Annotated in this window: 54 protein-coding genes (2 of these 54 running past the window's edge); 34 read left to right on the top strand and 20 right to left on the bottom strand. The window is 66.7% G+C overall.

The genetic code is table 11. The features are described from left to right. Positions 1–570 carry the 3' end of an ABC transporter family substrate-binding protein gene (locus A5750_RS04570; RefSeq protein ID WP_197505347.1) on the top strand. The gene continues 1,329 nt to the left of window position 1, outside the view, so 570 of the gene's 1,899 nt are visible here — the last part of the coding sequence; its start codon lies off the left edge, out of view; it ends in the stop codon at positions 568–570. Positions 571–579: 9 nt separating this feature from the next. Here A5750_RS04570 and A5750_RS04565 read toward each other — a convergent pair whose 3' ends face one another. Continuing rightward, positions 580–1,191 (bottom strand): TetR/AcrR family transcriptional regulator, encoded by a 612-nt coding sequence (locus A5750_RS04565; protein WP_067261340.1) that lies wholly within the window; start codon positions 1,189–1,191, stop codon positions 580–582. 79 nt (positions 1,192–1,270) lie between these two features. Between A5750_RS04565 and mshB the strand changes: the two genes are divergently transcribed. From mshB to A5750_RS04545, 4 genes are all read left to right on the top strand, one after another. Continuing rightward, complete coding sequence (mshB, locus tag A5750_RS04560) at positions 1,271–2,173, top strand: N-acetyl-1-D-myo-inositol-2-amino-2-deoxy-alpha-D-glucopyranoside deacetylase (protein ID WP_067261338.1); 903 nt, start codon at positions 1,271–1,273, stop codon at positions 2,171–2,173. Between the two features lie 93 nt (positions 2,174–2,266). Further along, entirely contained in the window at positions 2,267–2,728 is a 462-nt protein-coding gene (locus A5750_RS04555) for a hypothetical protein (RefSeq protein WP_066951487.1), read from the top strand. A gap of 110 nt (positions 2,729–2,838) precedes the next feature. After that, positions 2,839–5,457, top strand: a complete 2,619-nt coding sequence (locus A5750_RS04550; RefSeq protein WP_231989132.1) for a bifunctional FO biosynthesis protein CofGH — start codon at positions 2,839–2,841, stop codon at positions 5,455–5,457. Between the two features lie 30 nt (positions 5,458–5,487). Then, the gene (locus A5750_RS04545; protein WP_067261334.1) at positions 5,488–6,261 is read left to right on the top strand and encodes a maleylpyruvate isomerase N-terminal domain-containing protein; all 774 of its coding nucleotides are present in this window, start codon (positions 5,488–5,490) and stop codon (positions 6,259–6,261) included. 16 nt (positions 6,262–6,277) lie between these two features. On the opposite strand, the gene A5750_RS04540 is transcribed toward A5750_RS04545, so the two are convergent. Beyond that, a complete protein-coding gene (locus A5750_RS04540; RefSeq protein ID WP_067261344.1) occupies positions 6,278–6,610 on the bottom strand; it encodes a hemophore-related protein in 333 nt (110 codons plus the stop codon). A gap of 378 nt (positions 6,611–6,988) precedes the next feature. On the opposite strand from A5750_RS04540, the gene fdxA reads away from it, so the two are divergent. From fdxA to A5750_RS04505, 7 genes are all read left to right on the top strand, one after another. Further along, positions 6,989–7,315, top strand: coding sequence for a ferredoxin (fdxA, locus tag A5750_RS04535; protein ID WP_055398945.1), 327 nt, complete (start codon positions 6,989–6,991; stop codon positions 7,313–7,315). Positions 7,316–7,368: 53 nt separating this feature from the next. Continuing rightward, entirely contained in the window at positions 7,369–8,454 is a 1,086-nt protein-coding gene (dapC, locus tag A5750_RS04530) for a succinyldiaminopimelate transaminase (protein ID WP_067261331.1), read from the top strand. Positions 8,455–8,542: 88 nt separating this feature from the next. Then, positions 8,543–10,915 carry an APC family permease gene (locus tag A5750_RS04525; RefSeq protein WP_066951573.1) on the top strand — a complete coding sequence of 791 codons (2,373 nt, stop codon included), beginning with the start codon at positions 8,543–8,545 and terminating at the stop codon, positions 10,913–10,915. Positions 10,916–11,135: 220 nt separating this feature from the next. Beyond that, positions 11,136–17,459 carry a type I polyketide synthase gene (pks2, locus tag A5750_RS04520; protein WP_067261330.1) on the top strand — a complete coding sequence of 2,108 codons (6,324 nt, stop codon included), beginning with the start codon at positions 11,136–11,138 and terminating at the stop codon, positions 17,457–17,459. Between the two features lie 219 nt (positions 17,460–17,678). Beyond that, on the top strand, positions 17,679–18,377 hold the full coding sequence (gene cysC, locus A5750_RS04515) for an adenylyl-sulfate kinase (RefSeq protein WP_066951468.1): 699 nt from the start codon (positions 17,679–17,681) through the stop codon (positions 18,375–18,377). 1 nt (position 18,378) lies between these two features. Beyond that, positions 18,379–19,644, top strand: coding sequence for a sulfate adenylyltransferase (gene sat / locus A5750_RS04510; protein ID WP_067261329.1), 1,266 nt, complete (start codon positions 18,379–18,381; stop codon positions 19,642–19,644). Continuing rightward, a complete protein-coding gene (locus A5750_RS04505) occupies positions 19,641–19,958 on the top strand; it encodes a hypothetical protein (protein WP_067261328.1) in 318 nt (105 codons plus the stop codon). Before sat ends, A5750_RS04505 begins: the two co-directional genes overlap by 4 nt. 16 nt (positions 19,959–19,974) lie before the next feature. Here the strand turns inward: A5750_RS04505 and fadD21 are convergent, their stop codons facing one another. Further along, entirely contained in the window at positions 19,975–21,714 is a 1,740-nt protein-coding gene (gene fadD21, locus A5750_RS04500; RefSeq protein ID WP_067261327.1) for a fatty-acid--AMP ligase FAAL21/FadD21, read from the bottom strand. A gap of 23 nt (positions 21,715–21,737) precedes the next feature. Continuing rightward, the gene (locus tag A5750_RS04495) at positions 21,738–23,324 is read right to left on the bottom strand and encodes a CdaR family transcriptional regulator (RefSeq protein ID WP_066951452.1); all 1,587 of its coding nucleotides are present in this window, start codon (positions 23,322–23,324) and stop codon (positions 21,738–21,740) included. An 81-nt stretch (positions 23,325–23,405) separates the two neighbouring features. Between A5750_RS04495 and pruA the strand changes: the two genes are divergently transcribed. The 3 genes from pruA (at position 23,406) to A5750_RS04480 (ending at position 26,862) form a co-directional block, all read left to right on the top strand. Next, on the top strand, positions 23,406–25,037 hold the full coding sequence (pruA, locus tag A5750_RS04490) for an L-glutamate gamma-semialdehyde dehydrogenase (protein ID WP_066951448.1): 1,632 nt from the start codon (positions 23,406–23,408) through the stop codon (positions 25,035–25,037). After that, positions 25,037–25,999 (top strand): proline dehydrogenase family protein, encoded by a 963-nt coding sequence (locus tag A5750_RS04485; protein WP_066951444.1) that lies wholly within the window; start codon positions 25,037–25,039, stop codon positions 25,997–25,999. Before pruA ends, A5750_RS04485 begins: the two co-directional genes overlap by 1 nt. A 116-nt stretch (positions 26,000–26,115) precedes the next feature. After that, entirely contained in the window at positions 26,116–26,862 is a 747-nt protein-coding gene (locus A5750_RS04480) for an MBL fold metallo-hydrolase (protein ID WP_066951439.1), read from the top strand. Between the two features lie 89 nt (positions 26,863–26,951). Here the strand turns inward: A5750_RS04480 and A5750_RS04475 are convergent, their stop codons facing one another. From A5750_RS04475 to A5750_RS25170, 7 genes are all read right to left on the bottom strand, one after another. Further along, positions 26,952–27,563, bottom strand: a complete 612-nt coding sequence (locus A5750_RS04475) for a TetR/AcrR family transcriptional regulator (protein ID WP_066944992.1) — start codon at positions 27,561–27,563, stop codon at positions 26,952–26,954. Further along, positions 27,553–27,702 (bottom strand): hypothetical protein, encoded by a 150-nt coding sequence (locus A5750_RS25720; RefSeq protein ID WP_231989130.1) that lies wholly within the window; start codon positions 27,700–27,702, stop codon positions 27,553–27,555. The genes A5750_RS04475 and A5750_RS25720 overlap by 11 nt, the downstream gene beginning before the upstream one ends. An 11-nt stretch (positions 27,703–27,713) precedes the next feature. Then, the gene (locus A5750_RS04470; RefSeq protein ID WP_066944989.1) at positions 27,714–28,883 is read right to left on the bottom strand and encodes a lipid-transfer protein; all 1,170 of its coding nucleotides are present in this window, start codon (positions 28,881–28,883) and stop codon (positions 27,714–27,716) included. Then, a complete protein-coding gene (locus tag A5750_RS04465; RefSeq protein ID WP_066944985.1) occupies positions 28,880–29,347 on the bottom strand; it encodes a MaoC family dehydratase in 468 nt (155 codons plus the stop codon). Before A5750_RS04465 ends, A5750_RS04470 begins: the two co-directional genes overlap by 4 nt. 89 nt (positions 29,348–29,436) lie before the next feature. Then, positions 29,437–29,835 carry a Zn-ribbon domain-containing OB-fold protein gene (locus tag A5750_RS04460; RefSeq protein WP_066944980.1) on the bottom strand — a complete coding sequence of 133 codons (399 nt, stop codon included), beginning with the start codon at positions 29,833–29,835 and terminating at the stop codon, positions 29,437–29,439. Then, positions 29,835–30,380 carry a MaoC family dehydratase N-terminal domain-containing protein gene (locus A5750_RS04455; RefSeq protein WP_066944975.1) on the bottom strand — a complete coding sequence of 182 codons (546 nt, stop codon included), beginning with the start codon at positions 30,378–30,380 and terminating at the stop codon, positions 29,835–29,837. Before A5750_RS04455 ends, A5750_RS04460 begins: the two co-directional genes overlap by 1 nt. A 14-nt stretch (positions 30,381–30,394) precedes the next feature. After that, entirely contained in the window at positions 30,395–30,625 is a 231-nt protein-coding gene (locus A5750_RS25170; RefSeq protein WP_197505349.1) for a hypothetical protein, read from the bottom strand. Positions 30,626–30,796: 171 nt separating this feature from the next. Here A5750_RS25170 and A5750_RS04450 point away from each other — a divergent pair, with 171 nt between their 5' ends. The 3 genes from A5750_RS04450 to A5750_RS04440 all read left to right on the top strand — a co-directional run bounded on the left by A5750_RS04450 (position 30,797) and on the right by A5750_RS04440 (position 35,304). Next, complete coding sequence (locus tag A5750_RS04450) at positions 30,797–32,266, top strand: aldehyde dehydrogenase family protein (RefSeq protein ID WP_066945008.1); 1,470 nt, start codon at positions 30,797–30,799, stop codon at positions 32,264–32,266. Beyond that, a complete protein-coding gene (locus tag A5750_RS04445; protein WP_066944971.1) occupies positions 32,263–34,569 on the top strand; it encodes a CaiB/BaiF CoA-transferase family protein in 2,307 nt (768 codons plus the stop codon). The genes A5750_RS04450 and A5750_RS04445 overlap by 4 nt, the downstream gene beginning before the upstream one ends. Before the next feature lie 123 nt (positions 34,570–34,692). Then, entirely contained in the window at positions 34,693–35,304 is a 612-nt protein-coding gene (locus A5750_RS04440) for a GNAT family N-acetyltransferase (RefSeq protein ID WP_066944967.1), read from the top strand. A 248-nt stretch (positions 35,305–35,552) separates the two neighbouring features. Here the strand turns inward: A5750_RS04440 and A5750_RS04435 are convergent, their stop codons facing one another. Beyond that, positions 35,553–35,864, bottom strand: a complete 312-nt coding sequence (locus A5750_RS04435) for a putative quinol monooxygenase (RefSeq protein WP_066944963.1) — start codon at positions 35,862–35,864, stop codon at positions 35,553–35,555. 494 nt (positions 35,865–36,358) lie between these two features. Between A5750_RS04435 and A5750_RS04430 the strand changes: the two genes are divergently transcribed. The 4 genes from A5750_RS04430 to tal all read left to right on the top strand — a co-directional run bounded on the left by A5750_RS04430 (position 36,359) and on the right by tal (position 39,484). After that, positions 36,359–37,129, top strand: a complete 771-nt coding sequence (locus tag A5750_RS04430; RefSeq protein ID WP_066944959.1) for an SDR family NAD(P)-dependent oxidoreductase — start codon at positions 36,359–36,361, stop codon at positions 37,127–37,129. 70 nt (positions 37,130–37,199) lie between these two features. Further along, complete coding sequence (msrB, locus tag A5750_RS04425; RefSeq protein ID WP_066944956.1) at positions 37,200–37,682, top strand: peptide-methionine (R)-S-oxide reductase MsrB; 483 nt, start codon at positions 37,200–37,202, stop codon at positions 37,680–37,682. Continuing rightward, on the top strand, positions 37,679–38,239 hold the full coding sequence (gene msrA, locus A5750_RS04420; RefSeq protein ID WP_066944952.1) for a peptide-methionine (S)-S-oxide reductase MsrA: 561 nt from the start codon (positions 37,679–37,681) through the stop codon (positions 38,237–38,239). The genes msrB and msrA overlap by 4 nt, the downstream gene beginning before the upstream one ends. A 156-nt stretch (positions 38,240–38,395) precedes the next feature. Then, positions 38,396–39,484: a transaldolase gene (gene tal / locus A5750_RS04415; RefSeq protein ID WP_066944949.1), complete on the top strand. Its 1,089-nt coding sequence runs from the start codon at positions 38,396–38,398 to the stop codon at positions 39,482–39,484. A gap of 123 nt (positions 39,485–39,607) precedes the next feature. Here tal and A5750_RS25715 read toward each other — a convergent pair whose 3' ends face one another. Both A5750_RS25715 and A5750_RS04410 read right to left on the bottom strand, forming a co-directional pair. Beyond that, positions 39,608–39,844 (bottom strand): hypothetical protein, encoded by a 237-nt coding sequence (locus tag A5750_RS25715; RefSeq protein WP_156659087.1) that lies wholly within the window; start codon positions 39,842–39,844, stop codon positions 39,608–39,610. Positions 39,845–39,970: 126 nt separating this feature from the next. Beyond that, the gene (locus tag A5750_RS04410) at positions 39,971–40,606 is read right to left on the bottom strand and encodes a sigma-70 family RNA polymerase sigma factor (protein WP_082948379.1); all 636 of its coding nucleotides are present in this window, start codon (positions 40,604–40,606) and stop codon (positions 39,971–39,973) included. 659 nt (positions 40,607–41,265) lie between these two features. Between A5750_RS04410 and A5750_RS04405 the strand changes: the two genes are divergently transcribed. The 11 genes from A5750_RS04405 to A5750_RS04355 all read left to right on the top strand — a co-directional run bounded on the left by A5750_RS04405 (position 41,266) and on the right by A5750_RS04355 (position 49,725). Then, positions 41,266–41,655 carry a four-helix bundle copper-binding protein gene (locus tag A5750_RS04405; protein ID WP_197505346.1) on the top strand — a complete coding sequence of 130 codons (390 nt, stop codon included), beginning with the start codon at positions 41,266–41,268 and terminating at the stop codon, positions 41,653–41,655. 108 nt (positions 41,656–41,763) lie between these two features. Continuing rightward, positions 41,764–42,219 carry a DUF5709 domain-containing protein gene (locus tag A5750_RS04400; RefSeq protein ID WP_066944941.1) on the top strand — a complete coding sequence of 152 codons (456 nt, stop codon included), beginning with the start codon at positions 41,764–41,766 and terminating at the stop codon, positions 42,217–42,219. Positions 42,220–42,252: 33 nt separating this feature from the next. After that, positions 42,253–43,668 (top strand): NAD(P)H-quinone dehydrogenase, encoded by a 1,416-nt coding sequence (locus A5750_RS04395; protein WP_067261324.1) that lies wholly within the window; start codon positions 42,253–42,255, stop codon positions 43,666–43,668. Between the two features lie 94 nt (positions 43,669–43,762). Beyond that, a complete protein-coding gene (locus A5750_RS04390) occupies positions 43,763–44,197 on the top strand; it encodes a DM13 domain-containing protein (RefSeq protein ID WP_197505345.1) in 435 nt (144 codons plus the stop codon). A 377-nt stretch (positions 44,198–44,574) separates the two neighbouring features. Next, positions 44,575–45,942 (top strand): NAD(P)/FAD-dependent oxidoreductase, encoded by a 1,368-nt coding sequence (locus A5750_RS04385; RefSeq protein WP_066944931.1) that lies wholly within the window; start codon positions 44,575–44,577, stop codon positions 45,940–45,942. 196 nt (positions 45,943–46,138) lie between these two features. After that, complete coding sequence (locus A5750_RS04380) at positions 46,139–46,738, top strand: sulfite oxidase-like oxidoreductase (protein ID WP_066944926.1); 600 nt, start codon at positions 46,139–46,141, stop codon at positions 46,736–46,738. Next, a complete protein-coding gene (locus A5750_RS04375) occupies positions 46,738–47,508 on the top strand; it encodes a ferredoxin reductase (protein ID WP_066944923.1) in 771 nt (256 codons plus the stop codon). Before A5750_RS04380 ends, A5750_RS04375 begins: the two co-directional genes overlap by 1 nt. Further along, positions 47,505–47,774, top strand: coding sequence for a DUF6510 family protein (locus A5750_RS04370; protein WP_066944920.1), 270 nt, complete (start codon positions 47,505–47,507; stop codon positions 47,772–47,774). Before A5750_RS04375 ends, A5750_RS04370 begins: the two co-directional genes overlap by 4 nt. Further along, positions 47,774–48,424, top strand: coding sequence for an RraA family protein (locus A5750_RS04365; protein ID WP_066944919.1), 651 nt, complete (start codon positions 47,774–47,776; stop codon positions 48,422–48,424). Before A5750_RS04370 ends, A5750_RS04365 begins: the two co-directional genes overlap by 1 nt. A gap of 243 nt (positions 48,425–48,667) precedes the next feature. Then, a complete protein-coding gene (locus A5750_RS04360) occupies positions 48,668–49,096 on the top strand; it encodes a Rid family hydrolase (RefSeq protein WP_082959033.1) in 429 nt (142 codons plus the stop codon). Positions 49,097–49,182: 86 nt separating this feature from the next. Continuing rightward, positions 49,183–49,725, top strand: a complete 543-nt coding sequence (locus A5750_RS04355) for a DUF421 domain-containing protein (RefSeq protein WP_066944913.1) — start codon at positions 49,183–49,185, stop codon at positions 49,723–49,725. Positions 49,726–49,779: 54 nt separating this feature from the next. Here A5750_RS04355 and A5750_RS04350 read toward each other — a convergent pair whose 3' ends face one another. Continuing rightward, positions 49,780–50,382 carry a maleylpyruvate isomerase family mycothiol-dependent enzyme gene (locus A5750_RS04350; RefSeq protein WP_231989129.1) on the bottom strand — a complete coding sequence of 201 codons (603 nt, stop codon included), beginning with the start codon at positions 50,380–50,382 and terminating at the stop codon, positions 49,780–49,782. 163 nt (positions 50,383–50,545) lie between these two features. Between A5750_RS04350 and A5750_RS25165 the strand changes: the two genes are divergently transcribed. Next, positions 50,546–51,010: an ATP-binding protein gene (locus A5750_RS25165; RefSeq protein ID WP_231989128.1), complete on the top strand. Its 465-nt coding sequence runs from the start codon at positions 50,546–50,548 to the stop codon at positions 51,008–51,010. A gap of 15 nt (positions 51,011–51,025) precedes the next feature. On the opposite strand, the gene A5750_RS04340 is transcribed toward A5750_RS25165, so the two are convergent. From A5750_RS04340 to A5750_RS04320, 5 genes are all read right to left on the bottom strand, one after another. Continuing rightward, the gene (locus A5750_RS04340; protein ID WP_231989127.1) at positions 51,026–52,003 is read right to left on the bottom strand and encodes an NAD(P)/FAD-dependent oxidoreductase; all 978 of its coding nucleotides are present in this window, start codon (positions 52,001–52,003) and stop codon (positions 51,026–51,028) included. Beyond that, positions 52,000–53,397, bottom strand: coding sequence for a dihydrolipoyl dehydrogenase (lpdA, locus tag A5750_RS04335; protein ID WP_156659091.1), 1,398 nt, complete (start codon positions 53,395–53,397; stop codon positions 52,000–52,002). Before lpdA ends, A5750_RS04340 begins: the two co-directional genes overlap by 4 nt. A gap of 56 nt (positions 53,398–53,453) precedes the next feature. Continuing rightward, positions 53,454–54,008, bottom strand: coding sequence for a DUF417 family protein (locus A5750_RS04330; RefSeq protein WP_082948376.1), 555 nt, complete (start codon positions 54,006–54,008; stop codon positions 53,454–53,456). An 810-nt stretch (positions 54,009–54,818) separates the two neighbouring features. Further along, the gene (locus A5750_RS04325) at positions 54,819–56,057 is read right to left on the bottom strand and encodes a thiolase family protein (RefSeq protein WP_066944893.1); all 1,239 of its coding nucleotides are present in this window, start codon (positions 56,055–56,057) and stop codon (positions 54,819–54,821) included. A gap of 260 nt (positions 56,058–56,317) precedes the next feature. Then, positions 56,318–57,276 carry the 3' end of a LuxR C-terminal-related transcriptional regulator gene (locus A5750_RS04320; RefSeq protein WP_066944887.1) on the bottom strand. The gene runs 1,318 nt beyond the window's last position, so only the last 959 of its 2,277 coding nucleotides appear in the window; the start codon falls outside the window, past its right edge; the stop codon is at positions 56,318–56,320.

Below are 57,276 nucleotides of genomic sequence, written 5' to 3'. Positions count from 1 at the left end.
AACGTCGGCATCGCCGCCAGCGTGCTGGCGCTGGACCCGGTGACGCTGTATCGCGACGCGCTGAACAACCACCAGGTGGACGCGATCGTCGGCTGGCACCAGGCGGGTGGCAATCTGGCGACGCGCTTGGCGTCGCGGTACGGCTGCCCGGCCCTGGAATCGACGCAGGTGCCGGCGTCCACCGGGCCGACGACCACCACCTCTTCTCCTGGACCGGTCTCGCCATCGACCACCGGACCGGGCACCTCCGCCACCACGCCGACGTCGACGCCGCCGCCCAGCCGCCCGGCTGACCCCAACGCCTTGGTGCAGGCGCCGTCCAACCTCACCGGGATCTGCGATCGCAGCGTTCAGTCCAACATCGACGCCGCGCTGAACGGCACCAAGAGCATCAACGACGTGATCACCGCGGTCGAGCCGCGCCTGTGGAACATGTCCACCGTATTGCCGATCCTGCAGGACACCACGATCGTCGGCGCCGGCCCTAGCGTGCAGAACGTCAGCCTGTCGGGCGCGGTGCCGGTCGGCATCGTCGGCGACGCCGGCCAGTGGATCAAGACCGGGCCGTAGCCCGCGTCGTCAGTCGGCCGCCCGCCCCGGTCGCGGCGGGATCACGGTGTCGACGATCAGCGCCAGCTCCCGGCGGTTCGGCGGCGATCCGGTCAGCAGGAAGTGCTGGTTGATCAAAGCCGGGCCGATGCGGGCGGTCAGCGGGGTGATCAGCGCCGGATCGAGCTCGCCCTCCGCGACGGCGGCCCGCAGGATCGATTCGATGATCTGCAGGCGGGGGGCCACCACGGCGTCGGCGAAGATGGCGCGCATCTCGGGTTCGTGCAGGAGCTGGTTGACGGTGGCCATGCCGGGGAAGGCGGTCTTCCCGGCGCAGACGTCGCGGTGGGCGCTGAACACCGTCAGCAGGTTCTCCCGGGCCGACCGGCCGGCACGCGCCTCCGGCAACGGCGGCAAGGTATGGACCAGTGCGGCGTGCACGAGCTCGCACTTGGTCGCCCACCGCCGGTACAGGGCCGCCTTGCCGGTGTGGGCGCGCGCCGCGATTCCCTCCATCGTCAGGCCGCCGTAGCCGACCTCGGCCAATTCGGCCAGGGTGGCCTCGTAGAGCGCCCGCTCGAGGACCTCGCCCCGTCGGCGGCTCCGGCCACCGGTCGGGGCGGTCTGGGTGAGCTGCGGCATCCCTCGATAGTAGCCGTATGCGTTCCTATCGGTGGCGACGAGACCGCCAACGGGCCTGCGCTGCGGGTAGGGTGCGTCCATGTCCGAGACGCCCCGGCTGCTCTTCGTCCACGCGCATCCCGACGACGAGAGCCTCAGCAACGGCGCCACCATCGCCCACTACACCGCCCGCGGAGCCGACGTGCGCGTCGTCACCTGCACACTCGGCGAAGAGGGTGAGGTCATCGGCGACCGCTGGGCCGGCCTGGCCGTCGATCACGCGGACCAGTTGGGGGGCTACCGCATCGGCGAGCTCACCGCGGCGCTGCGTGCGCTCGGCGTCGGTGCCCCCCACTACCTGGGCGGCGCCGGGCGCTGGCGCGACTCGGGCATGCAGGGGACGCCGGGGCGGGGGCGGCGGCGGTTCATCGACGCCGACGAGGGTGAGGCCGTCGGCGAGTTGGTCGCCGTCATTCGCGCGCACCGCCCGCACGTCGTGGTGACCTACGACCCGGGCGGCGGCTACGGCCACCCCGACCACGTCCACACCCATACCGTCACAACGGCCGCCGTGGCGGCTGCCGGCTCCGGCGACTTCCCCGGCGAGCCGTGGACCGTGCCGAAGTTCTACTGGTCGGTGTTCGCCACCCGCGCCTTCCTGGCGGGCATGCGTGCGCTCAATGGCGAGGACCTGCGGCCCGAGTGGGCGATCCCCCCGGAGGAAGAGTTCGGCTTCGGGTACGCGGACTCCGACATCGATGCCGTCGTCGAGCCCGGCCATGACGCCTGGGCGGCAAAGCGGGCGGCGCTCGCCGCGCACGCCACCCAGGTGGTCGTGGGACCAACCGGCCGGGCCTGCGCCCTGTCGAACAACATGGCTCTGCCGATCCTCGCCGAGGAGCACTACGTGCTGGCGGCCGGCGCGGCGGGGGAGCGCGACGAGCGCGGTTGGGAAACAGATCTGCTTGCGGGGCTTGATTTCACCGCGACCGGCACGGGGTAGGCTTGCCAATCAGGCAGCCACGGAAGGATTTCGCATGGACCCCGACCTGGACCCTAATCAGCAGCATTGGCAGGACCGGCTCGACAGCCTGCAGTGGGTTATCGGCTCGATACTCTCCAACATCGACAGCGTCCCGACCTGACCGAAACCAAGCCGCGCGCCGCATCTCTCGAAGACATCGGCGCGACAGACCCCGCGATACGGTTCGTTGTCTTGGCGTTGTTGGCCGTCGACGGGGTCCTTTCCGCACTGGCCGGGGCCCTGCTGCTGCCTTCCTATATCGGGTCGGTCCCGTTTCCCATCAGCGGCTTGATTTCTGGATTGGTCAACGCCGCGCTGGTGTGGGCCGCCGGCCGGTGGACCACATCGTCGCGGCTGGCCGCGCTGCCGTTGTGGACGTGGCTGCTCACGGTGGCGGTGATCAGCATGGGCGGCCCGGCCGACGACGTGATCCTGGGGGGTCGCGGCCTGATGGCCTACGGGGCGTTGCTGCTGATCGTGCTGGGTGTGGTCCCGCCGTTCTGGGTGCTGTGGCGGCGCGGGCGCCGGCCCTGAGGTTCATGCGGTCACGCGGGCCGGGATGTCCCCGCTGGCGGGTGTGGCACTGCCGCTACTGTTTGACTGTTGCGCAGACGGGGCCCGCACGGGTCGGAAGATAATTTCACATGTTGGGACACGCGGATGAAATTCGATCGTGGGGAAGTTACACGAAGGTGCCGCTGACTCCGGGCGAGGAGCCTACCGCTCTTCCTACTCCTGTGGTTTTGCCAAAGACCAGCGCCTCGGCGTTGCGACGAGTGTTGCGTCGCGCGCGAGACGGCGTTGCGCTCAACGTCGATGAGGCGGCCATTGCGATGACCGCGCGCGGTGCGGACCTCGCGGATCTGTGCGCCAGCGCGGCGCGGGTGCGCGACGCGGGCCTGGCATCGGCCGGCCGGCGCGGCCCCGGCGGCGGGTTGCCCGTCACCTATTCGCGCAAGGTGTTCATCCCGGTCACCCATCTGTGCCGCGACACTTGCCACTACTGCACCTTCGTCACCGTGCCGGGCAAGCTGCGCGCGCAGGGTGCGGGCATGTACCTCGAACCCGACGAGATTCTCGAAATCGCTGGCCGCGGAGCCGAATTGGGTTGCAAAGAAGCCCTTTTCACCCTTGGCGACCGGCCCGAGGATCGGTGGCCGGAGGCGGGGCAGTGGCTCAGCGAACGCGGCTACGACTCCACGCTGTCCTACGTGCGGGCCATGGCCATCCGGGTGCTGGAAGAGACCGGCCTGCTGCCGCACCTGAACCCCGGTGTGATGAGTTGGTCGGAGATGGCCCGGCTGAAGCCGGTGGCGCCGTCGATGGGCATGATGCTCGAGACCACGTCGCGGCGGTTGTTCGAGACGAAAGGGCTTGCCCACTACGGCAGCCCGGACAAAGACCCCGCGGTGCGGCTGCGCACACTCACCGATGCGGGCCGGCTCTCCATCCCGTTCACCACCGGCCTGCTGGTCGGCATTGGCGAGACGCTGACCGAACGTGCCGAAACCTTGCACGCGATTCGTAAGTCGCACAAGGAGTTCGGTCATGTGCAAGAAGTGATCGTGCAGAACTTCCGGGCCAAGGAACACACTGCGATGGCCGCCGTGCCTGACGCGGGGATCGACGACTACCTCGCGACGGTGGCGGTCGCCCGGCTGGTGCTCGGCCCCGGCATGCGCATTCAGGCGCCGCCCAACCTGGTGTCCCGCGACGAGTGCCTGGCGCTGGTCGGCGCCGGGGTTGACGACTGGGGCGGCGTATCACCGCTGACACCCGATCACGTCAACCCCGAGCGGCCGTGGCCCGCTCTCGACGACCTGGCCGACATCACCGCCGAGGCCGGATACGAACTGGTTCAGCGACTTACCGCCCAGCCCAAGTATGTGCAAGCCGGGGCGGCGTGGATCGACCCGCGGGTGCGCGGACACGTGATGGCGCTGGCCGACCCGGGGACCGGCCTGGCCCGCGACGTCAATCCGGTGGGGCTGCCCTGGCAGGAGCCCGACGACGTCGCCTCCGCCGGGCGGACCGATCTCAACGCGGCGATCGACACCGAGGGCCGCGCCACCGAAGCGCGGAGCGATCTGGACAGCGCCTTCGGCGACTGGGAATCGATCCGCGCGCAGGTGCACGAGCTCGCCGCGCGGGCCCCCGAGCGCATCGACACCGATGTGCTCGCCGCGCTGCGGGCCGCCGAGCGCGACCCCGCCGGCTGCACCGACAGCGAGTACCTGGCGCTGGCGACCGCCGACGGACCCGCGCTGGAAGCCGTTGCCGCCCTCGCCAATTCGCTACGGCGCGACACGGTGGGCGACGACGTGACATTCGTGGTGAACCGCAACATCAACTTCACCAACATCTGCTACACCGGTTGCCGGTTCTGCGCCTTCGCGCAGCGCAAGGGTGACGCCGACGCGTATTCGTTGTCCACCGAAGAGGTGGCCGATCGCGCGTGGGAGGCCCACGTCGAAGGCGCCACCGAGGTGTGCATGCAGGGCGGGATCGACCCGGAGTTGCCGGTCACCGGCTACGCCGACCTGGTCCGCGCCGTCAAGGCGCGGGTGCCGTCGATGCACGTGCATGCCTTCTCGCCGATGGAGATTGCCAACGGCGTGACCAAGAGCGGGTTGAGCGTCCGCGAGTGGCTGATCAGCCTGCGCGAGGCCGGGCTGGACACGATCCCGGGCACGGCGGCCGAGATCCTGGACGACGAAGTGCGCTGGGTGCTGACCAAGGGCAAGCTGCCGACGTCGGAATGGATCGACATCGTGACCACCGCACACGAGGTGGGCCTGCGGTCGTCGTCGACGATGATGTACGGGCACGTCGACAGCCCCCAGCACTGGGTGGGTCATCTCAACGTGCTGCGCGGGATCCAGGACCGCACCGGCGGGTTCACCGAGTTCGTCCCGTTGCCGTTCGTACACCAGAGCTCGCCGTTGTACCTGGCGGGCGCGGCCCGGCCCGGGCCCACCCACCGCGACAACCGTGCCGTGCACGCGTTGGCACGAATCATGTTGCACGGCCGCATATCTCAGATTCAGACCAGCTGGGTCAAGCTCGGGGTCGAGCGCACACAGGTGATGCTCAACGGCGGTGCCAACGATCTGGGCGGCACGCTGATGGAGGAGACCATCTCGCGGATGGCCGGTTCGGAGTACGGGTCGGCTAAGAGCGTCGAAGAGCTGACCGCGATCGCCGAGGGGATCGGACGCCCCGCCCGCCAACGCACCACGACCTACGCCCCGCGGGCCGCTTAGCAGCCCGCGGCGGCGGGTATACCCGACGCCGTGAACCGACAGATCGACGATGACCGGTTCCCCGAGTGGAGGCCGTTCGTAGACGCGGTGCAGCGGCGCCGGCCCGACGCCGGCACCTGGTGCGAGGCCTGGACGGTGCGCGACATCGTCGTCCATCAGGCCGGGAACGCCGAGGAGATCGCCCGAGTGCTGGCCGCGCACCTCGACGGCGAACCCGTCGGCACGCGCGGCTTCGAGGAACGTGAGGGACCACTGCGCGCGCTGAACGACGCGGACCTGTGGGACGCGCTGTTCGACCGGATGGCCACCCTCAACCGGATCGCGAAAGCGGCCGACGACGTGCCCCAGGACACCGACGTCGCGTGGACGGGCCGCACCATGAAGGTGCCCTGGTTCGCCGAACACATGCGCGAAGAGCTCGTGCTGCACGGTTGGGATATCACCGGGGACGCCGACATTCCGGCGGCCCTGAAGACCGGGCTGGCCGAGCCCTGGATGACCACGCACAGCGTCGTGGCGGTCGGAAAACCGCTGCTGGCCAAGGGCGTTAAGCAATTGCGGCCCGGCGAGCGCGTCGAGGCCAGGTTGCGGGCCGCCGGCACCGATGACGTCGTGATCAGCGCTGACGCCGACCGCACCGCCATCGGGCTCACCGAACCCGAAGGCCCTGCCACCCTGGAAACCGACCCTGCCGCGCGCGTCCTGCTGCTTTGGGGGCGTAAGCCCGCGGACCCATCGCGAATCTGCAGCCGCGTCGGACCGGAGACCCTGGGCCGCGTGCGCGGCCTGCTCAGCGGTTACTGAGCGGCGTCCGTTCGGCTCAGAAGTTGTTGCAGGTGACCGCGACCTGGTTGATGTCGTCGTAGTACTTCTGCGCCGACGGCATGGCCTGAATCTGCTGGGCCATCTGCTGCCGCTTGGGCGGCGGCGAGGCCAAGAAGTTGCGGATGTAAGACTGCGCCACGGGCGAGCTGTTCAACTGCGTCGCGGCCGCCGGATCGGTGGCGTTGAGCGCGGCGATCACCTGTCCGTAGTTGCACGTGGTGTTGATGATCGCGTCCGTCGGGTCCGCGGACGCGATTCCGGCCCCGGCGGTCAACGCCACGGCCGCGCCGCCAAGCGCAACGGTCAATTTGGTCAACGACAGCCTCACCATGTGTGGACACCTTCCCCTATAAATGCACCGCTATCACGGCGACGACATTTGCCCAGCGGCTGTCGCCTCTCGTCGAGGTTACCAGGCGCCGCGAGCGTGCTTCCATCGCAATGCATATCGCGGAGCGCCGCTGAAGTGCGACTTTTCGCAGGTCAGCGGGTTGGGCGCCCTGTTCGCCCTCGGCGAAACCGACCCCGATCGCGGCGTCCGAGACTGGCAGTCTTAAATCGTCAATTTAACGGGCGCGCCAAGTGGTTGACGTGTATGTGCAACGTCTAGTATCAGTAACCGAAAGCTTTGTCCTGGAGCGGCCGGAAGCACCGGGCGCGAGCCGAAGAGCAGCCCACACCGAAGCAGTACATGGAGGAGACGTCTGTGACCTACACGATCGCCGAGCCCTGTGTCGACATCAAAGACAAGGCATGTATCGAGGAGTGCCCGGTCGACTGCATCTACGAGGGCGCGCGGATGCTGTATATCCACCCCGACGAGTGCGTCGACTGCGGGGCGTGCGAGCCCGTCTGCCCCGTCGAAGCGATCTACTACGAAGACGACGTGCCCGAGCAGTGGAGCCAGTACACGCAGATCAACGCCGACTTCTTCACTGAGCTGGGATCGCCGGGCGGCGCCGCCAAGGTCGGCATGACCGAGAACGACCCGCAAGTCGTCAAGGACCTGCCGCCCCAGGGCGAGGGCGACTGAGCGGGCCGGTGCTGGATAGACCCGGGGTGAGGCCGCGCGCCCCACGCGGGCGAGTGTCGGCATCCCTGCCGGAATTTCCCTGGGACACGCTGGCCGACGCGAAAGCGCTGGCCGGTTCCCATCCCGACGGGATCGTCGACCTGTCCGTCGGCACCCCGGTGGACCCGGTCGCGCCGATCATCCAGGAAGCGCTGGCCGCCGCGGGTTCCGCGTCCGGATATCCCGCCACCGCCGGCACCCCGCGACTGCGGGACTCGGCGGTCGCCGCGCTGGCCCGCCGCTTCGGCATCACCGGGCTCACCGAGGCAGCGGTGCTGCCGGTGATCGGCAGCAAGGAGCTCATCGCCTGGCTGCCGACCCTGCTGGGGCTGGGGCCCGCGGACGTGATCGTGGTGCCCGAGCTGGCGTATCCGACGTATGACGTCGGGGCGCGGCTGGCCGGAGCGACGGTGCTGCGGGCGGATTCGTTGACCCAGTTGGGCCCGCAATCGCCGGCGCTGGTCTACCTCAACTCCCCGAGCAACCCGACCGGGCGCGTGCTGGGCGTCGACCACCTGCGCAAAGTGGTCGGCTGGGCGCGCGAGCGTGGCAGCGTGGTGGCTTCCGACGAGTGTTACCTGGGCCTGGGCTGGGAGGCGCAACCGCTGTCGATCCTGCATCCGTCGGTCTGCGACGGCGACCACGCTGGACTGCTCGCCATCCACTCGCTGTCGAAGAGCTCGTCGCTGGCCGGTTACCGGGCCGGATTCGTCGCCGGGGACGCCGATCTGGTGTCCGAGCTGCTGGCGGTGCGCAAGCACGCCGGGATGATGGTGCCGACGCCGGTGCAGGCGGCCATGGTCGCCGCCCTGGACGACGACGCCCACGAGCGAACGCAGCGCGAACGGTACGAGCGGCGGCGGGAAGCGTTGCTGCCGGCGCTGCGCTCGGCCGGATTCGCCGTCGACCATTCCGAGGCCGGCCTGTATCTGTGGGCGACCCGCGGCGAGCCGTGCGCGGACACCGTCACCTGGCTGGCCGAGCGCGGCATCCTGGTGGCGCCCGGCCACTTCTACGGCCCGCGCGGCGCGCAGCACGTGCGTGTCGCGCTGACGGCGACCGACGAGCGGATCTCCGCCGCCGTGCGGCGGCTCGCCTAACCGAAACCGACCAGCCGCCACCAATGGCGGGCGCCAGCGTGCACAATGCATCGAAGGTGTTTCGCCCGCTCAGTTAAGGACGGTGGTCGTGACGACTTCGGCCGGCAGGCTGCGCATCCCCCTTTCGGTCGGGGACATCGTCAAGCGGGTATTCCTGGGAAAGCCCCTGATCACGGAGGACATCGCCTCCGAGAAGTTGTCGAATCCGGTTGCCCTGGGCGCGCTTTCGCCGGATGCGGTGTCGTCCGTCGCCTATGGTCCTGAGCAGATCCTGATCGAACTGCTACCGCATGCCGGGCTGGCCGCCTTTCTGCTGTTGCTTCCCATCACCGGTGTCATCCTGCTCATCCTGGTCCTGGTGGCCGCCTCATACCGGCAGGTGGTGATGGCCTACACCCGGGCGGGCGGCTCCTACATCGTCGCCCGGGACAACTTCGGGCCCCGGGTCGCGCAAATCGCCGCCGCGGCGCTGCTGATCGACTACGTCGTCACCGTTGCGGTGCAATCGGCGGCCGGAACGGTCGCGGTGGTATCGGCGGTTCCCGCGCTGGGCCCGTACAGCCTCGAGCTCACGGTCGCGGTCGTGCTTGCTATCTGCTACGCGAACCTGCGTGGGCTGAAGGAGGCGGGACTGCCGTTCGCGGTGGCGACCTATTCATTCATCGTCATGGTTGGCCTGACCATCGTGGTCGGCGTCATTCGCGCATTCGCCGGGAACCTACCGGTTTACGATCCCGCGCACATGACCGGAACCGTGCCGGTACACCAGGGCAACGGGTTGGTGCTGGGCGCCACGATTTTGGTGTTGCTGCGCGCGTTCGCCAACGGAGGCTCGTCGCTGACCGGGGTCGAGGCCATCTCCAACACGGTCGACTACTTCCGAAAGCCGCAGGGCCGCAACGCGCGCCGCGTGCTCACCGCCATGGCCACCGTCCTCGGCCTCCTGCTGGCCGGCGTCGCCTACCTGGCGCACGTCACCCACGCCACGCCCTATCTCACGGAATACCCGTCGGTGCTGTCCCAGATCGGCCGAGCCGTCTTCGGCAACGGCGTGATCGGCGACGTCTTCTACATCCTGGTCCAGGCCGCGACCGCGGCCATCTTGTTCACCGGTGCGAATACCAGTTTCAACGGATTCCCGGCGCTGGCCAGTTTCGTCGCCGAGGACCGCTTCCTGCCGCGCCAACTCACCAAACGCGGTCACCGGTTGGTCTTTTCGAACGGCATCATCACCCTGACGGCGCTGTCGGTGCTGTTGTTGGTGGTGACCGGCGGGTCGGTCAACGCGCTGGTCCCGTTCTATGCGATCGGTGTGTTCACCGGGTTCTCGATGGCCGGCTACGGGATGACCAAACACCATCTGACACAGCGGGAACCGGGGTGGCGACGCCGCCTGGCGATCAACCTGTCCGCGGCCATCCTCTCGACGATCGTGGTGGGCATCTTCGCGGTGGCGAAATTCACCGAGGGCGCGTGGCTGGTGGTCGTCGTCTTCCCGCTACTGGTGTTCATGCTGATGCGGCTCAACCGCGAATACCGGGCTGAGGCAGCCATTCTCGAGATGTTCCGCACCGACCGTCCGGAGTTGGTGAAGTACGCGCGGCACCGGGTGTTCGTTCTTGTCGACTCCGTGGACCTGGCGGTGATCGAAGCGCTGCGCTACGGCAGGGGATTACGGGCCGACGAGTTGACCGCGGTGCACTTCATGGTCGACCCGGCCCACGCCGCGCAGCTGCGAAAGCGCTGGGACCACTTCGATCTCGACACCCCGCTGCGGGTGGTGGACTGCCCGGACCGCCGGATCATCCGGGCCGCCCAGCTGCTGGTCGCCAAGGCGCGCGAAGAACAACCGCACACCAACGTGACGGTGCTGTTGCCTCGCCGAACGTTCGCGCGGCTGCTGGGGAGGCTGCTGCACGACCGCACCGCGGACAAGATCTCCCGCGCGGTGAGCCTGATCCCCGATGCGGCGGCGACGATCGTGCCCTACGACGTGGAATCGCGCATCAAGGAGGCCTACCCCGACACCCTCGAGCAGCGGATCGCCCAGGAGATCGACAAGCTCGAGGCGTGGGTGTCCAAGGGCGAGGACGAGAAGGTGGACGCCTACGAGCACCCCGAGCGGCCGGCTTCGGTCATCCTGGTGGCCGGGCTGATCTCGGGGCAACGGGCCACCGTCGAAGGACGGGTCAACCAGGTCGAGGACGTCACCGACCGGGGGCGCACCTTCCGGCAGGTGGTCGTCGGGGACAACAGCGGGGAAATGACGGTCACGTTCCGTCCCGGTCATGGGGGCGCCGACATACAGCCCGGCCAGCTATTGCGGATCACCGGGAAGGCGCGCCAGACCGGCAACCGGCCCATCTCGATGATCGATCCGACGTATTGCGTGATCGAGGACCCCGCGACGGCCGTCGACTCAGGCGGATCCGGCGAATCCGGCGAATCGAGCAAAACTTAACGTCCCTCCGATCGCCGGGATTATTCCGCATGGGCAAACGCTGCTAGCCGGATTTCTTTGCGAAGCAGGACTATTCGTCGTTCTCGAGTGAGCCGCCATCGGCGTTCCGAGCGCCTGACGGAGCCAGAAATGGCTTCGGGGATGATGAGTCGAGTGCTGACGGTAAGCTGACACCCGCACGACCGCTGAACGCCGTTGGGGGAGAACAGAGGACTGCACTTTGCGTGCCGCAGCCGCCACACCCGTTGCTGTCATCGGTATGGCCTGCCGACTTCCCGGTGGGATCGATTCTCCGCAACGGCTGTGGGAAGAGTTGTTGCGCGGCGCGGATCTCGTGGGCGAGATTCCCGCCGATCGGTGGGACGCGGACCTGTACTACGACCCCGAACCCGGCGTGCCCGGCCGCTCGGTAACCCGGTGGGGGGCCTTCCTCGACGACGTCGGCGGCTTCGACTGCGACTTCTTCGGCATGACCGAGCGCGAGGCCACCGCGATCGACCCGCAGCACCGCTTGCTGTTGGAAACGTCCTGGGATGCCATCGAGGACGCGGGCCTCGATCCCGCGCGGTTGTCCCACTCGCAGACCGGGGTCTTCGTCGGACTGACGCACGGCGACTACGAACTGCTGTCCGCCGACTGCGGTGCCGCCGAGGGTCCGTACGGGTTCACCGGCACGAGCAACAGCTTTGCGTCGGGGCGGGTCGCCTACGCCCTGGGCCTGCACGGCCCGGCGGTCACCGTGGACACCGCGTGCTCGTCGGGCCTGATGGCCGTCCACCAGGCGTGCGGCAGCCTGAACAGCAGTGAAAGCGACTTCGCCCTGGCCGGTGGTGTCGTCGTGACGCTGGAACCGCGAAAGTCCGTCTCGGGGTCGCTGCAGGGCATGCTGTCGCCGACCGGCCGCTGCCACGCCTTCGACGAGAAGGCCGACGGCTTCGTGTCCGGCGAGGGCTGCGTCATGCTGCTGCTCAAACGGCTCGACGACGCGCAACGCGGCGGCGATCGCATCCTGGCGGTGCTGCGCGGAACCGCGGCCAATCAGGACGGCCGCACCGTAAACATCGCGGCGCCGTCGGAAACCGCCCAGGTGGCCGTCTACCGAAAGGCCCTCGAAGTCGCCGGCGTCGACGCCACCACGGTCGGCTTCGTCGAGGCGCACGGGACCGGCACCCCCGTCGGGGACCCGATCGAGTATTCGAGCCTGGCCGCCGTGTACGGAACCGCCGGACCGTGCGCGCTGGGCTCGGTGAAGACGAACTTTGGCCACCTGCAATCGGCCTCCGGACCGTTGGGGTTGATCAAGACGGTCCTCGCGCTGCAGCACGGCACGGTGCCGCAGAATCTGCACTTCACCCGCCTGCCCGGCGAGATGGCCACGATCAAGACCGAACTGTTCGTGCCGCAGGCCAACACGCCCTGGCCCACCGACGGCCGGTACCCGCGGCGCGCCGCCGTGTCGTCCTACGGAATGTCGGGCACCAACGTGCACGTCGTGCTGGAGCAGGCCCCCCCACAGGTCTCCGCAGCGACGCCCGAAGAGGCGCCGGCCGCACCGAGCGCCCACGGGGCGTTGTTGTTTCCGGTGTCGGCCACTTCCGCGGAGCAGCTGCGCGGCACGGCCGCCCGGCTGGCGGCTTGGGTCGACGAACACGCCGGCGGGGCGGGCCTGTGGGATCTGGGTTACACCCTGGCTCGCCGGCGCGCGCACCGGCCGGTGCGAACGGTGTTGTCGGCCAGCACCTTCGGCGAGCTGAGCGCGGCCCTGCGTGAGTTGGCCGACAGCGACATGCCGTACGAGCCCGCCGTCGGGCAAGACGACCTCGGGCCGGTATGGGTGTTCTCGGGACAGGGGTCGCAGTGGCCGAAGATGGGCGCCGAACTGCTGGCGAAGGAGCCGGTGTTCGCGGCGACGATCGCCGAGCTGGAGCCGCTGATCGCCGAGGAATCGGGGTTCTCGGTCACCGAAGCCATGTCGGCGCCCGAGCTGGTGACCGGCATCGACCGCCTGCAGCCGACGATCTTCGCGATGCAGGTCGCGCTGGCCGAGACGATGCGGTCCTACGGCGTGCGTCCCGGCGCCGTCATCGGGCATTCCCTCGGGGAATCCGCGGCGGCGGTCGTCGCCGGCGGGCTGTCGCCCGTGGACGGGGTGCGCGTCATCTGCCGCCGCTCGAGGCTGATGGGGGGGATCGCCGGCAGCGGCGCCATGGCGTCGGTGGAATTGCCCGGGGCGCAGGTGTTGTCGGAACTGTCCATCCGAGGGATCTCCGACGTCGTGCTCTCCGTGGTCGCCTCCCCGACGTCGACGGTGATCGGCGGCGACACCCAGGCCATCCGCGATCTGGTCGCGGCCTGGCAGGAGCAGGACGTGCTGGCGCGCGAGGTGGCGGTGGACGTGGCCTCGCATTCGCCGCAGGTGGAGCCGATCCTCGACGAACTGGTCGAGGCCCTCGCCGGCCTCGAGCCACGGGAGCCGGAGATTCCCTACTATTCGGCGACGCTGTGGAATCCCCGCGAACGGCCCTCGTTCGCCGGCGACTACTGGGCCGAAAACCTGCGCTACACCGTGCGATTCGCGGCGGCCGTGCAGGCCGCCCTCAAGGACGGCTTCCGGGTCTTCGCGGAATTGGCGCCCCACCCGCTGCTCACCCATGCGGTCGAGCAGAACGCAGCCAGTTTGGACATGCCCATCGCCGCGCTCGCCGCCATGCGCCGCGACCAAGAGCTGCCAATCGGTTTGCGGGGCTTCGTCGCCGACGTGCACAGCGCCGGGGCCGCGGTGGACTTCTCGGTGCAGTACCCGACCGGGCGCCTGGTGGACGCCCCGCTCCCGACGTGGACGCACCGCAGGCTCATGCTCAGCCGCGAGGCAAAAGAGCAGGCGCACGGCGCCTCGGTGCAGGCCGTGCATCCACTGCTCGGGGCCCACGTGCACCTGTACGAGGAGCCCGAGCGCCACGTCTGGCAGGGCGACGTCGGCACCGAGGCGCACCCATGGCTCGGAGACCACCAAATCCACCAGGTGGCCGCGCTTCCCGGCGCCGCCTACTGCGAGATGGCCCTCGCCGCCGCGCGCGCGGCCCTCGGCGAACGCTCGGAGGTCTGCGACATCACGTTCGAGCAGACGCTGTTGCTGGACGGCCGGACGCGGGCATCGTCGGCGGCGACGGTCACCGCGCCCGGAGTTCTCGAGTTCGCGGTGGACACCCACGACGAGGGCGAACGCGTTCGCCGGGCGGCTGCGGTCCTGCGGGCCCTCAACGAACCGGACGAGGGCGAGTTGCCGCAGCCGCCCGCCCATGACATGGCCACCCTGATCGCCAATCACCCGTCCGGCATGGACGGCGCCGAACTGCGAAAGGCCTTCGGCGCGATCGGGATTCAGTACGGTCCGGCCTTCTCCGGTCTGGCCGCCGCGCTCGTCGCCGGCGGGCACGCCGGCACCGTGCTCGCCGAGGTCGCGCTTCCCGGCGCGATCCGCTCGCAGCAGTCGGGGTACGCCATCCACCCCGCCCTGCTGGACGCCTGCTTCCAGTCGGTCGTCGTCCATCCCGAGGTGCAGAAGGCGAGCGCGGGCAGTCTGCTGTTGCCGGTCGGGGTGCGCAGGTTGCGCAGCTATTCCTCGACGCGCAACGCGCAATACTGCCTCGCCCGGGTTACGGCGTCGCGCCCGGGCGAGTGCGAGGCGGACCTCGACGTGCTGGACCAGTCCGGCGCCGTCCTGCTGACCGTCGAGGGGCTTCGGCTGGCCGGCGGCGCCTCCGAGCACGAGCGGGCGCAACGGCTGCTCAACGAGCGGTTGTTGACCATCGAATGGGAGCCCCGGCAATTGCCGGAGGGGCCTCACGGCGAGCCGGGAGCGTGGCTGTTACTCAGCGCGTGTGAGGTGACGGATCCGCTGACCGAACAACTCGCCGAGGCATTGGGCGATGGCGCCCAATGCACCACGGTGTCCTGGTCGCTCGGATCGGCGGAAACCGCACAGCTGCGCACCCTGCTGTCGGGCAGCGGCCAGCTGGCCTCGAATGGGCACGGCCCGCTCAAGGGACTCACCGGTGTCGTCGTGGTGACCGCGCCACCAGCCGGCGGCGCCGAAGTGACGCGGCTCGGCCGCGACTACGTGTCCCATCTGGTGGCCATCGCCCGCGAGCTTTCCGAGCTGCCCGGGGAGTCGCCCCGGCTATTCGTGGTGACCAGGAACGCCGCCAACGTGGTCGCCGGCGACGTGGCCAACATCGAGCAGGCCGGGTTGCGCGGGCTGACGCGGGTGATCGATTCCGAGCACCCCCACCTGAGCGCCACCCAGATCGACATCGACGGGGCGGCCGAAGCCAAACACGTTGCACTGCAGTGTAAGAGCGGATCTGGGGAAGACGAGACGGCGTGGCGCGGCGGACAGTGGTACACCGCGCGGTTGCGGCCGGGTCCGTTGCGCCCGGCCGAACGGCAGACCACCGTCGTCGATCGCGAGCGGGACGGCATGCGCCTACAGATCCGCACGCCCGGTGACCTCGAATCGCTGGAGTTCATCGCGTTCGACCGCGTCCCGCCGGGTCCGGGGGAGATCGAGGTCGCGGTCACCGCGTCCACCATCAACTTCGCCGACGTGCTGGTCGCGTTCGGCCGTTATCCCACCTTCGAGGGCTACCAACAGCAGCTGGGTGGTGACTTCGCCGGTGTGGTGACCGCCGTCGGTCCCGGCGTCACCGAGCACCGGGTGGGTGACCGCGTAGGGGGCATGTCGCGCAACGGATGCTGGGGCACCTTCGTCATCGCCGACGCTCGGCACGCGGTCACCCTCCCGCCCGGCCTGCCGGTGGAAGCCGCCGCCGCGGTGCCCACCGCCTCGGCCACCGCCTGGTACGGGTTGCATGACCTGGCCCGGATTTCGCCAAGCGACAAGGTCCTCATCCACTCCGGCACCGGCGGGGTCGGACAGGCGGCCATCGCGATCGCCCGGGCCGCGGGTTGCGAGATCTTCGCGACCGCGGGCAGCCCGCAGCGCCGGCAATTGCTGCGGGACATGGGAATCGAGCACGTCTACGACTCGCGCAGCGCGGAATTCGCCGACCAGATCCGTGCCGACACTGGCGGATACGGCGTCGACGTGGTGCTCAACTCACTGCCCGGGACCGCGCAGCGTGCGGGAATCGGCTTGCTGGCATTCGGCGGGCGATTCATCGAACTGGGCAAGCGCGACATCTACCGCGACACCCACCTCGGGTTGTTTCCCTTCCGGCGCAACCTGTCCCTGTTCGCGGTCGACCTGGCGTTGCTGACATTCAGTCACCCCGAGACGATTCGCCGCCTGTTGGCCACCGTGTACCAACGGACCGCCGACGGCGAGCTGCCGCTGCCGCGCACCACGCACTACCCGATCCACGACGCGGCCGCCGCGATCCGGTTGGTGGGCGGCGCGGGGCACACCGGCAAGGTGGTGCTGGACGTGCCGCGCGCGGGACGCAGTGTCGCGACGGTCCCCCCGGAGGAGGTGCGGCCGTTCCGCGCCGACGGCGCCTACATCGTCACCGGTGGCATCGGCGGCCTGGGGCTGTTCTTGGCCGGTGAGATGGCGTCCCGGGGCGCCGGGCGGATCGTGCTCAACTCCCGCTCGGCGCCCAACGAGCAAGCGCGCCAAGCCATCGAGCGTCTGCGCGCCGGCGGGGCGGACATCGCGGTGGAGTGTGGGGACATCGCCGAGCCGGCCACGGCCGACCGCCTGGTGGTGTCCGCGACCGCGACGGGGTTGCCGGTGCGTGGGGTGCTGCACGCGGCGGCGGTCGTGGAGGATGCCACGTTGGCCAACGTCACCGACGAACTGATCGACCGGTGTTGGGCGCCAAAGGTTTACGGAGCCTGGAACCTGCATCGAGCCACAGCGGGACAGCCGCTGGACTGGTTCTGTTCGTTCTCGTCGGCCGCCGCCCTGGTCGGCTCGCCGGGGCAGGGCGCGTATGCCGCGGCCAACAGTTGGCTGGACGCGTTCGCTTACTGGCGCCGCTCCCAGGGCCTGCCCGGCAGCGCGATCGCCTGGGGCGCGTGGTCCGAGGTCGGCCGCGCCACGGTTCTCGCGCAAGACGCCGACATCGCGATCAAGCCGTCGGAGGGCTATTACGCGTTCGAGTCCCTGCTGCGCTACGACCGCCCTTACTCCGGCTACGCGCCGATCATGGGAACGCCGTGGCTGACCTCGTTCGCACAACGCAGCCGGTTCGCCGAGGCGTTCGGATCGACGGCGCAGGGCAACCCGGACGCGGGAAAATTCCTGGCCGAGTTGAAGGCGCTGCCCCGCGAAGAATGGCCCACCGCCATTCGTCGGCTGGTGTCCGGTCAGATCAGCCTATTGCTCCGGCGCACAATCGATCCCGACCGTCCGTTGTCCGACTATGGGTTGGATTCGCTCGGCAATCTCGAGCTGCGAACCCGCATCGAAACCGAAACGGGTGTGCGCATCAGCCCCACCAAGATCACCACGGTCCGCGATCTGGCGGAGCATTTGTGCGAGGAGCTGGCCGCGTCGGAAACGGCGGCGTCAGCATCCTGACGAGGCGGATGCGGCCGCCCTGTCCCGGGCGGGCGACGGCCGCAACGCCGAAAACCGCCCTAAACTGACCATCTTAACTTGTAGACTTGCCGAAGTCCGGTTTTACTCGTAGGTGATGCCGCGTGGGCGTTGCCACAGGAATGAGCGCGCCGGGGTGCCGGTTGAGAGGACCACGGGCCACGTAGAGATGACGCGTGAAAAGCCGACGAGGAGCTGAGGATGTCCACCAACATCACCTGGCATGACCACCAGATCTCTCGCGAGGCGCGCGAGCGGCTCAACGGCCACAAGGGCTGCGTTATCTGGTTCACCGGGCTGAGCGCCAGCGGCAAGAGCACGGTCGCGAACATCGTCGAGCAGAAGCTGTACGGGCGCGGCGTGCGGAGCTACCTGCTGGACGGCGACAACGTCCGCCACGGGCTCAACGCCGGCCCGACTCTCCTCGAAGAGCGCCACGGAGTCGAGTTCGCGAAGCGGTTCGGTCTGGGGTTCTCCGCCGAGGACCGCGAGGAGAACATCCGGCGCCTCGGGGCGGTCGCGAAGTTGTTCTGCGATGCCGGGGTCATCACCTTGACGGCCTTCATCAGCCCGTACCGGCACGACCGCGACGCGGTTCGCGCCACCCTCGCCGAGGGTGATTTCCTGGAGATCTTCGTCGATACGCCGATCGAGATTTGCGAGCAGCGTGATCCGAAAGGCTTGTACAAGAAGGCGAGGGCGGGCGAGATCCGGGGTTTCACCGGAATCGACGATCCGTACGAAGCGCCGCTGAGCCCGGAGCTGCGGCTCGAGGGTGGCACGAAGGATGCGGACACGCTGGCCGAGGAAGTGGTCTCGCACCTCGAGAAGGAGGGCGTCATTCCCGCCCGTGCCGCTGCCGCCCGAGGCTTCGACACACACCGCGAAGCGAGGTCATGAGATGAACTATCACGGTCACAACGGGAAACCGATCGTGGAAAGAGTGTCCACGGACGGCGCCGCCGAACAGATCAAAGGCCTGCCGCGCGTGCCCATTTCCAAGGCGACCGCGCACGAAGTGATCAGCCTGTCCTACGGATTCTTCACCCCGCTGTCCGGGTTCATGGGCCGGCAAGAGGTCGATGGAACCCTGGACAAATTGCGGCTTCCGGACGGAACGCTGTGGAGCATCCCGATCGTGTTCGACCTGTCCTCCGACGACGTCGAGAAGCTGGGCGTCAACGAGGGCGGCAGCGTCGTGCTGGAGTACCTCGGCGCACCCATCGCGATCCTCGACGTCAGCGAGATCTACGAGTACGACCTGCAGCGCTTCGCCGAGAAGACTTACGGCACAACCGATCCCAGGCACCCGGGGGTGAAGAAGGCGCTCGCGTACGCGAACCGGTTCATCGCCGGCGACGTCACGCTCATCAACGAGCCGGTGTTCAACGAGCCCTTCAAGAGCTTCTGGCTCACGCCCAGGCAGCACCGCGATGCGCTCGCAGCGAAGGACTGGAAGCACGTCGTCGCCCACCAGACCCGCAACGTCCCCCACACCGGCCACGAGGCGCTGATGAAGCAGGCGTGGCTGGCCGCGAACGAAGACATGCCCGTCGACGACCTCAACACCGGCGTGCTCGTCAACGCCATCATCGGGCAGAAGCGGGTGGGGGACTACATCGACGAGGCCATCCTGCTGGCGCAGGACGAGCTGAGGAAGAGCGGGTACTTCCGCGAGGACGTCCACAAGGTGACCTTCACGCTGTGGGACATGCGGTACGCGGGGCCCCGCGAGGCGATCTTCCACGCAATCCTGCGGACCAACCTCGGCTGCACGCACCACATGTTCGGCCGCGACCATGCCGGCGTCGGCGACTTCTATCACCCGTATGACTCGCAGAACCTGCTGCAGCAGCACCGGTCGGAGCTGGGCATCAAACCGGTGTTCCTGCGGGAGAACTGGTACTGCCCGGAATGCCGGGAGGTGACCAACTCCGCGCTGTGCGGTCACGACTCGCAGGCGCAGAGCTTCAGCGGCAGCCTGATCCGTAGCATCCTCACCGACGAGGTGAAGCCCACCCAGCAGGTCATGCGCCACGAGGTGTTCGAGGTGGTTTTGGACTCCGCCGCCAAATACGGCCAGGGCTCGCCGTTCGTGACCGAGGATTACCTGAAGGACAGGCTGCCGGTGTTCACGCTGAACCAGTTGGAGGAAGCCACCCCATGAGCGGTGCCGAGAAGAAGATCAAGGTCAACGTGTGGATCAACGAGGAACGGCTCGCGGCGCTGGCGAACGCCGGAATGGCCGACTCGGCCAAGGATGCCTTCGCCGGCATGAAGCTGTTGGAGATCTACACCACCGAAGCGCAGAAGGACGTTGTGCTGCAACGCTTCCCGGGGGCCAAGTACGACTCCGCCACCACCAAGTCCATTGAGTTGCTGCCCAAGAAGGTAAAGGACAGGCTGTTGGAGTTGTCCATCGCGCTGCACTCCACCGGTCCCGACGTGGTGGACCACTTCCTCGCCGAGGCGCAACCCTAGCCGGAACCAACGCCGCTCAGGCGTCCAACCGGGTGAACTGCTGGCGGCGGTAGTGCTCGACGCAGGCGGCCCGCCGGATCTTGCCGCTCGTCGTCGTGGGGATCGACCCCGGTGACACCAAGACGAGGTCGGCGACGTTGAGGCCGTGTGCGCTCGAAATCGCCGCGGTGACGTCGTTTTTGACGATGGCAAGCCGGTGTAGCGCCTCCTTGTCGGAATCGTCACGCTGCTTCAATTCGATGATGGTCACCAGCTTTTCGGTCTCGTCCACCGGGACGGAGATCGCCGCGACCCGGCCCCCGGTGATCCCCTGGACCGTCGACTCGATGTCTTCGGGATAGTGGTTGCGCCCGTAGACGATCAACAGATCCTTCATCCGGCCCACGATGAACAGCTCGCCCTCGGAGACGAAGCCGAGATCGCCGGTGCGCAGCCATGGCCCTTCGGGCGTGCCGGGCGACGGGTCGGCCAGAATGCCGCCGAAGGTGCGCTCGGTCTCCTCCGGCTTCTGCCAGTAGCCGCCGGCCACGTTCTCGCCGTGGACCCAGATCTCGCCGACCGTTCCCGTTGGGCATTCCCTGCGGGTGTCGGGGTCCACGATCCGGATGGTCGGCGATTTCGGCATGCCGTAGCTGAGCAGTGGCGAGCCGGCATCCGCCGCACACGGTTGCGCGGTGCCTTCGGACAGCTTCCCGGGTTCGAAGTGCACGACTGCTGGTGCGGCCCTCACATTGCGGGTGGCGACATAGACGGTCGCTTCCGCCAGACCGTAGGACGGGCGCATCATGTGATCGCGAAAGTTGTACGGGGCGAATCGATTGCAGAACCGGTCCAGGGTGGCGGGGTGGATGCGTTCGGCACCGCTGACGATGCCCAGCACGTTGCTGAGATCGAGTCCGGCCATGTCGGCGTCGGTTGTCTTGCGGAGGGCCAGCTCCAAGGCGAAGTTCGGTCCCGCCGAGAAGCAGGGGCTGGGTTTGGCCAGCGCTTGGATCCACCTCGCGGGACGCTGCAGGAAAGCGATTGGACTGGTGAGCTCGCAGCGGTAACCGCTCAGGATCGGTATGACAACGCCTTGCATCAAGCCCATGTCGTGGTAGAAGGGCAACCACGACACGATGGTGGTGTCGGATGGCGCCATGCCATTCGAGTCCGGGAACAAGTCGAGCATCAGCTGCTGGAAGTTCACCTGAAGGTTCTGGTGCGAGATCATCACCCCGGCCGGAAGCCGGGTCGAGCCCGACGTGTACTGCAGGTACGCCGTTTCGGGGGCGCCGCTGATCCGGAGGCTCGGCGCGCCGGCGTCGTCCAAATCCAGGGTGTCGACCTCGACGATGGCCGGGGCGGGGGCCGAGTCCGTTTGGTGCAGGTACTGGGTGACGGCTTCGGCGGCCGCGGACGTGGTGAGGACGACGGTGGGCGTGGTGTCGGCCAGGACGGCGCTCACCCGTTCATCGTGCGAGCCCGCCGCCGGCACCGACAGCGGCACCGCGATCAGCCCGGCCTGCATCGCCCCCAGGAACGCCACGACGTAGGCCAGGCCCTGCGGAGCGAGGATCACCGCCCGGTCGCCGACGGCGCCGTGCCGCTTGAGCTCGTGCGCGACGTTAAGGGTCCGCCGGTAGAGCTGCGCCCACGTCAACGTCTCGGTGACGCCGCCCCAATCCTGCTCGTAGTCGGTGTACCGGAAGGCGACGTCGTCGGGCTGCAGACCCGCGCGTTCACGCAGCAGGGACACCACGGACGCGCTCGACATGGACGTTAGGTTACCGCCTTGCGCTAGGGCCCACCCGGGAGTCGCAAACTCAGCGAAAACAGCAGCCGCACCTCGGGATCGGCCAACGACGTCGTCAATAACTTCTCGATACGCCGAATGCGGTAGCGAACCGTGTTGGGGTGAACGTGTAGCGACTGCGCGGCGGCGGCGACGTCGCCGAAGCTGTCCAGATACACCCGCAGGGTTTCGGCCAGCACCGGCTCGCGGGCACGCAGGTCGACGATCCGCGGATCGACCGATCGCTCCTCGCGTCCAACCAAAGCGAGGATCTCGTCGAGCAGGACGGTGGTGCGCGCCTCGGCCAACGACGTCACCTGCGGAATCGAAATGGGATGGCGCGCAGCGCTGTCCAGCACGCGGTCCACCTCGGCTCGGGCGGCGGCGATGCCGGCGGGGCCGGCGACGGGGGCGGCGATGGCGGCCCGCAGCTGCACCCCGAGTTCGCTGCGCATCGCCGCGATCGTGCCGCGGACCCACGAGGTGACCGAACGGGTCTGCGTCTTGGGCAGCAGCACATAGATTCGCGATCCACGGGAGGCGAGCTGGGCGTCCCGCCGAAAAGCGCTGGCACTCAGCGCCATTACGTCGGCCAATCGCGCCGGGCGGGCCGCACCCGCGGTGTCCGAGGCGTCCCAGCCGATCAGGGCGGCGTCCCCGTCGGCGGCGAGGCCGAGTTCGCGGGCGACGGCGGCCACGTCGGGCTCCCCCTCGATCAGGCCCAGCAGCTGTTGCACCCGCCGCGCGTGCGTGGAGGGGCGGGCCGCAAGTCGCGCCATGATGCGCCCGGCCAGTACGGCCGCGCCCCGCAACATCTCCTCGGCGTCGGCCGCCAGCGGTCGTGTGCCCTGCTGCACCCAAATGGTGCCGGCGAACGCAGGCGGCCGCCGAGCATCGGCCTCCTGATAGATCCCGACCGCCAGCCGCGGGCGCAGGCCAAGTTCGGGACGCTCGGCGACGCGCACCACTCCGTCGCTCGCGCGCAGCGCGTCGAAAATACCCCACTGGCCGATCCATTCGAGGTGCTCGGGCGGCCCGGCCCGGCCGAGGATGGAAAGGCGGCGCAGCTCGTCGGCTTCGTCGTTGGAGGCCGAATAGGCCAGCACGTGCGATTGGGCGTTTTCGATGCTGACCATGCCGTGGATGCGGTCGGCCAGCGACTGCGCCAAACCGAACAGATCGGTGCCCGAGTCCTCCGTCGCATCGGCGCGGTCCCCGTGATGCTCCAGCACGTGGTTGACCAACTGGTAGAGCCGCTCCCAGCGGGCCCGCGGCTCGACGGCGACCATCGCCGACCCGTTGCCGACCGCCGCGCTCACCAACGCGGTGGACGGTTGCTTGGCGAAGATCGCCACCGGAACGCGCTCGCGGGCCTGCTTGTCCATCCACCGCAGCGCCTCGTCGTCGGCCACGCCCAGCAGGAAGAACACGTCGGCCGAGCTCGCGGCCGCCGCCAGCCCAAGGCGCACGTCGTCGCTGTCGATCAACGCCGCCGAGCCGACGGGAAGGTCCAGGCCCCGCGGGGCTTCCACCAGGCGGACCAGGGTCGCGTCCAGCGCGAGTAAGAGCTGACCCAGCCCCACACTGGCCATTGTCCGATCGTACTATCAACTGGCCCCTATCCTGTCCGATCAGCTAACTCCGCTGGCGCCCATGGCGAGGATCCTGGCAGCATGGACGCGATAACCCAGGTGCCGCTGCCGGCCAACGAGCCGGTCCACGACTATGCGCCGCACTCCCCGGAACGCGGCCGGCTGCGCGCCGAATTGGCCGCGCAGGCCGATCACCCCATCGACCTCCCGCACGTCATCGGCGGTACGCACCGGATGGGCGACGGGGAACGGATCGACGTAGTCCAGCCGCACCGGCATGTCGCCAAGCTGGGCACCCTGACGAACGCCGTCCACGCCGATGCGGCAGCGGCGATCGACGCGGCAATGGCCGCGAAAACGGCCTGGGCGACGATGCCGTTCGACGAGCGCGCGGCCGTATTCTTGCGCGCCGCCGACCTGCTGGCCGGGCCATGGCGGGAGAAGATCGCCGCCGCGACGATGCTGGGCCAATCCAAGTCCGTCTACCAGGCCGAGATCGACTCGCCCTGCGAGCAGATCGACTTCTGGCGGTTCAACGTGGCGTTCGCGCGCCAGATCCTGGCGCAGCAGCCGATCAGCGGACCGGGGGAGTGGAATCGCAGCGACTACCGCCCGTTGGACGGATTCGTCTATGCGATCACGCCGTTCAACTTCACCTCGATCGCCGGCAACCTGCCGACCGCACCCGCGCTGATGGGCAACGCCGTCGTGTGGAAGCCGTCGATCACCCAGACGCTGTCGGCCTATCTGACCATGCAGCTGCTCGAGGCCGCTGGGCTGCCGCCCGGTGTGATCAACCTGGTCACCGGCGACGGCTTCGCGGTTTCGGACGTGGCCCTGGCCGATCCGCGGCTGGCCGGCATCCACTTCACCGGGTCGACGGCCACCTTCCAGCACCTCTGGCAGCAGGTGGGCGCCAATATCGGCCGTTACCACAGCTATCCGCGCCTGGTAGGCGAGACCGGTGGCAAAGACTTCGTGGTGGCACACCCCTCGGCTCAGCCGGATGTGCTGCGCACCGCGCTCATTCGCGGGGCGTTCGACTACCAGGGGCAGAAATGCTCGGCGGCGTCGCGGGCGTTCATCCCGCATTCGATGTGGCGGCGCATCGGCGACGACTTCCTCGGCCAGACCGCCGCACTGCGCTACGGCGACGTCACCGACCTGACCAACTACGGCGGCGCGCTGATCGACCGGCGCGCGTTCACCAAAAACGTCGACGCCCTCGAGCGAGCGAAGAGCGCGGCCCACGTCACCATCGCCGTCGGCGGCGAATACGACGACAGCGTCGGCTATTTCGTCCGCCCCACGGTGTTGCTCTCCGATGACCCGACCGACGAAGCGTTCGCCACCGAGTATTTCGGTCCGCTGCTGTCGGTGCACGTGTATCCCGACGACGACTACGAGCGGATCTTGGACGTGATCGACACCGGGTCGCGGTACGCGTTGACCGGCGCGGTCATCGCCGACGACCGCGACGCCGTGCTCACCGCCCAGGAGCGCCTGCGGTTCGCCGCGGGGAATTTCTACGTCAACGACAAGCCGACCGGCGCGGTCGTCGGACGTCAGCCGTTCGGGGGATCGCGCGGCTCGGGCACCAACGACAAGGCCGGGTCGGTGCTGAACTTGTTGCGCTGGACGTCGGCCCGCACCATCAAGGAGACGTTCGTCCCGGCGACCCACCACACCTACCCGCACATGGCGGCCGACTGATGGGCGGCGTGTTCGCCAGCACCATTCGGCCCGCGATCATGGCCGCGAGCCGGCGACCGGGGTTGCGCCGAGCCGCCGAAGGGATGCCGGTCACCCGTCGTGTGGTGCACCGCTTCGTGCCCGGCGAGACGATCGACAGCGCGCTGGACAGCGTTGCGGCCCTCCGCTCTTCGGGTCGCTATGTCAGCGTCGACTACCTGGGCGAAGACGTCACCGGCGCCGACGACGCCGGTGCGGCGGTGCGCGTTTACCTGGACCTGATCGAGCACCTGGCCCGCTTCGGCGACAACGCCGCGGTCCGCCCCCTCGAGGTGTCGCTGAAGTTGTCGGCCCTCGGGCAGTCGCTGGATCGCGACGGTGAGCAGATCGCCCGGAAAAACGCCTTCTTGATTTGCCAAGCGGCGCAGCGGGCGGGCGTGTGGGTAACGGTGGACGCCGAAGACCACACGACGACGGACTCGACGCTGGCGATCGTGCGCGACCTGCGGTGCGATTTCCCTTGGCTGGGCGTGGCTTTGCAGGCCTACCTGCGGCGCACGCTCGACGACTGCGAGGAACTCGCGGCGGCCGGGGCGCGGATCCGGCTGTGCAAGGGCGCCTACGACGAACCGGCCGCGGTGGCCTACCGCGACCCCGCCGGGGTGACCGATGCCTACCTGCGCTGCCTGCGGGTGTTGATGGCCGGCCCGGGCTACCCGATGGTGGCCTCACACGACCCGGCCATCATCGAGGCGGTGCCCGCGCTGGCCCGCGACGTGGGCCGGGGTGCAACCGATTTCGAGTATCAGATGCTGTACGGCATCCGCGAGGTCGAACAGCGGCGGCTGGCCGCGTCCGGCAATCAGGTGCGTGTCTACGTGCCGTTCGGCACCCAGTGGTACGGGTACTTCATGCGTCGGTTGGCCGAGCGGCCCGCCAACCTGACGTTCTTCCTGCGGGCGCTGGCGCAGCGCGGTCACTGAGTGTGCGCCCAGGGTGACGACACGCCGGCGATCACTGCCGTAGCCGCACAGTCAAAGCCCGCAGTGCACACGCGATGCGCCGGTCAATCACCGCGCGCAGGCGTAGCCTTTCGGCCATGAGCCTGGTCATCGAGGAGATGCCCGATCTCGGTATCACCCGGGTCTCGCGCTGGGTCTTCAACTGTTACGTCCTGCACGGCGGCGACGGCGCGGTGGTCGTCGATGCCGGACTGCCGCGGGTCGCCAGCGATCTGGCGGCCGTTCTGGGTCGTACCGGCGGCACCGTGCATGCCGTGGTGGCGACTCACGGACACAGCGACCATGTCGCCGGCGCGGCGGAACTGACGTCCCGCTATCCCGCACCAATCTGGTTGCCCGCCCGCACACTTACCTATCTGGGCGGAGCGAAACCGCGCACGCCGACCCCGGCCCGCGCCGCGCGTATCTGGCCCACCCTGATCGACCAGCCGCTCGATCGCATCGGTGTGGCGGGGCTACTCGGCGGCGCCCGGGTGGCCGGATACGGCACGCCGGCCGGTATGCGCTGGACGGGGCCATCCCCTAGCGGCGGTCTTGCCGACGGCCAGCCGCTGCCCGGTGCGCCGGATTGGACCGTGATCAACGCGGGCGGACACACCGACGACAGCATCGCGCTGTGGAATTCGACGACCCGAACGCTGCTGTCCGGCGACGCCGTGCTGACCGTTCGCGGCAAGGTTTGGCACACACCGGAGATCGTCGACCCGGCGAGCGCCGCCGCCACCCGCAGGCGTCTCGAAGAACTACCGGTCGCACACCTGCTGCCCGGCCATGGCCGACCGGTTCACGTCGCCGAAACCGTGTGGCCCGAACAGCGCCGTTGATGTTTCAAGAGCGATCGACTGTGCGCTCACGGCTTCGAGTGTGAACGCCGGGCGGCGACACGCCGGCAACCCCCACCCTGGACGCACACTCAACGCCGCCGCGGGCGGTCGCCCGCGAAACCGCGCACCACGTGCGCGCGCACAAACTCGGCCGCCACTTCGGGATCGTCCATGTCCCGGATCGAGGACGGCGTGCTGAACAGCGAGAAGAGGATGCGCGCAAACCATTCCGCGGCGGCCTCGATGTCGAGATCCTTGCGCACCTCGCCGGTCAGGCGGGCGGCCAACAGGTAGGGCGCGAAGAAATCGACGCATTCGCGCAGCAGCACGGCGGCGTCCTTGGTCAGCAACAGGCTGACGGCATCCTCGTCGAAGTACTTCTCGGAGGCGATGGACCGCCGGGCCTGGGTCACGAAAACAGCCGCCTGGCTTAACTTTTCTTCGAGCGAGCCGCCCCGATCCATGGCTCTGGACATCTCGCGATAGAACCACTCGGAAGCGTGTTCTGCGCACGCCTCGATGATGGCGCGCTTGTCGCTGAAGTACTCGTAGATGGTGCTGCGGGACACGCCGGCCGTCCGGGCGATGTCGACAATCGTCGCCTTCTGCAGCCCCTGCTTGCGAAAGCAGGCGTATGCGGATTCCACGATGAGCTCGCGCGTATCGGCCGCCTGTGTCAATGCGGAAGCTTCAGTCGTCATGGAAGATGTGCCTGTCGGACCCGCAGATGCCGGCCATCCGCAACTTGAGCGCCGCCGTCCCGGGTGCCGGGGTGGACAACGGAAATTCGGCCAGCTCGATGGGCCCGCCGTGGGCGGTCAGCAGCGCGAGCTTCGGCATGATGGTTCCCCTCAGTTGGCGGGCGCCAGGATCAGCCCACTGGTGGGTACCCCGGTGCCCGAGGTGACCAAGACGTGTTCGACGTTGTCGACCTGGTTGTAGGACGTGCCGCGCACCTGGCGCACCCCCTCGGTGATGCCGTTCATGCCGTGGATGTAGGCCTCGCCGAGCAGGCCGCCGTTGGTGTTGATCGGGAAATCCCCACCCAGCGACAGCCGCTCGACGGTGGCGAAGTCCTTCGCTTCGCCGCGCCCACAGAACCCGAGCTCCTCGAGCTGGGTGAACACGAACGGCGTGAAATGGTCGTAGATGAAGGCGGTTTGGATGTCTTGGGGCTTGAGCTCCGAGTCACGCCACAGCCTGTTCGCGACCACGCCCATCTCGGGCAGGCCGGTGATGTCGTCGCGGTAGTAGCTGGTCATCATCTCGCCGTTGGCGGCCGCGCCCTGGGCGGCCGCGGTGATGATCGCCGGCGGCTGCCGCAGGTCGCGTGCGCGCTCGGCGCTGGTGACGACGAGCGCGACCCCGCCGTCGCTTTCCTGACAGCAATCCAGCAGGCGCAGCACCGGTTCGATGATCCAGCGCGAATTCTGGTGGTCTTCCAGCGTGATCGGGCGCTGGTAGAACCAGGCATCGGGATTGCGCGCCGCGTGCGCGCGGTCGACCACCGCGATGCGGCCGAAGTCCTCGTTGGTGACCCCGTACGTCGACATGTAACGCTGTGCGTGCATGGCGACCCACGCTGCGGGAGTCAGCAATCCGAACGGCGCGTAGTGCGCCATGAACAACGGTGTTTCCGCCATGCTGCGTCCGCTGCCGCCGAACCGGAAACCGGACCGCTCGTTGAAGGCGCGCCAGCACACCACGACGTCGGCGACGCCCGTGGCGACGGCCATCGCGGCGTGCACCACGGTGCCGGCGGCGGCACCCCCGCCGTGGTGGACGCGGGAGAAGAAGCTCAGGTCGCCGATCCCCACGTTGCGCGCGATGTCGATCTCGTCGCTGGAGTCCATGGTGAACGTGACCATGCCGTCGACGTCACCGGGCGCCAGGCCGGCGTCGTCGAGGGCGGCACTGACCGCCTCGCACGCCAATTGCAGTTCGCTGCGGCCGGATTCCTTGGAGAACTCGGTCTGGCCGATCCCGACGATGGCGGCCGCACCGGGCAGCGAGCCGCTCACGCTTGACTCGTTTCGGGCGCCCCGTCGAGCAGGCTGAGGATCGCGGTGCCCGAGACGTGATCGCCCAAGCTGTTGGAGCCCTTGAGCGTCACCTCGACGAAGTTCTCACCCCCGGCGCCCTCGGTCTTTCCGGTGACGCTGCCGGTGAAGCGCAGCGGGTCGTCCGGAAAGCACGGCACGCCAAGGCGAATCGACAGCTTCTTGACCATCGCTTCGGGCCCGGCCCAGTCGGTGAGGAACCGCACGCAGTAGCCGTTGGTGGTCAGGATGTTCATGAACAGGTTGGGCGACCCCTGCTTGTTGGCGTAGTCGCGGTCGTGGTGCACGGGCATGAAGTCGCGGGTGGCGATCGCCCCGGCGACGATCATCGTCGTGGTGATCGGGACGTCAAGCGGGGTGACCTCGTCGCCGACGGAGATGTCCGCCCAGCGCAGGGTGCTGGTGCGGCTCGCGGTGGTCGTCATGGTAGTCCTTCCGAATAGGTCGCGCCGCGGTGGGCCAGCTTGCAGGTTGTTTCCTGCTCTTCGGTGAACGTGAAGTCCATGGCCCCCGCCTACGTGGCCGGCCGAAACTGGTGCAGTACCAGGTCGTTATCGAAACTCTGGTAGTAGACCTCGACCGGCATCCCCGTCCTCACGTCCGGCGGGTCGACACCGGTCAGGTTCGATACCAGCCGCACACCCTCCTCGAGTTCCACCAGCACGACGACATAGGGGTATTCGAAGAACGGGAACTTCGGTTCGTGCGGCATCACGTGGCTGTAGACGGTGCCGCGGCCCGACGACTCGACGGCGTCCCAGTCCAGGGAACGGCAATGGGGGCACATCGGGCGGGGTGGGTGGCGCAGCTGTCCGCATCCGCCGCAGCGTTGGATCAGAAGCTTGTTGTCCCGCAACCCGTTCCAGAAGAACTCGGTGTCCTTGGTGATGGCGGGCGCCAGTCTGGTGGCCATCAGCCCTCCGGCCGGAATCGCAGCACACGGAACCGCTGGCGCCCCAGAACTTCTCCGTTCTGGTCGGTGTAGGTCGTCAGCCAGGTCAGAAAGAAGCCGGTGCCCAGCGCCGTCTTCTTTTCGTCGGAGACCGATTCGTACACTGTCGTCGCGCTGATGACGTCGCCCAGGCGTGGGTAGCGCTCGATCTCGAACTCCGAGTTGGTGGCCACCGTGCTGGTGTAGCCGGCCTCGTCGAGGAAAGCCGTTGGGTTGCCCTTGATTTCGATGGGAGCGCCCCCGCGCTCGCCGATGCCTTCCAGGATCGGCGACGGCATGGTCCAGGTCTGCAGCATCACCGGCGGTGACACGATGCCGCCGAACCGTGATTTCCCGGCGAACCCGGGGTCGAGGTAGACGGGGTTCATGTCGGCCATCGCGTACGCCCAGTGCCGGATCATCGGCTGGTTGACCGGATCCGGCGCCACCGACGGTTTTCCGGTGCCGCCGGTCGGCTGGCCGACGAGGGCCCGCACCTTGGCGCTGACGGTTTCTGAGTCGGTCACTGGCTGCTGTCCTCCTAGGTTGTGGTGGCGCGAAGGTCACGCGGGGCGCTCGGCATGCCCAATCCGGCCATGGAGATGATGTCACGCTGAATTGCGTAGGCGCCGCCGCTCCAGCACACCGGCGCGGTCGCGCGCAGCTCGCGGTACGCCGGGTGCGGATCGCCGTCCTCGAAGTCGGGGGAGTGCAACCAAGAAGCGGGCAAAGTGGTCCGCACGGCGGCCTCCCTGGCCAGAAGATCAGACATATTAGCACGATGTGTCTTGCGGCCTTGTGTCTACCGCGCGCCGCCTGCTGGTGTCAATACCGACGCGGCACTGGGGAAATGGTGTGTAACTCGCGTGGTTAGTGATTGACGACGCCCGGCCATGGGTGTACACCAAGTGGTTAGATGACCGACGTTCGGGTGAGGAACCGCATGACCGAGCTGCAAACTCCGGGATCTCTTGTCGACACCTATCAGCTCTACATCGACGGCAGATGGGTCGAGCCGGAGGACGGTCGCTACGACGACATCAACCCGGCCACCGAAGAATCCATCGGCACCGCACCCGACGCCAGTGTCGCCCAGGTCGGCGCGGCGATCGCCGCCGCGCGGGCGGCCTTCGACAGCGGGCCGTGGGGCCGGATGAGCCCCGACGAGAGGGCCGGCTGCCTCAACCAGCTGGGTGCGGCCTTGCTCAAGCACGCCGACGAGATCTTCGCGCTGTCCCAGGTCGAGTGGGGCTGCGTCGGGGTCGAGCGCATGATGCAAATCGACGGCGCCGGCTACATGTCCATGCATGCGGCCCAGCTCGCGACGAAGTTGGTCGACGAGCCGGTCACCGGGATCGGTGCCGGGACGACGTTGCTGCGCCGCGAGCCGCTCGGAGTCGTGTCGATCCTGACGCCGTGGAACTTCCCGCACTGTCTCAACGTGATGAAGGTGAACAACGCCCTGGCCGCGGGCAACACCGTCGTGCTCAAGCCCTCGCCGCTGACGCCGCTCGCGGGCCTTGCGCTGGCGCGCATCATCGACGAAGAGACCGACATTCCGCCGGGCGTGGTCAATGTGGTCACGCCCTCGGGGCTCGAAGCCGCCAAATCGCTCACGACGGATCCTCGCATCGACATGATCAGCTTCACCGGGAGCTCCGCCGTCGGTTGCGAGGTCATGCGGGCCGCGGGCGACGCCATGAAGCGGCTGTTGCTGGAGTGCGGCGGGAAATCGGCGAGCATCATCCTCGACGACACGCAGCTGACCGACGAGATGCTGCGTCAGATGCTCTTCGATTGCTGCTCGTTGCACGCCGGGCAGGCCTGCATCCTGCACAGCCGGCTGCTGCTTCCCGATTCGTTGCACGACGACGTCGTGGACCGGCTCGTCGAGCTCGCCCGCGACGTCAAGGTCGGCGACCCCAGGGACCCGACGGTGGAGATGGGGCCGCTCATCAGCGCGGCGCAACGCGAGCGTGTGCAGGCGCACGTCGACGGCGCGGTCAACGAGGGAGCGAAGCTGGCGACCGGCGGCGGCCGCCCGGCCGACCTGGATACCGGCTTCTACTTCGAACCGACGATTCTCACTGGTGTGCAACCGAATTCGACGATCGCACAGGAGGAAGTGTTCGGGCCCGTGCTGTCGGTGCTGCGCTACCGCGACGACGACGACGCCGTCGCGATCGCGAACAACTCGTGCTACGGGCTTTCCGGCGCCGTGTGGGGCACCGACGTGGACCGGGCCGTCGCGGTGGCCCGGCGCATGCGCACCGGTCAGGTCGCGGTCAACGGCGTCGGGCCGGGCGATGCGCCGTTCGGCGGCTACAAGCTGAGCGGGTTCGGCCGGGAGAGTGGCGGAATCAGCGGACTGCACCAGTACATGGAGGTGAAGGCCATCGGGATCCCGGCATGACGGGTCCCCTTGCCGGGCTCCATGTCGTCGAACTCGCCAACGAGATCTCAGGTCCTTACGCCGCAAAGCTTTTCGTCGACCTCGGTGCCGAGGTCACCAAAATAGAGCCGCCCGCCGGGGATTCGTTGCGCCGCTGGGGTCCGTTCCCCGGGGGAGTCTGCGACCCACAGCGCTCCGGACTGTTCGAGTACCTCAACGCCGGAAAGTGCGGCGTCACCCTCGATCTGGCCGAGCCGGGCGATCTGGCGGCGATCCGGGAGCTCATCACGCAGGCGCACGTGCTCATCGAGGACTTCGGTCCGGGAATATTGGAACGCCGGGGGCTGGGCCCGGACGCCTTGAGCCGGCTGAACCCAAACCTGGTGCTGCTGCGCATCTCTGGATTCGGTCAGTGCGGGCCCTGGCGTCAGCGGCAAGCCACACCCCTGACCGCGCAGGCGGCGTCGGGATGGATCAGCGCCCGGGATCCGGACCGCCCACCTGTGCAGGTCGGCGCCCGCATCTCCGAGTACGTCGCAGGTGTTTACGGCGCGCTGGGCGCGCTGACCGCGTTGCGGTTGCCGGCCGCCGGCGGGGTCAGAGAGGTGGACGTCTCCCAGCTCGAAGCGCTGCTGTCGACGCTGCCCTATCCGATGCTGATGGCACAGCGCATGAAAAGCCTCGGCTTGCCCGCGAACCTGCGGTCGGCACCCATGCTGGGTGTCGTCCGGGGCGCCGACGGCTGGGTGGGCATCAACTGCCTGACCGGCCAGCACTGGCTGGATGTGTGTGCCATGCTCGGCCTGCCCGAGTACGGCGAGCATCAGCTCTCGATCATGATGGGCGGCCCGGAGCGCGACGAATTCTTCCGCAAGGCGGAGCCGTTGCTCGCCCAGCAGACTGTCGCAGAGATCGTGGAACTCGCTCAGGCCCTGCGCATCCCGGCCGCCCCGGTCAACGACGGGGCCACCGTGTCGACCTGCCCGCAGTACGCCGAGCGCGGTTTCTTCGTGCAATCCGGTGGGCCCGGGTGGTCGTTCCAGCGACCCGGGCCGCCGTTCCGCTTCGCGAAAACCCCGGTGCCCCAACCCCGTCCGGCGCCGAACCTGGGCACGGGCCCCGAACCGTGGGCCACCAAGGCCCGCTCGCTCAACACGACCGAAGGGCCGCTGCCCTTTTCCGGCGTGCGCGTCCTCGACCTGACCACGTTCTGGGCCGGCGCCTACCTGACGTGCTACCTGGGCGCGTTCGGCGCCGACATCGTCAAGGTCGAGTCGATCCAGCGGCCTGACGGGCACCGCTACTCCGGCGCTTTCGCCTACGAGGGCGACGACTGGTACGAACGCAGCCCAATCTGGCAGGGTACCAACCTCAACAAGCGCGACCTCACCCTCGACCTGACCTCCGAGCGGGGCCTCGACATCGCCCGGCGGCTCGCCGCGGAGGCCGACGTGGTCGTGGAGAACTTCTCGCCCCGGGTGGTCGAGCAGTTCGGCCTGGACTACGACGCGCTGGTGGCACTGAACCCCGACGTGATCGTTGTGCGGATGCCGGGATACGGCCTGCGAGGCCCGTGGCGCGACTACGTCGGGTGGGCGCTGAACTTCGAGCAGACCTCGGGGATGTCGGCCGTGACCGGCTACCCCGACGGTCCGCCGTGCAACCCGCAGGGCCCCGCCGATCCCATCGTCGGCGTGCACGCGGGGGTGGCACTGCTTGCCGCCCTCGAGCACCGACGCCGAACGGGGGAGGGCCAGCTGATCGAGATCGCTCAGATCGAGGTCGCGGCCTGCGTGACCGCGGAACCGGTGATCGAGTATTCGATGACCGGCGTCGTGTCCCCGCGCCGGGGCGACCGGCAGCGCGGCTACCTGCAAGGCGTTTACCCGACCGCGGAGGACGGCGTATGGGTCGCGCTGTCGCTGCCCAACGACGGGCGGCTCGGCCACGAAGTGTTCGACGAGATGGTCGCCGCGTGGACGCGCACACAGACCGCATCAGCGGTCGTGGAAGCCCTTCAGACACAAGGTATCCCGGCCGAGCGGGTGATCACCGGCGACCGGATGTACGACGGCGTCCTTATTGGCGCCCAGCTCGACGCGCGCGGCTACTACGAGGAACTCCTGCACCCGATCACCGGACCGCACCGCTATCCCGGCTGGCCGTTTCGCATCACCCCCGGACCGGCCCGCCACCACAATGCCGCCCCGCCGACGCTGGGCCAGCACAACGGCGAAGTACTGGCCGGTCTGGGCCTGTCGGTGGCCGAGGTCGCGAGCCTGCGGGCCGGGCGGGTCATCGGGGAGCGGCCGCTGGGCGCCTGAGCAGGATGTCACGCAGCAGTGGGGGCGGCCCAACGGGCCTGAGGACGTCGGTCCTACTTTGCCGAAATTGGTAGAATTGGGTGACTTTCCCCAGTATGCGTCCAAAGAGCCCAGGAGTTTCAAATGCATGAGCATCGCCACGTCGAATGGGATCCTGACACGAGACGCATCCTGACCAACCGGCTCCTATTGCGCCCATGGCAGCTCGACGACGACATCGCCGCCTTTGGGATATACAGCGCGCCGGAGGTTTCGCGTTGGCTGTGTCCGGCGCTGCCAGTGATCACCGACGACGCTACGATGCGCCAACTCTTGGGCACATGGATCGCCGAAAGCGACGCGACCGGCCTCCCCCTCGGCCGATGGGCGATTACCGATAGACACTCTGGCGACTTGATCGGCGGAGTGGCGCTACTCCCCCTGCCGCCCGGCCGCACCGATCTCGAGATCGGCTGGCAGGTGGCACCCACGCGGTGGGGTCACGGTTACGGTGCGGAAGCCGGTCATGCAGTGGCCCATCAAGCATTCACAAACGTCGGTGTCAGTGAGGTATTCGCCGTCGTGCGGCCAGGCAATCGTCGCGGGGTGGCCACGGCGCGGCGAGTGGGAATGGAATGGGTCGGTGAGACCGACAAGTACTACAACCTGACCCTTGAGGTCTACCGTCTGAGCAAAGCTGATCTGGACCTGCCAGAGCCGGCCTGCGCGCCGGCGCCAGGATCGCAACAGTCCTGAACACCACAGCTGTGTTGCCCCCACGCGCCCGCCCGAACCGTAGTGGGGCGTGGACCCCAGGTCGGCAATCAACCCGTAATCTGATGGCATGCTCCCCGGCTGGCGACCAGCTGCCAGCGACGAGTCGCGGACGAGCGACGCGTGACCGCATCCTCAGCTGTGCCGCGGAATTGCTGGTGACGGAGGGGTTTCCGCGGTAAGTCAGGATCGGTTACGCGAAGCCGCCTCGGTCAGTGGATCACAGCTGCTTAGCGACTCAGTACACGATAGAAGGTGACCTGGGGCTTGCCGCCCTCGGCGAACTCGGCCAAGGCTTCTACGCTGAGCGCAAAATGATTGGTTTGAACGTGAAGGTCGACGGCGTGCTGATTCCGGAACCGCTGGTAAAGCGTGAAATGCCCCGGACGATCACGGTCTTCGTGGAGGCGGAAGGTGCTGACGTCGGCCTCGGCCAGCGACTGAGGGATCAACTCGACAAGCGCACGCCGCAGGTCGTCTCCTTTGCCCGGCAACGCCGTGGCATCGGTGATCAGCACCACTTCTTCATCTGGGCTGTACATGGTTGACACTCCTTCACCGTCGCCGAAGGCCGCGGGCAATCGCGATAATCCGTAAGTCCCTTGCAGGCCTTGCTATTTCATGTACACGTCGGCACATGCTTATTGTCCTGGACAGCGGACGAGCGTTCTGACTGAGCTGCAATGGCAGTCTGATGGCTGGGTCGCCTGCAGTAGACGTTGAAGCCCGTTGGCTGGGTGCGCGATATTTGCGACCGCTTTGTTCTCGTCCGCTTGTTCTGGGTACTCTAACCCACTTTCCTGGCTGGGTATACCGCCAAATATCGGGTTTGAGCAGTTGGCCATGGCGGCACACCAGAACTCACCCGGGTGAAACAAGGCCGGGGTGATGACAGCTCACCCCGCCGGGCAGGAGATTGATATCAGTTCGAGGTTGGTACGCATGGCACCGGATGTAATCGCCAGGGCGACAACTGTTCTTGCTAGACAAAGGTCCAGCAGGATCCACCGAGAGTGAGCAGCAGAAAGGTCCCACCATGCACTTTGATTCCAAGAAGGTCATCGTCGTCGGAGGCAGTGCCGGTATGGGCCGGCAAGCGGCCGTTGATATCGTGCGCCACGGCGGCAGCGCGGTGATCATCGGCCGGTCGAAAGATCGGGTCGATGACACCGTGACGGAGTTGACCGGCGAAGGTGGCCAAGCCTGGGGGATCACTGCGGAGTTGACCGATCGTGCCGCGGTCGCCGATGTGCAGCGCGCGCTTTCCGAGGATCACGGCGACGCGACGCTGCTCGTAAACGCGGCCGGATTCTTCGTCCCCAAACCGTTTCTAGAGTACGACGCTCTGACATATGACTCGTACATGGAGCTCAACTATGCCCTGTTCTTTCTGACGCAGACCGTCGTTGAGGGCATGATCGCCCGCGGTGAGGGCGGTTCCATCGTCAACATCGGCAGCATGTGGGCACATCAGGCGATCGGCCTGACCCCGTCGTCGGTGTACTCGATGCAGAAGGCCGGCCTGCATGCACTCACCCATAACCTCGCCATCGAGCTCGCCGAGCACAAGATCCGCGTCAACGCGGTGGCGCCGGCCGTCGTCAAAACGCCGCTCTACGAAGGCTTCATCCCGAAGGACGAGATCGACGCCACCTTGGCCACGTTCGCGCCGCTTCACCCATTGGGACGGGTCGGCACCCCGGCCGACGTGGCCAACGCCGTGACGTTCCTGCTCTCTGATGAGGCCAGTTGGGTCACCGGCGCGATTCTCAACGTCGATGGCGGCATCATGGCCGGCCGCAACTGAGCAACGACGCGGGACGATTCGAAATACCAAGCGCAGCACTTATAACGGTTGTGCGGATGAAGGAGATCAGGTGTCACACCAATACAGCAAGAACCCTGCCGCGGTCGACGCGCTAAGCCCCGAGGAATACCGCGTCACCCAGGAGAGCGGCACGGAGCCGCCGTTCACTGGAAAGTACTGCGACAACCATGAACCCGGCATCTACGTTGACATTGTTTCTGGCGAACCGCTTTTCGCCTCTGTCAACAAGTTCGACAGCGGAAGCGGCTGGCCCAGCTTCACCCGGCCCATCGACGCGGACTTCGTTGTTGAGAGGCGTGACCGCAGCCATTTCATGGATCGGGTCGAGGTGCGATCAGCCCACGCCGACAGCCATCTGGGCCACGTATTCCCGGACGGCCCCAGGGAGGCCGGCGGGTTGCGCTACTGCGTCAACTCGGCGTCGCTGCGATTCATTCACCGCGATGACCTGGAAGCCCAGGGTTACGGGCAATATCTGCCCTTGTTCGATGTGTCGGACCAACACCAGAGCGTCGGTGAGCAGAAGTCATGACTGACCACAACAAGATCGCCGTCCTCGCCGGCGGATGCTTCTGGGGCATGGAGGACCTGTTCCGCGAGCTGCCCGGTGTGGTGTCCACGCGGGTCGGCTATACCGGTGGCAGCAACACACATCCCACCTACCGCAATCACCCCGGCCACGCCGAGGCGCTCGAAATCACATACGACCCGGACGAGACCGACTATCGGACACTGCTGGAATTCTTTTTCCAGATCCACGACCCGACCACAAAGAACCGGCAAGGCAACGATGTCGGAACCAGTTATCGGTCAGCGATTTTCTATCTGGACGACGAGCAAAGGCAAATTGCCGCACAGACCATCGCCGACGTCGAAGGGTCGGACCGCTGGCCCGGCGCAGTCGTCACCGAGGTCAACCCGGCCGGCGAGTTTTGGGTAGCCGAAGCCGAGCACCAGAACTACCTGCAACGCTACCCGTCCGGCTACACCTGCCACTACATCCGTCCCGAGTGGGTGCTATCCAACCGCGGCGACGGTGCGGCCGACCCGCGAGCAGCCACGGCCGAACAGACCGGGTCGGCTCAATAACGACATGGGCTCGATAACAGAAGACAAGGACCTGGCAATTCCAGCTGATTGGCGGGTGCTGTTGAGCGCATACGCGCCATTGGTGCTCTATGGCACGGTTTGTGCTGAGGCGTGGGTTTCAGCGCTACCCGGCGACCGGGTAGCGGTGGTGACGGGATGACCCAGAACCCGAATTTGGCTGCCCTATCAGCGGCGGGGGTATCGGTCTGGCTGGATGACTTGTCGCGCAACCTGTTGCAGTCCGGCAAGCTGCGGGAGCTCATCGACACTAGAAGCGTTGTCGGCGTGACAACTAACCCGTCCACCTTTGAGCGCGCACTGACAAACGGCCGCGCCTACGATGGACAGATTGCCGAGCTGACGGGCCGCGGAACCGCTATCGATACTGCGGTCCGCACGGCGATCACCGACGACGTGCGGATGGCCTGCGATGTGCTGCACCCGCAGTGGAAGGCCTCGGACGGCATCGACGGAAGAGTCTCCATCGAGGTTGACCCCTCGCTGGCGCACAACACCGATGCGACAGTCATGCAGGCCGTCGAGCTGGCGAAGGTCGTCGACCGGCCCAACGTTTTCATCAAAATTCCGGCGACCGCAGCCGGACTGCCCGCGATCACCGCGGCGTTGGCCAAAGGTGTCTCGGTCAACGTCACGCTGATCTTTTCTGTCCAGCGACATCGATCGGTGATGGACGCCTATCTGGCCGGTATCGAAGCCGCCCGGCAGGCCGAGTTGGACATATCGCAAATCCACTCTGTGGCATCTCTTTTCGTGTCCCGGATCGACACCGAAGTCGACAAGCGACTGGAGGCGATCGGCACCGATGAGGCGCTCAGACTGCGTGGGCAGGCCGGCGTCGCCAACGCGCGATTGGCCTACGCGGGCTACCAGCAGGTCTTCGAGGCCGATCCGCGCTATGCCGCGCTGCGCGCCGCCGGCGCCCGCGTGCAACGGCCGTTATGGGCCTCCACCGGTGTCAAGAACGCCGCTTACCCCGACACCATGTACGTCACGGAACTGGTGGCGCCGAACACGGTCAGCACCATTCCTGAGGAGACCCTGGAGGCGGTGGCCGATCACGGCATCATCGCCGGTGAAACCGTGGCGGGCAAGGCGTTGCATGCGCAGGAAGTGTTCGACCGGCTGACCTCGGTCGGTATCGATCTGCCGGATGTATTCGATGTGCTCGAACACGACGGGGTATCCAAGTTCGCAGCGTCCTGGTCGCGGACACTGCAACGGTGAAGACTGCGCGGTTACCGCCTTCAATCCCGTGCCGATCGCGCTCGGCCTTCATCAATTGTTTGGGGTCCAATCCCAGCGCGGTCGCTGTCTTGATCCGAGCGGCCGCGAGATTTTCCGTTGCAGCTAGGCCTCTTCCAACGCCTCGCCAAGTGACTGTAGGACCTTGTTGTGCTGCGCGTTGACAAGCGTGTGGCCCACCAACAAGGCGGCGACCACGGGCCATTCCATGAGCCCGAACACGGCCATCGCACCTACGCCGGCATAGAACGCCAGATGTTCCGGTGCCGGTAGCATCAGGCCGACATTCCAACGCGACGACGGGGAAATTATACCCGCGCGCCGGGCTCTCGCTTTGTTCATAACGTCTCCTGATCTCCCAGGCATAATTTTCGACACTCGTGCGCGGAGCTTTTCGACGCGGGCCGGGGCGGTTGTCAGCCCCCGAGATGGCGCCGTGTAGCGGGATACGCAACGTCGGCGTTCCTCTCACCTTCGGCTGGGTTCGCCGCCGTTGACCATTGCAAGCTGTTGGATTGATCTGGTCGAGGTCTTGTCGATCGTCCTGCGCTCGCGGTCGACCGACGAGTCGAATAGTAGTTCGCGCAATTGCTTTCGCCCGCGGTTGAGCCTCGAACTGACGGTGCCCTGCCGGGTGTCCGTCATGGCGGCGATCTCCTTGTAGGAGTATCCCGCGATGTCGGCAAAATACACGACGGTGCGAAACGGCTCGGGCAAGAGCATCATTGCCGCCTTGAGGTAAGGATCTGGCAGCAGTTCGAGCGCCTGGTCTTCGGCCGACCGTAGGACCTCATGCGTGCGTGGCGTACCGGCCATCAGCTGCCGATCGGTGATCTCACCAGTTGGATGTTGTGTGGGACGGCGCTTTTGCTTCCGATAGCTGTTGATATGGGTGTTGGTCATGATCCGGCGCAGCCATGCTCTGAGGTTCGTTCCCGGTTCGAATGCCTGGAGACCGACATAAGCGTTGAGCAATGTTTCCTGCACCAGATCCTCCGCATCCAATCGATTCGAGGTCATCCGAAGAGCCTGCCGGAACAGAGGCTGAAGGAGAGGGATGACGGCGCTTTCAAATGCGACGCTCAACGGAACATCCGGAGTCATTGCGCATTCCGCGCTCACGCGGCCCACGCTACGGTCCTGCCATCGCGAAAAGTATCGGCACGCGTGGAGCTCGGGCACCGCTTGCCCGAGTCGGGTAGCGAACGTGCGAGAGGGAAGTCCTACCCTGATCGACGCACCAGCGTCTCGAGGAACCGGTGACGTCGCGTGTGGCGCGCATTTCGGCAACTGGTGTCGTCTTGGTTGCGCCGGCGTTCAAGCGCGTTGCTTTCAGGGCCGATCCCCGCCCGATGCGGGCATGGCCGTAGGTAGGGTATCTCGTCGTCTCCACAGCACCTCCTGTTACCGATCTGGTGCCAGCATCCAGCGCCGCGGGGTGAGTGGTCATCATCCGCTGAGGTAATTCATCCGGGTGAGCGCCCGCGCCACCTACGACATCAAGTTGGCGGTCATTGCCGTGGCCGCACATCGGGGACGCCATCCACACCTCCAACTATCACCCGGGTGAATGACGAAGGTGGGCGACGACAGTTCACCCCCCTTCGCGCGATGCTCTCAACGTCTACCCCCGCACAGCCGTGTTCTTGTAAGAAGCACAGCAACGGACTCGCGCACCCGCGGTGCCCTGGACGGGGAAGGCCCGCACCGAAGAGACAACCATCGCCCGGAGCAAGGAGGACATGGTGAGCGCCGCCAAGAGAATGCTGGAGACCTATCCACGAGATCTGGGCCGGATAGACATCGCCAAGCTAATCGCATGTATCGACGCCTGTTTCGAATGCGACCAAGCTTGCACAGCGTGTGCAGACGCCTGCCTCAGTGAAGAGGACGTCTATCACTTGACCAAATGCATCCGTACGTGCCTTGACTGCTCGGATGTCTGCGCGACAACCGGTCGCGTTCTATCCCGGCACACGGACTACGACGCGAACTTGACCAAGACGGTGCTCGAAACGTGCGCCGCCGCCTGTAAGACAAGCGCGGACGAGTGCGACAAGCATGCGCCGAAGCACGAGCATTGCCGCGTGTGCGCCGAGGTGTGCCGTCGCTGTGAACGCGCCTGCCGCGATCTTGTTGAGGCGCTCGGATGAGACCACCGCCGAGCGGGCGTCGACTGTCCGAGACCGCATGATGTCAATCTCTTGCCGAACTTCGCTGTGCGAATGCGAGCTTGGAGATACGGGACGGAGCCAGCGCTGATGGGGATATCTGAATTCGACGACGTGCAGGCCCATCTGCTTGAACCAGAAGAAAGCCTGGACTCAGAACAGACCGGCATCGACCTCGACGAGGGCTACTCGCCCCCGGAACGCCCGCGTGAACTGCGGGCCTGGGGTCTCACCACGAGGGAAGCGCGGACCCATGAAAGTCTGTCACGCCGGCTCGCCCGGGAGGTGCCCGACGTGACCGATCAGTGGGATGGCGACGGAATCGGTGACAGCGCCGACAGCGATGGTGAACCAATCGACGATCAGGTTGGCGACATGCGGGCAGGTCGGCTCGTCGCCTTCGCCTTCGATGCGACGGACCCGGGTGCGGAGTACCTAGCCCACGACGTTGGCATTGACGGCGGCGCTGCCTCGGCTGAGGAAGCCGCCATGCATATCGTCGTCGACGAAGACGCCGGCGACGTCGAGGGATGGCGCCTTCGATGACCTGTCGTCCGGCCACCCGGTGAAATTCCAGCTGTGGTGACCCGCATTCTGATCCTGGGTGGCGGCCCGGCCGGCTATGAGGCGGCATTGGTTGCGGCTGCACGAGGTCCCGCCGTAGCCCGCGTGACCGTCGTCGATTCCGACGGGGTCGGGGGCGCCGCGGTGCTCTGCGACTGCGTGCCATCGAAGACCTTTATCGCATCCACAGGGCTGCGCACCGAACTGCGACGGGCAACCCGCCTGGGTTTCGACATCCACATCGACGACGCCGAGATCCGCTTGGCAGAAATCCACCAGCGGATCAAGACGCTCGCTACCGAACAATCGGCGGACATCACCGCCCAGCTGCTGAGCGTGGGCGTCGAGTTGCTCGCGGGGCGCGGCGAGCTGGTCGACGCGGCTCCCGGTCTGGCGCGTCACCGCGTCAAGGTGACCCAGCGCGACGGCAGCACCACGATCCGCGATGCCGATGTGGTGTTGATCGCCACCGGCGCGAGCCCCCGGATCCTGCCGTCGGCGCCCCCCGACGGCGAGCGCATCCTGACCTGGCGCCAGCTCTACGACCTGGACTCGTTGCCCGACCACCTCATCGTGGTGGGTTGCGGGGCTACCGGCATCGAATTCGCCAACGCCTACACCGAACTCGGTGTAACGGTGACACTGGTGGCCAGCCGCGAGCGGGTGTTGCCGTACGAGGACGCCGACGCCGCGCAGGTCCTCGAGGAATCATTCGCCCAGCGCGGCGTCAAATTGATCAAGAACGCTCGCGCGCAGACCGTAAGGCGCACCGACGACGGGGTGCGGGTGAGGATGACCGACGGCCGCGCCGTTGAGGGCAGCCACGCATTGATGACACTTGGGTCGGTGCCCAACACCGGCAGGCTGGGTTTAGAGCGCGTGGGCATCGAAACCGGGCCCGGCAACCATATTGCGGTCGACCGGGTGTCGCGGACCTCGGTCGCGGGCATTTACGCTGCGGGGGACTGCACTGATGTACTGCCGTTAGCCTCGGTTGCCGCGATGCAGGGCCGGATCGCGATGTATCACGCGCTCGGTGAAGCCGTTAGTCCGCTCCGGTTGCGCACCGTCGCCGCGACGGTGTTCACCCACCCCGAGGTCGCGACGGTCGGCATCTCGCAGGCCGCGATCGACGATGGTTCTATTCGGGCCCGCATCATCATGCTGCCGTTGAAAACCAACGCGCGGGCGAAAATGTCGGAGCTGCGTCAGGGCTTCGTAAAGCTATTTTGCCGGCAGGACAGCGGCGTGGTAATTGGTGGCGTGGTCGTCGCGCCGATCGCTTCGGAATTGATACTGCCGATCGCGATGGCTGTTCAAAACCGAATCACCGTTGACGATCTAGCGCAGACGCTTGCGATCTATCCTTCGCTGTCCGGCTCGATCACCGAGGCGGCGCGCCGGCTCATAGCCCGCGATGATCTGAACTGATGCCCGAACGTAATTGGGCCGGCGAGTGCTCTGTGGTTCCGGGTTGATGCCAGATCGGGTCGCTCGACTGGCGATTGCGATGGTGGGACTGCCTGTGGCCCTGTGGTGGCTGCAACCGTGGAAGTTGTTGTTGATCAGGACCACCGCCGATGACAGGCTGCCGCCTGGAGCGCAGACGACCCGCTGCGGCGAGTTCACCGGCCACATCCACCGAACCAGCGGGGTTGCGCGCCTGCTAACCGTGGGCGACGGGGCGCAGATTCTGCGGCTGGAAAATCTGCATACCATTTTGGGACCACGACTACGCGTGTGGCTCAGCGATGCACCGGTCGACCATGCCAGGTTCCCCTGGCGAAACCTTGGGCGTTGCAAACACATAGACCTCGGGAGCCTACGCGCCAACCGCGGCAACGCCGATTACGCCGTGCCCGACGCTGCCGACACCGGCGCGCTCGGCGCCGTAATCCTGTGGTGCGAGCGCTTCGGTGTGTCCTTCGGCGCGGCGCAACTGCGACCCGCGACCCAATGAGTCCCTCCGCCCGTCGCGGAAGCCGTTGAAGTCGCGCGCCCTGCGCCGCGACCCATGATTGCGCGCGCGGCAGCGCGGCGCTGACGCGTTCCTGAAGAGTGCGCCGCTCGGCGCCCGGGCAGCCGATCCGATGTAGCGGTGGCCGCAAGAGCGTTATCACCCGGGTGAATCGTGCTGAGGGGTGATGACAGATAGACCAGGGTCGGGCGACGCTCACTACCGACGAACCTGTGCAGCTTCGACCACGCGACTCATGCGCCAATGCCGTTTACCACGGCGCAGTCCGGGACGCCGTGGCCACCAAGGAACACCAAGGCCTCCGTGCGATCGACCCCCAATCCCATCTGAATACCCGAATACCAACCAGGAGAAGAGATATGAACGCGGTCCCACTTCACCGCCAACCGGAGAAGGCGGAACCCTCCACCTCGGTTGTGATCGTCGGCAGCGGGTTCGCCGCTTTCGAGTGTGCACGTGGCCTGGTCCGACGGTTAGACAGGGCGCGCGCCTCAGATGTGAGGATAACCATCGTCTCGCCAGTCGATTACCTGCAGTACACGCCATTGCTGGCGGATGTGGCCGGTGGGCTGGTCGACCCGCGGTTTGTCTGTATTCCGCTGGCGGGAACACTCAGGGGCGTGCGGGCGGTGCGCGGGCGGGTCGACGGCGTTGACTTCGATCGGCATATGCTCTCGTTGACCGATCCTGAGGGCCGGGTGAGGACGTTATCGTGGGATCGGCTGGTCTTGACACCAGGATCGGTGACGCGGCTGTTCGATACGCCCGGCTTGGCCACCCACGCGCACGGGCTGAAGTCGACGGCCGAGGCGCTGTATCTGCGTGATCATGTGATCGAGCAGTTGGAACTCGCTCACGTTGAGGAAAACGAGGCGCGCGCGGCCGCGCGGCGCACGATTGTCGTTGTCGGTGCTTCGTATTCCGGTTCCGAATTGACCGCGCAGCTGCGCGCACTCGCCGACGCAGCGGCGAAGCAGATAGGCTTCGACCGGGCCTCGGTGCGGTTTGTGTTGCTGGACTTGGCCAGCCACGTCATGCCCGAGCTGGGGCGGAAGCTCGGCGACGCGGCGATGGGTGTACTGCGCTCGCGTGGAATCGACGTGCGGTTGGGCACGACCCTCAAGGAGGTTCACGCCGATCATGTTGTCCTTACCGATGATTCGCGCATCGACACTTACACGGTAGCGTGGGTGGCTGGCGTGATCCCGTCACCGCTGATCGCCACGCTGGGCTTGGAAACCGAGCGGGGCCGGCTCAAGGTACAGACCGATTTGCAGGTGCCAGGTCACCCCGATGTGTTCGCCGCGGGCGACGCCGCCGCCGTTCCGGACCTGACCCAGCCCGGCAAGAACGCCCCGCCCACCGCCCAGCACGCGACCCGACAGGGTAAAACGTTGGCCCGCAACGTCGCCGCAAGCCTTGGGTACGGAGAGCGGAAGGACTACCGCCACAGCGACAAGGGCATGGTCGTCGACTTGGGCCCGCGCTACGCCGTCGCCAACCCGCTAGGCGTGCACCTATCGGGCTATCCCGCCAAGATTGTCGCCCGCGCCTACCACCTCTACGCACTTCCCCGTCTCGTCAACCGCTGGGCGGTCGCACTCGCATATCTCACCGACGTCTTCTTTCCTCGCACCGTGTTGTCAATGGGGTTCGTTTCCGGTCCCGACGCCCAATTCGCGGCCAACGAAGTCGTCCGGATACCGAAGGCCGTCGGAGCACAATGAGATTCAACGACACCACTCCTGTTTGTGGCGGCCGACGCACGGCCTGCTCCGCGCCAGCGAACAGATTGCGGCTTCCCACGGCGCTGCCGGCCGGGAGCAATACGGCGGCACCGTATGTGATCCCAGCGGTCCTAATCAACGACAGATCCAACGCCGGCTCTATTTGGGATGATCACCACCACGAAACGGAGCACCAATGAGCGTCGTCAACAAGGGCTTTCGCGGGCGACGCGGTGAGGCCGCCCGCGAGCTGCCACCCGGGCAACATCTGACCGCGGACTTCCCTGTCCTGCAAGCAGGACCGACTCCGCGGATCGATCTCGATGACTGGCGATTCACCATTCGCAACGAGCTCGGCGCCGAACAGTCGTGGACTTGGGCACAGCTCAAGCTCCTGCGCAGCGAGCGGCTCAGCGTGGACATCCACTGCGTCACCACCTGGTCCAAGCTTGACACCGAATGGGAAGGCGTTTCTCTGGACACACTTTTCGAATCAATCGACACCACTGCAGGATTCGCACTGGTCGGCTCCTACGGCGGCTACACCACCAACCTCCCGCTGCGCGATCTTCGTGGCGGGAGGGCTTGGATCGTTTACGCGTACCAGGGCGCACCGCTTAGCGCGATACACGGAGGTCCGGCGCGACTGTTGGTGCCACACCTGTATTTCTGGAAGTCGGCTAAGTGGGTTAGATCCATTGAGCTGCGCGACAGCGACGCACCTGGATTCTGGGAGTGTTTGGGCTACCACAGCTACGGCGACCCGTGGCGCGAACAACGCTACGCCGGGGATTGATGACGGCTGTGGACTCCCACGCGGAACCGAAGTTGCGCTGGCGGGTCGCGCGTGTGGTGCACTCTAAGCCCGAGACCGGGTCGGCGCAAACGATCGGGCTGGCCGTGCCGGGCTGGGGCGGCCACTTGTCCGGCCAGCACATTGATCTCAAGCTGACCGCTGAGGACGGGTACAGCGCGCAACGCAGCTATTCACTCAGCAGACCGGCCGACGGTGAGCGCATCGAGCTCACTGTGCAGCGGATTGACGACGGGGAAGTCTCGCCCTACCTCACCGGGCTTGTTGCCGGAGACGAGATCGAACTCCGCGGACCCATCGGCGGCTGGTTCGCCTGGCGGCCTGACGAGGACGTTCGGGTCCTGCTCGTCGGCGGCGGATCGGGAATCGTGCCATTGATGGCGATGCTGCGACAGCGGGTAGTGGTGGGCAGCGCCGACTTTCGGTTGGTCTATTCGGTTCGCAGTCCGGACGACGTGTACTACGCCCAAGAGCTGGAGCGGCTCGAGCGCGAATGTGACTGGCTGCAGATCGCGCTGGTCTACACCAGGGTGGCTGCGCCGCAGACCATCCGGCCGGCCGGCCGGGTCCGCCCCGCTGACCTCGCGCCGAAGGAGTGGGTGCCCGCCGACGGTGGGCACGTCTACGTCTGCGGTCCAACCGGATTTGTGGAATCGGTCACCGCGACGTTGATCGAGCAGGGGCATCAGCCGTCCGCCATCCGGACCGAGCGGTTCGGCCCGAGCAACGAACGAAGGAACGATAAGTCATGACCGAACCAACACACGTCGACGGTAACGCGGCCGCGGGCGCCTTCGCAGAAGTGCTGGGATTCGATGTCACCACCGTGACGTTGACATGCGGGAAATGTTGTCGCGCCAGGGTCTTCGCCGAAAGTCACGTCTATCACCGCGGGCCCGGCATCGTGGTGCGCTGCCCGTGCTGCGGAACCGTCCTGGCCCGGCTTGTGCAAACGCCCACCGGTGTGTGGCTCGACTTCCGCGGCGCCCAGTCCTGGCGTGTCCCGATCCAGAGCTGATGGAGTCCCTCGACGCACTCGCCGGTCGGGTGCGCACTGCCGACATCGTGGACGCCATGGGGCGGCTGCACCGACATCGGTGTCATCTCCTGGACCTGGTGAGTCCCACTCCCGGACGCCGGCTCTTCGGCCCCGCCGTGACCATCTCCTTCTTTCCCGCGTGCCGCGCCGCTCTCCCGCCCGAGCGCTACAACTTCAAGAGGTTGTTCTACGACGCGATCGAAGGCGGCGCCGACGGGCGCGTGCTGGTTCTGGCCAGCAACGGCTACACCGATGCGTCACTGGGCGGCGGGACAAAGCTATCCCGTGTCAGAAACCACCGGCTCGCCGGCATTCTGACCGACGGGCGGCTACGCGACTTCGCCGAGCTCGAACGCTTCGACCTGGCCATCTATTGCCGAGGCGAAACAACGCGGTGGGGCGGCGACACCGTCACTCCCTATGAGGTGAACCGTCCAGTCGTGATCGCCGGGGTGGCGGTCCGTCCCGGCGACTACGTCTTCGCCGATGGCTCCGGCGCCGCGGTCATACCCGCCGGCGATGTGCGCGCTGTCCTACGGGCCGCCAACCAGGTCGCGGTGGAGGACGCGGCGGCGATCGCCAGCATCAGAGACGAAACCTCAACCACGCTGGGAGGCAATGAGAATTGAGCGGTCTTCGGTCGGGGAACCATTGCAGTGTCCTGGGCGCTTCAACCGCAGATCCGTCTTCTCGCCGGCGTCCACCCGGGTGAATTGCACAGCCGGATGAGGACATCTCACCCGATGCGCACCGACAGTGGTCGTTGATCTGGGCAATGACCACCCAACGGCCGGACCGACGACGCTTCCCCGACAGCACATCAATCGCAACAACCATGGCTCCAAGAATCAATGATGAGAGGAAACCCCCGCATGGCCACGCCCGAATTCTTCGACACCCCTGGATACGGCGAGATCGCCCGTACCCGCAACCACTACAGCCAAGCTCTACGCATCGGCGATCGCATCGAGATCTCCGGCCAAGGCGGCTGGGACGCAGACTTCACCTTGTCGCCCACATCCCTGGAGGACGAGATCGTCAAGGCGTGCGAAAACGTTGAAAGGACCCTCGCTGAGGCGGGTGCCCGCTGGAGCGACGTCGTGAACATTCACTCCTACCATGTCCCCACGGCCGATGAATCCATCGGTGATGAGCACATGTCAGTGATGGTGGACCAGTTCGGCAAGCGGTTCGGCGAAAGGCTCCCGTTGTGGACCGCGGTGGGCGTCGAGGCGCTCGCACTGCCCAACCAGCGCGTCGAGATCGAGGTCGTCGCCATCGTCGGATCCGGCGGCAAGTAGACGTCGGCACCAGGTCGCGAAGCGCCGGACAGGCCGGCGCATAAGGCGGCAAAAGTCGATGACTCACCCCTGAAACGGAGGCAGGCGTGGACCGAATACTCCAAGCCCTGATCGGTGACCAGCTCGGTGCCGTCGATGCCGCGATCAAAGCCGCAGCGCTGTTCCTCACGGCTGCGATCCTGTTTCGGTTCATGGAGCGCCGCACCCTCGCCGAATTCGCGCCATTCGACTGGATCGCTGCAGTGGCCGCCGGAGCCGTCGTCGGTCGGGCTGCTACTGCCAGCGATACCTCGTGGCTCAACGCAACCGCGGCGCTCATTAGCCTTCTTGCCGCCCACGCGGTACTAGCGAGATTGCGCTTCATTCCGGCGATTCGACGTTTCATCGATCCGCCCCTGAAAGTGCTGATCCGCAACGGACACGTCGACCGACGCAACCTGCGTCGATGCGGACTAACCACTGCCGATCTCGAGGCTGTGCTACGACAGCACGGACACGAAAGCTCGGATCGTATTCACCTCGCGATCTTCGAAGCCAAAGGCGCGATCTCCATTCTGTTCAAGGATGAGAGGGTCACGGATCCCAACGCCGCCGCCCCGGATGCGCTGGTGGGAAGAGGGTGCGAATGACACACAGGGCCGGCCCGCGATTCCCCCCACGTGCGCTTGCCACCTCGACTGGGCTCAGCGGGCGAGCCGACCGGCCAGCACCGGCTGCCCTGGGCCCGCCAGCTCCCCGATGGCACTTCGCCGGCCGGTGATCGCCATCAGCACGGCTTCTGCCGGTCCTGTGACTTCCGGTCCCGAGCCGTGAGTCCAGTCCAGGTCGGTCGGGGTCAGGCGTATACCGCGGGCGAGGCGCCACGCCGGCAGTTCGGGGCTGCACAAGCTGGCCCCCAGGACCCACCGCAGCCGTTCAGCCGGGATCTGGCGAGGCATACCCAGCGGACGGCGGATGTCCTGATGATGGATGGTGACGTCGAGCAGGGCGAGTCGGCCCCCGAGAATAGTGGCCAGCCCCTGTGGCTTCAGATGAGCCCGCAGCCTGTGGAGGAGCTGTTCGGTAGTGAGGGATGCGAGTTCGTCAACAACCACCTGGTTGATGTGGAGGATCCGACCCCGGATGGCGCGGCGAAACATGCCGAGAAGACTGACCCCGTCGAAGCTCATGACGTGAGCGACCACGTCCCGTACCCGCCAGCCCTCACAAAGCGACGGCGCCTCCCACTGCCCGGGCGTCAGAGTCTCCAGAAGATCAGCTAGGTCCGTGCGTTCGGCGGTGGCCATCTCAAGACCATCCACGGCATCACTTCCTAAGCCCGTCGGTGGACAGCAGTCTGTCACTTGCGCGCGCCCTGTGTCCATGAGGGCAGCGCCGCCTTGACCGATCAGGCTGGCGAGCGGGTGTTCCGCTCCTACTTCATCAACGAGCCTGCTCATCGGGCTGGGGTTGGCGGCCTGCGAACAAGGCCGCGGGGCCCGCTACATCACCACCGCGCAACTGGTCACCGAACTCGTCGAAGCCGCCGACGAACGGATCCTGTCGCGCGTCGTGGCTGGCTACGGACGCCTGGATCTGCTCTGCCTCGACGAGATCGGATACGTCCAAATCGACTCTCGCGGAGCGGAATTGCTCTTCCAGATCATCACCGAACGCGAAGATCGCGCCTGGGTCTCGATCGTTACCAACCTGCCCTTCAGCGAATGGGGCACCGTCTTCCGACCCGCGCCTGGTCGCCGCCATCGTCGACCGCGTCACATTCAACGCCCACATCATCGACACCGGCACCAAGTCCTACCGACTACGCACCAGCAGAACCACCACCCGAGGCAAACGGGTCGGCTAGGCCGCAGACCGACATTGCGGGTAAGGCACGGATGGGCCGGCAGATGCCGTGGTAATCGGTCACGGTGATGGGCCGCGGTCCGATCATGAAGGGATCTTTCCCTTCCTGGCGATGGAATCCGATGGGAGACAATGCGGGTGACTCAGCCAGCGCTGGGCATCGAGTGCAGCCGCGCAGCCGCTGGCGGCGGCGGTGACTGCTTGGCGGTAGCGGCGGTCGATCAGGTCGCCGGCAGCGAATACGCCCTCCGCGGAGGTACATGTCGTAGCGCCTTTGGTCAGGATGTGGCCGCCGGCATCGAGGTCGACGAGTCCGATCAGGAGATCTGAGCACGGCGTCTGGCCGACAGCGACGAAGACGGCCGCGGCCGCGATGGTGGAATCGCCGGCGTGGCGCGTGCTGCGGATGCGCACCCCGCTGACGTGTGGGCCACCGAGTAGGGCCACTACCTCAATGGATGTCAGGATCGCGACGTTGGGATGATCCCGCAGACGAGCGACGGCGATGGCTGATGCCCGGAGTCGGGGGCGATGGTGGATGAGGGTGACGTGGCGGGCCAGCGGCGCAAGGAAGAGCGCCTCTTCAACGGCACCGTCGCCCCCGCCGATGACGGCGACGTCACGTCCGGTGAACTGTGCGCCGTCGCGTTTCGCGCTGGTGCTTACGCCGATGAGCCCGCGTTCGCCCGGCACTTTGAGGGACCGGGGGGCCGAGCCCATGGCAAGAATCAGGGCACGGCCGTGGTGCCGGTCATCGCTCATGCTGACCGTCTTGGGCTCGTCGCCGAGAGCGAATCTGTCGACGTAGCCCGGGCGTAACTCTGCGCCGAAGTGCTGTGCTTGTCGCCGCATCGCGTCAGCCAGCGCCGGACCCGAGACGAATGGGCCCACACCGGGGTAGTTGTCTACCGGCCCGGCGGCCAGCAGGGCACCGCCGGGCTCGTGTCCTTCGATGACAAGGGTGTCCAGCCCGGCCCGAGCCGTGTAGATCGCCGCCGTGTACCCGGCTGGTCCCGACCCGACGATGATGACATCACGAACCCGGCTCGCTGTCGGCGTCACAGGTTGATGGCATGGCCGGTCAGAGCGTGAAAGCATTCCTGTAGTCCCTCGCCCAGCGTGGGGTGGGTGTGCACATTGCGGGCCAGCTCGGCCGCGGTCAGGTCCCAGAGTTGGGCGGCGGTGAGCTCGGGGAGTAGCTCGCTGACTTCGGCGCCGACGAGGTGGGCCCCAAGTAGCTCGCCGTGCGCGGTATCGGCGATGATTTTGATAAAGCCTGCGCGCTCGCCTAGTCCGTGTGCTTTGGCGCTGGCCTGCATGGGGAAAGTGGCTACCCGTATGTCGTAACCGCTGGCGCGGGCCTGGTCTTCGGTGTAGCCGAAGCTGGCGACTTGGGGTTGACAGAACGTCACGCGCGGCATCATGCGGTAGTCCAAGGGCATGGTCGGGGCGCCGGCGATGGTTTCGGCAGCGATGACTCCTTGGGCCGAGGCGACATGGGCGAGTTGAACTTTGGCGGTGACATCGCCGATCGCGAAGATATGGCGAGCCGAGGTGCGCATGCGGTCGTCGATGTCGATCGCCCCACCTGTCGTGAGTCGTACACCGAGCTTGTCGAGGCCAAGATTTTCGACGTTAGGACAAAATCCGATACAGATGAACGCGCGGGCGGCGTCGACTGAGGTGGTGTGGCCGTTGCGGTCATGGTGGGTAACGGTGACGTGGTTGCCGTGGTCGATCACCGAGCCCACCCGGGTGTTCGTACGGATGGGGATTCCGCGCCGTCGGTACTGACGGGTCAATTCCTTTGACACGTCGGCGTCTTCGTTGGGGAGTGCGCGATCGGCGTACTCGAGAATTTGGACGTCAACGCCATAGCTGTTGAGGATGTAGGCAAACTCCATGCCTATTCCACCGGCGCCGATGATGATGATGGACTCGGGTGTTGTTGCGTCGAGGATCTGCTGCTCGTAGGTCACGATGTTGTCGCTGAGGGTGACCCCCGGCAGCATCCGCACCCGTGAGCCTGTGGCGATGATGGCGTTGTCGAAGCGGACGCTGGTGGTGCCGCCGTCACATAGCTGTACGTCGAGCGTGTGCGAGCTGCTGAAGTGGCCACGACCGTCGATTTCGGTGATCTTGTTTTTGCGCATCAGGAAGTGCACGCCCCGGACCCGGGCCTCGCTGACTTCGCGGCTGCGTGACACGGCACGGGCGTAGTCGAGTTGGATGTCGCCGCGGATACCGAACTCGTCTGCCTGATGGGTCAGGATGGAGGCGATCTCGGCATTGCGCAGCAGGGCTTTTGACGGTACACACCCGGTGTTGAGGCAAACCCCGCCCCAGTAGCGTTCTTCGATGATCGCGACGGTCATACCGAGTTGGGCCGCGCGAATGCCGGCGACGTATCCGCCCGAGCCGGCCCCCACGACCACCAGGTCATAATGGCGGGGGATTGGTGTGCTCATCGCTCGGCGCCTTCCTGTGGTGATGAGTAGAGCGGCTGCGCGGTTCATCTCTCGACAGCGGGGGCGCCGGCGCCGGTGCCCGCTGTGGTCGCGGGCCGAGAGTCAGGCCGACGTTGTCGAGTTGCGGCGATGGAGTCCGCCAACAGCCACAGGGCCAAGCCCAGCAGCGCGATGTCTTTCATGAGGAATTCACCATTGGCCGACAGGACGGGGAAGCCACCCGCGGTAGGTTCACCAATCCCGGGGGTGCTGACCATAAAACTGAGCGTGCCGAGGAAGAACGCCGTTGCCAACACAGCGCCGATCACCGAAGCCTTCGGATGCCACGGCCTCAACGCAAGCAACGCTGCCGTCACCAACTCTGCCGTCCCCAACACTCGGCCGAACGCGCTGATCGACATGATGTGATAGACCCAGCCTAAAAATGGGCTGTGGGCCACGAAGGGTGAAACGCCGTGGGACTCGTAGTAGGTGAATTTCATTGCGCCGAACCAGGATATGACGACGACCAGCCCGTACCGCGCGATGAGTGGTGCGGCTCCGACTCGTAACACACGATTTGTCCGTCGACTGGCCTCATTGGTCTCGCTCACAGCCATCAGATCCGTCTCCCTTCGTTAGCAATTACTGGGCCATACGCCACAATCGGCGGTTCCGCACGCGCACGCACATCGCCGCGGCCTGAGGTGTGCGTCCCACTCAGCTGGCCAACGCCGTCACGAAGTGCTCGGTGAGCACGACATTCCGACCGACTTCAGCGCTGAGGCGGCCTGTGCGGCTGGGCATATAGGTTGAACCGGGGACATCAGCGCCACCGACGACAACCACGTTCGATGCCGCCGCCATCAGATCACCAGCCAGTGTCCGCAGCGCCGGTTCGGGGTGGCGTTGTCGACGTGAAGGGCAACCCGACTCGTAAGCCGCCGGCGCGGCAACTGTCCTCCGCAAAGCCGCCGTGCTGTTCTCGGGTTCACCGACTGGAGCCCCTTCTTGGTTGTCCGACGTCGTCGTGGTTCGGCTACGGTGTCCTGCGACCCCGCCGGCGAGAACAGCAGCTCTGCCGGAGGGGGGTGCGTGCGCGGCAAGGATCCGCAACGCTTTGGCGACTACGAGCTTGCTGCCGGGCCGGGTGAGATGGGATCACCCTCGAAACCGATTCACCCGGGTGAAGACCACCGGGGGTCGGCGCCGAGGGGCGGCTTCGTGCCACAACTCGGTTGCTGCCTACCGAATGTCCGGCTCTCGCGATATGGGTGGCCCAGAAATCTCTCACGGAGATGACGGGGGTGTTGTCAGTGTCGGCGCGGGGAGGCCAGGTCGGCTCGACGCATAGCGCCAGCAGTGCGGTCTAGCGTGGTTCGGGGTGTACTCGCTCTTGCAGGTTCGGCCGGCTACGCGCAATACATCTTTTATTCTGCGCCAACATTTTCCAGAACCACTGCTACCGCCTGGCCCGAGCCGATACAGATACCAATCACCCCATAACGGGCGCCTGTCTCACGCAATTCGGTCGCCAGCGTCAACAAATAGCGAGTTCCCGTAGCCCCGAAGGGATGTCCGATCGCAACGGCGCCGCCATTGGGTGTCAGCTTGTCGTCGGGAACCGCGAAACCATTCAGCTGGTTTGGCAACTCCCGCAGTACGCCGAGCGCCTGGGCGCTGAACGCCTCGTGCACCTCCCACACGTCGATCTGCTCGGGAGATAGCCCTGCCCGGCGGATCGCGGCCGGGATCGCCCATGCGGGTGCCACGCCCATGATGAGGGGGTCGATGCCGTAGACCGCACTGGATACCACTCGGGCTAACGGCTCGATGCCGAGTTCGTTGGCTCGCTCCCCGGAAGCGATGACTACGGCACTGGCGCCATCACTTAGAGGCGAGGAGTTCGCCGCCGTCATTTGGGTCGTGCCGGGCTGGGCCGGCAAAGCTGCCAGCGCCTCGGCAGTCGTGTCATCGCGGATGAACTCATCATGCTCTGCCAGCCGGGCAGGTATCTTTTTCGTCGCCGGGATCGGCACGGGCATAATCTCTTTGGCCAGCCGACCTCGATCGCGAGCAGCCTTCGCATGTTGCTGGGATCGCACTGCGAAGGCGTCGATCTCGTTGCGGTTCAGGGAGTAGCGGTCGGCGATGTTCTGCGCGGTCTCGATCATGCTGATGTAGGCGTTGCGGGCCAGCAGCACCGGGTTGGGCGGTCCTCCAGCGCCGCTCCACATGGTGTCAAGCATGAGAACCGGACCTCGGGGACTGAACGCGGCGTCGCCCTTCATCAGCGCCCACCCCGATCGAGACATCGACTCGACTCCACACGCGATACCTAACCCGAGGTCGCCGGCCTTGATCGCGTGGCTGATGGTCACCGCTGCGCCTAGTGATGATCCACAAAATCTGTTCACGGTGGATCCGGCCGCGGTGTCGGGAAATCCGGCAGCCAACGCCGCCCAACGGGCGACATCGCCCATGCCCTCGTGAGCAGGGTTCACGCAGCCTGCCACGATGTCTTCCACGGCATCGAGCGGCACACCCAGCCGGTCGCAGGCGCCCTTCATCGTCATACCCAGCAAGTCATCGGCGCGAATGCCCGACAGCGTGCCGCCATAGCGGGTGAACGGGGTTCGTACACCGCCCAACACATATGCCTCAGTCATCGCGGCTCAACAACCTTGCCCGGGCCTGCGGCCTCATGGCGGCATCGCCGACCTTTTTGGTCTCGAAGCCCGTAAGCATGTCCCGGCTCCCTTCCCGGTTCCCCTGTCTGCGGCTGGGCCGTCGCTCTTCTATGAGGCTGCGCCCGCGTGGGGTGAACCGTCGTCACCCCAACCGTCTGTTCGCCCGGGTGAATAACGCGAGGCGTTCTCAGACACGACGATTCGTGACCGGCCGCATCTGGGGGGCGCCGGCGGACGAACTACAAGAGGCCGAGTTCTCGCGCTCGGCTGACCGCCGCGCTGCGGTGCTCGACGCGGAGCTTGCGGTACAGCGCGCGCTGGTGGGTCTTCACGGTATTGAGCGAGACGTAAAGCCGCGCACCGATCTCACGTCGCGATAACCGGGTGGCGAGCAGGCGAAGAACCTCAAGCTCCTTGGGGGTCAGTTCCTCGTGGAACGCGTATCCCTCGTTTCGCGAAGGCACTGTGGCGCCGGCACTTCGCCCGGCCGATGCGAGCAACGTTGAGCAGATGCCAGCGTCCGCGCAATCGCGCACCAGGGTGCCGACCTCTTCGAGGATGGCTTTCGCGGTGTGGTGGTCGCCGTGATCCTTGAAGATCTCCGCTCTGGCCGACAGCGCCTTGGCCACCTCCAGGATTGCTCCACCTTGGCGGGCCGCCACGACGGCCATGTCGGCGGCGGCCACTGCTGCAGCCGCGTCACCGCGCATACGGAGGATCTCGGCCGTGGCGAGCGACACCATCACGTCCACGAGGTGTTCCGCATCCGCCAGGTCCCGTGAACTGCCGGACGCCCGGCGGATCTGACGTTCGGCGTCATCGAGCTGGCCATGTTCGGCCGAAATCAGTGCCAGATGGCCCAACGCATAGATTCGGGCGCGACGAGCGCCCCCCTTCTCGGCCAGCTTTACGGCTCGCTCGAAGGCGGCTTGTGCCTCGTGGGTGCTGCCCGAAAAGTACAGCGCGGATCCATAAATGCAGTAGGCGCTCGATCGGCCCAGCGGCACTTCGCCGAGATCGAGGGTGATCGCCCGGCGAGCTGTCTCAAGCGCCGTGGCGACGTCAGCCGTCTTGAACGAGTGAACCGCGCGCAACACGACGACTTGAGCGCTGATGGTGCCGCCATCTTCGGTGTCGTCCGCGGCTCGGGTCTCGACTGCCTCGATCCACTCGGCAGCGTCATCGAGTTCACCGACGC

This window comes from Mycobacterium sp. 852002-51613_SCH5001154 (assembly GCF_001667425.1).
In the GTDB taxonomy this organism is placed as follows: Bacteria; Actinomycetota; Actinomycetes; order Mycobacteriales; family Mycobacteriaceae; genus Mycobacterium.
Note: the sequence above shows the minus strand (reverse complement) of the source record. Positions and strands in the feature narration are given on the sequence as shown.

Bases quoted from the DNA above. Each gene is read 5' to 3' on its own strand.
- A5750_RS04565 (WP_067261340.1), bottom strand. From the start codon at position 1,191: ATGCCGCAGCTCACCCAGACCGCCCCGACCGGTGGCCGGAGCCGCCGA.
- mshB (WP_067261338.1), top strand. From the start codon at position 1,271: ATGTCCGAGACGCCCCGGCTGCTCTTCGTCCACGCGCATCCCGACGAC.
- A5750_RS04550 (WP_231989132.1), top strand. From the start codon at position 2,839: ATGTTGGGACACGCGGATGAAATTCGATCGTGGGGAAGTTACACGAAG.
- cysC (WP_066951468.1), top strand. From the start codon at position 17,679: ATGTCCACCAACATCACCTGGCATGACCACCAGATCTCTCGCGAGGCG.
- sat (WP_067261329.1), top strand. From the start codon at position 18,379: ATGAACTATCACGGTCACAACGGGAAACCGATCGTGGAAAGAGTGTCC.
- A5750_RS04505 (WP_067261328.1), top strand. From the start codon at position 19,641: ATGAGCGGTGCCGAGAAGAAGATCAAGGTCAACGTGTGGATCAACGAG.
- fadD21 (WP_067261327.1), bottom strand. From the start codon at position 21,714: ATGTCGAGCGCGTCCGTGGTGTCCCTGCTGCGTGAACGCGCGGGTCTG.
- A5750_RS04495 (WP_066951452.1), bottom strand. From the start codon at position 23,324: ATGGCCAGTGTGGGGCTGGGTCAGCTCTTACTCGCGCTGGACGCGACC.
- pruA (WP_066951448.1), top strand. From the start codon at position 23,406: ATGGACGCGATAACCCAGGTGCCGCTGCCGGCCAACGAGCCGGTCCAC.
- A5750_RS04485 (WP_066951444.1), top strand. From the start codon at position 25,037: ATGGGCGGCGTGTTCGCCAGCACCATTCGGCCCGCGATCATGGCCGCG.
- A5750_RS04480 (WP_066951439.1), top strand. From the start codon at position 26,116: ATGAGCCTGGTCATCGAGGAGATGCCCGATCTCGGTATCACCCGGGTC.
- A5750_RS04475 (WP_066944992.1), bottom strand. From the start codon at position 27,563: ATGACGACTGAAGCTTCCGCATTGACACAGGCGGCCGATACGCGCGAG.
- A5750_RS25720 (WP_231989130.1), bottom strand. From the start codon at position 27,702: ATGCCGAAGCTCGCGCTGCTGACCGCCCACGGCGGGCCCATCGAGCTG.
- A5750_RS04465 (WP_066944985.1), bottom strand. From the start codon at position 29,347: ATGACGACCACCGCGAGCCGCACCAGCACCCTGCGCTGGGCGGACATC.
- A5750_RS04460 (WP_066944980.1), bottom strand. From the start codon at position 29,835: ATGGCCACCAGACTGGCGCCCGCCATCACCAAGGACACCGAGTTCTTC.
- A5750_RS25170 (WP_197505349.1), bottom strand. From the start codon at position 30,625: ATGTCTGATCTTCTGGCCAGGGAGGCCGCCGTGCGGACCACTTTGCCC.
- A5750_RS04450 (WP_066945008.1), top strand. From the start codon at position 30,797: ATGACCGAGCTGCAAACTCCGGGATCTCTTGTCGACACCTATCAGCTC.
- A5750_RS04445 (WP_066944971.1), top strand. From the start codon at position 32,263: ATGACGGGTCCCCTTGCCGGGCTCCATGTCGTCGAACTCGCCAACGAG.
- A5750_RS04440 (WP_066944967.1), top strand. From the start codon at position 34,693: ATGCATGAGCATCGCCACGTCGAATGGGATCCTGACACGAGACGCATC.
- A5750_RS04435 (WP_066944963.1), bottom strand. From the start codon at position 35,864: ATGTACAGCCCAGATGAAGAAGTGGTGCTGATCACCGATGCCACGGCG.
- A5750_RS04430 (WP_066944959.1), top strand. From the start codon at position 36,359: ATGCACTTTGATTCCAAGAAGGTCATCGTCGTCGGAGGCAGTGCCGGT.
- msrA (WP_066944952.1), top strand. From the start codon at position 37,679: ATGACTGACCACAACAAGATCGCCGTCCTCGCCGGCGGATGCTTCTGG.
- tal (WP_066944949.1), top strand. From the start codon at position 38,396: ATGACCCAGAACCCGAATTTGGCTGCCCTATCAGCGGCGGGGGTATCG.
- A5750_RS25715 (WP_156659087.1), bottom strand. From the start codon at position 39,844: ATGAACAAAGCGAGAGCCCGGCGCGCGGGTATAATTTCCCCGTCGTCG.
- A5750_RS04410 (WP_082948379.1), bottom strand. From the start codon at position 40,606: ATGACTCCGGATGTTCCGTTGAGCGTCGCATTTGAAAGCGCCGTCATC.
- A5750_RS04405 (WP_197505346.1), top strand. From the start codon at position 41,266: ATGCTGGAGACCTATCCACGAGATCTGGGCCGGATAGACATCGCCAAG.
- A5750_RS04400 (WP_066944941.1), top strand. From the start codon at position 41,764: ATGGGGATATCTGAATTCGACGACGTGCAGGCCCATCTGCTTGAACCA.
- A5750_RS04385 (WP_066944931.1), top strand. From the start codon at position 44,575: ATGAACGCGGTCCCACTTCACCGCCAACCGGAGAAGGCGGAACCCTCC.
- A5750_RS04380 (WP_066944926.1), top strand. From the start codon at position 46,139: ATGAGCGTCGTCAACAAGGGCTTTCGCGGGCGACGCGGTGAGGCCGCC.
- A5750_RS04375 (WP_066944923.1), top strand. From the start codon at position 46,738: ATGACGGCTGTGGACTCCCACGCGGAACCGAAGTTGCGCTGGCGGGTC.
- A5750_RS04370 (WP_066944920.1), top strand. From the start codon at position 47,505: ATGACCGAACCAACACACGTCGACGGTAACGCGGCCGCGGGCGCCTTC.
- A5750_RS04365 (WP_066944919.1), top strand. From the start codon at position 47,774: ATGGAGTCCCTCGACGCACTCGCCGGTCGGGTGCGCACTGCCGACATC.
- A5750_RS04360 (WP_082959033.1), top strand. From the start codon at position 48,668: ATGGCCACGCCCGAATTCTTCGACACCCCTGGATACGGCGAGATCGCC.
- A5750_RS04350 (WP_231989129.1), bottom strand. From the start codon at position 50,382: ATGGCCACCGCCGAACGCACGGACCTAGCTGATCTTCTGGAGACTCTG.
- A5750_RS04330 (WP_082948376.1), bottom strand. From the start codon at position 54,008: ATGGCTGTGAGCGAGACCAATGAGGCCAGTCGACGGACAAATCGTGTG.
- A5750_RS04325 (WP_066944893.1), bottom strand. From the start codon at position 56,057: ATGACTGAGGCATATGTGTTGGGCGGTGTACGAACCCCGTTCACCCGC.